The organism is Streptomyces sp. NPDC127100 (assembly GCF_042724095.1).
In the GTDB taxonomy this organism is placed as follows: Bacteria; Actinomycetota; Actinomycetes; order Streptomycetales; family Streptomycetaceae; genus Streptomyces.
On record NZ_JBHXFL010000010.1, the window covers coordinates 1 to 56,558 of the forward strand.

The following is a 56,558-nucleotide window of genomic DNA, read 5'->3' on the forward strand; positions in this document are numbered from 1 at the left end:
CCCCGGAGCCGGCCGCGACGGCCGAGCCCACCGCCCCGGAGCCGGCCGCGACGGCCGAGCCCACCGCCCCGGAGCCGGCCGCGACGGCCGAGCCGGGCCCGGCACCCGTGCCGCAGCCCCAGCCGGCCGGCGAGACCGTAGGCCAGGACGTCCAGGCGCCCGCAGTGCCCGGACCGTCGCCCGAGGCACCGGTGGACCCCACGACCGCCCCCGCGGCGTTCGTGGCCGAGGAGGCCGCCCCCGTGCAGGACCACCCGGACCTCCCGCACCCCGCCCAGGGGCCCCAGTCCCTGCCGACCGCCGACGCGGCGCCGCAGACGCACGCCGAACCCCACGCCGAGCCGGCCGCCGGCCAGGCGCCCGACCTCGACCAGCCCGTGGGCCGGTTCATGCCGGTCGACGGCGGCCAGGTGCCCACCACCCCGCATCTCGCCCCGACCCCGCCCGAGGCCCTCGTGCTCCCGCCGGAGGCCCCGGCCGCACCGGCTCAGGACCCGGTGGCCGGGATTCCCGCCCCGCGGGAGGCCGACGCCGAGGTCGCACAGAACGCCGACGACCTGGACACCCGGGCCGCCGACCAGGAGGACCCGCACGACGCGGACACGGCCGTGGGGACGGACGTACGACGCTCCACCGGCCCGGCGGCCCCCGCCTACGACGACGCCGAGCGCGAGGCCGTCCTGAAGGTCATGCGTGAACGCCGGGACATCCGCAACGGCTTCCGCGGCGACCCCATCCCGCACGAGGTGCTGCTCCGCGTCCTGGAGGCCGCGCACACCGCGCCCTCCGTCGGCCACTCGCAGCCCTGGGACTTCGTCGTCATCCGCTCCGCCGACACGCGGCGCGCGATGCACGAACTGGCGATGCGTCAGCGCGACGCCTACGCCAAGTCCCTGCCCAAGGGCCGGGCCAAGCAGTTCAAGGAACTGAAGATCGAGGCCATCCTCGACACGCCCGTCAACATCGTCGTCACCGCCGACCCCACCCGCGGCGGCCGGCACACCCTGGGCCGGCACACCCAGCCGCAGATGGCGCCGTACTCCTCCGCGCTCGCCGTCGAGAACCTCTGGCTCGCCGCCCGCGCCGAGGGCCTCGGCGTCGGCTGGGTCAGCTTCTTCGACGAGCGCGAGATGGTCCGCGCCCTCGGCCTGCCCGAACACCTGGAGGTCGTCGCCTACCTGTGCGTCGGGTACGTCGACGAGTTCCCGGACGAGCCCGAGCTGATGCAGGCCGGCTGGTCCAAGCGCCGCCCGCTGTCGTGGGTCGTGCACGAGGAGACGTACGGCCGCCGCGCCCTGCCCGGAGAGGAACCCCACGACCTGCTCGCCGAGACCGTCGCACAGATCCGCCCGCTGGACGCCAAGGCGCTCGGCGAGGCCTGGGAGCGCCAGAAGCGCATGACCAAGCCGGCCGGCGCGCTCGGCATGCTGGAGATCATCTCCGCGCAGCTGTCCGGGCTGTCCCGCCAGTGCCCGCCGCCCGTCCCGGAGCCCGCGGCCGTCGCGGTCTTCGCCGGCGACCACGGAGTGCACGCCCAGGGCGTCACCCCCTGGCCGCAGGAGGTCACCGCCCAGATGGTGGCCAACTTCCTCGGCGGGGGAGCGGTGTGCAACGCGTTCGCCACCCAGGTCGGCGCCGAGGTCTGCGTCGTGGACGTCGGTGTCGCCGCCGACCTGCCCGCCACCCCGGGGCTGCTGCCCCGCAAGGTCCGCGCGGGCACCTCCGACATGACCACCGGCCCCGCGATGACCCGTGAGGAGGCCAAGCAGGCCATCGAGGTCGGCATCGAGACCGCCCGCGACCTGGTGGCGGCCGGCAACAAGGCACTGCTCACCGGCGAGATGGGCATCGCGAACACCACCGCGTCCGCCGCCCTGATCTCCGTGTTCACCGGTGCCGACCCCGCCGAGGTCACCGGCCGCGGCACCGGAATCAACGACGAGACCCTCGTCCGCAAGACCGAGGTCGTGCGCCGCGCGCTGGAACTCCACCAGCCGGACCCGGCCGACCCCATCGGCGTGCTCGCGGCGATCGGCGGCTTCGAGCACGCGGCCATGGTCGGCCTGCTGCTCGGCGGCGCCTCCCTGCGCACCCCGGTGATCCTGGACGGCGTCAGCGCCGGCGCGGCCGCGCTCGTGGCCCGCGCGATCGCCCCCGAGGTCCTCGCGGCCTGCATCGCGGGGCACCGCAGCGCCGAGCCCGGTCACGTCGCCGCGCTCAACAAGCTGGGCCTGCGCCCCCTGGTCGACCTCGACCTCCGCCTCGGCGAGGGCACCGGCGCGCTGCTCGCCCTGCCGATGGTGCAGAGCACGGCGCGGGCGATGCACGAGGTGGCGACGTTCGACTCGGCGGGCGTCACCGAGAAGTAGCGCTCGCACCACGCAGGGGGCCCGGCACCGCGCCGGTCCCCCTGCCGACCTGGCGCGGCCCTGTCCGGCGCCCGCACCGGGCGACGCCGTCCAACCACCGGACCCCCCGCGTCCCCGCGGCCGCCCGGCCGTAAAATCCGCACGTCAGCGCCACCGCCGCAAGAGGAGCCGTCCCCTCATGGCCGAACACCCCGCCTACCCCGTAGGCCTCCGCCTCACCGGCCGCCGTGTGGTCGTCCTCGGCGGCGGACAGGTCGCCCAGCGCCGTCTCCCGGCACTCATCGCCGCCGGCGCGGACATCCGCCTCGTCTCTCCCGCGGCGACCCCCTCGGTCGAGGCCATGGCGGACGCGGGCGAGATCACCTGGGAGAAGCGCCCGTACACCGAGGGCGACCTCGCGGACGCCTGGTACGCCCTGATCGCCACCAGCGACACCGCCGCCAACACCGCGGCCTCCGCGGAGGCCGAACGGCACCGCGTGTGGTGCGTGCGCTCCGACGACGCCGACGCGGCCACCGCCTGGACCCCGGCCACCGGCACCAGCGAGGGCGTGACGGTCGCCGTCCTCACCACCGACGCCCGGGGCCGCGACCCCCGCCACACCGCCGCCATCCGCGACGCCGTCGTGGAGGGCCTGCGCGACGGCACCCTCGTCGCCCCGCACCACCGCACCCGCACCGCCGGCGTCGCCCTGGTCGGCGGCGGCCCCGGCGACCCGGACCTGATCACCGTCCGCGGCCGCCGCCTGCTCGCCGAGGCCGACGTCGTCATCGCCGACCGGCTCGGCCCCCGCGACCTGCTCGCCGAACTGCCGCCGCACGTCGAGGTCATCGACGCGGCGAAGATCCCCTACGGCCGGTTCATGGCGCAGGAGGCCATCAACAACGCGCTGATCGAGCACGCCAAGCAGGGCAGATCGGTCGTCCGGCTGAAGGGCGGCGACCCGTTCGTCTTCGGGCGGGGCATGGAGGAGGCCCAGGCGCTGGCCGAGGCGGGCATCCCGTGCACGGTCGTCCCCGGCATCTCCAGCTCCATCTCGGTCCCCGGCGCGGCCGGCATCCCCGTCACCCACCGGGGTGTCGCCCACGAGTTCACCGTCGTCAGCGGCCATGTGGCCCCCGACGACGAGCGCTCCCTGGTCGACTGGCCGTCGCTCGCGAAGCTGACCGGCACGCTCGTCATCCTCATGGGTGTCGACAAGATCGGCCGGATCGCCGACACCCTCGTCGCGCACGGCAGGTCCCCGGACACGCCGGTCGCCATGGTGCAGGAGGGCACGACCGCCGCCCAGCGGCGGGTCGACGCCACCCTCGCCACGGTCGCCGAGACCGTCGTCGCCCAGGAGGTCAGGCCGCCCGCGGTCATCGTCGTCGGCGACGTCGTCCACCAGGGTCCGCAGGGAACCGCGTGACATGGCCGAACCCATCGTCCTCCGTGACCCCGACGACCCCCGTCTGCACGACTACACCAACCTGACCGACGTCCAGCTGCGCCGCCGCCGCGAACCCGCCGAGGGCCTGTTCATCGCCGAGGGCGAGAAGGTGATCCGGCGGGCCGCCCAGGCGGGCTGCGAGATGCGGTCGATGCTGCTGTCGGCCAAGTGGGTCGACGTCATGCGCGACGTCATCGACGCCACCCCCGCTCCGGTGTACGTGGTGGATCCCGCGCTCGCCGAACAGGTCACCGGCTACCACGTGCACCGCGGCGCCCTCGCCTCCATGCGGCGCGAACCGCTGCCCACGGTGTCCGACCTGCTGCGCACCGCCGCTGCCGGGCGGGAGGAGGGCACGGTCCGCCGCGTCGCCGTCCTCGAGGACATCGTCGACCACGCCAACGTCGGCGCCGCCTTCCGCAACGCCGCCGCCCTCGGCGTCGACGCGGTCCTGCTCACCCCGCGCTGCGCGGACCCGCTCTACCGCCGGTCCGTGAAGGTGTCGATGGGTGCCGTCTTCCAGGTGCCGTGGACCCGTCTGGAGTCCTGGCCGGACGACCTCGGCACGCTGCGCTCCGGGGGTTTCACGGTCGCCGCGCTCTGCCTGAGCGACCGGGCCGTCACGCTCGACGAACTCGCCGCTCGGAAGCACGGGAAGCTCGCCCTGCTCTTCGGCACGGAGGGCACCGGCCTCACTCCCGGGGCCCTCGACGCGGCCGACGAACACGTACGCATCCCGATGGACGCCGGCGTCGACTCCCTCAACGTGGCGGCCGCCTCGGCGGTCGTCTTCTACGCCACCCGGCCGGGAGCCGCCTGACCCCGCACCCCGGGAGCGAAGCACAGGGGAGGGCCGGCAGGTCAGAGCCCGGACGCCCCGGGCCCCGGCCCGTCGGCGCGTACGTCGGCCTGTCCCTGCTGGACCCGCACCCCGCCCGGGTCGTCGCCCAGACCCCGGGCCGGTCCCTGGCAGCCCTGCGCGGCGGCGATCCCCAGGGCGACCAGCAGCGTCACCACCACGAACACGAACAGCCGCTGCCGCAGCAGCCGCGGATTCGCCGGACGCAGCCGGGTCCCCGTGGGCCTCGGCCCCGGTCGGCCGGACCCGCCGCGTGCCCCGGCCCGGCCGCCGCCGGAGCGGGTGCCGTTCCGTCCGGTGTCGCGTGAGGCGGGCGTGGGCCGGCCCGCGGACCGGGACCCCGCGCGACCGCCGCGTGGGACGCCGCCGCGGGATCCGCCGTCGCCCCGCGCGGACGATCCCCCGCGTGACGGCACCCCGCCGCGCGAGGAGGGGCCCCTGCCGCGCGCGGGGGTGGCGCCGCGCGCGGGCGTGCCGCCCCGCGAGCCCGACGTGCCCCGGGGCGCGGGGGTGCCGTGGCCGCCCTGCTGCCCCTGCGGGCGCCGCTGGGCACGCTCACGATCCGGATAGGTGTCGGCGAGCTGTCCCGTGGGCCGGTCCGCCTCCGCGGAACGCGGCGCGGGCGGCCGTACGTCGGCGAGCCCCTGGGCCTCCCGGGCGGCGATCTCCTTGAGCCGCAGGGACAGCTGGAGGGTGCTGGGCCGCTCGTCGGGGTCCTTCGCCAGGCAGGCCCGGACCAGCGGCGCGAGCGCGTCCGGAACCCCGTGCAGCTGCGCCTCCTCGTGCACCACGCGGTACAGCATCACCTCGGAGCTGCCGTGCCCGAAGGGCGAGTCGCCCATCGAGGCGTACGCCAGCGTGGCACCGAGGGAGAACACGTCCGTGGCCGGCGTGACGGCCGCCCCGCGCACCTGCTCCGGCGCGAGGAAGCCGGGGGAGCCGACCGCCGTGCCGACGTGCGTGAGTGTCGAGGCGCCCGTCGCCCAGGCGATGCCGAAGTCGATGATCCGCGGCCCCTTCGGGGACAGCAGGATGTTGGACGGCTTCAGGTCCCGGTGCACGACGCCCGCCTCGTGCACGGCGACCAGGCCCTCGGACAGGGCGGCCCCCACGGCGGCGACGTCCGCCGCGCCGAGCGGGCCCTCGTCCACGACCTTGTCGTGCAGGGAGGGGCCGGGGACGTACTGGGTCGCGAACCATGGCCGGTCCGCGTCCAGGTCGGCGGCGACCAGCCGGGCGGTGCAGCCACCGCGGATCCGCCGGGCCGCCGACACCTCGCGGGCGAACCGGGAGCGGAACTCCTGGTCCTCCGCCAGGTCCGGCCGGATGACCTTCAGCGCGACCCGTTGCCCCTTCTTGTCGGAGCCCAGGTAGACCACGCCCATACCGCCCGCGCCGAGCCGCCTGTGAAGCCTGAACGAGCCGACGACGCGCGGGTCCTCGCGCCTCAGGCGCATCATCGCCATGTTCATCCCCGCTGCCCGGTCCCTGTGACGTGCCACAGCTTACGTTTCCCCGGCCGCCCGCGCGCAGAGGCCGCGCCCTCTCGAGGCGAGGGATTGTCGGTACGGGGCGGGAGAGTTGAAGGACGGTCAGGCCCCCGGGGGGCATACGCGCCCGGTACGGCCGGTGATCCCAACCGCCGGGCCGGGGCGGGGGATTGGTCCACGGGACGGCGATCACGCCGGGCGGGGCCCCCGGGCGATACCGAGGGCGCGGCCCGGGCGCCGGGCACGTGACCGAAGTCACCGGACGGTGAGTGTCCCTTCCGGGAAGACCCCGAAACGCGGCGGCCGGTCTCCACCCAGGGGAGTACACCGCGGGCGACGGCTCATCCTCCGGGAGGCCCGGCAATCGGTACGAGGGCATGACGCCGGTCGGTCCCCGGACGCCTAGATTTGAGGTCAAGCGGCGGGTGCAGCACTCGTCCCCCGAGGTCAGACGCCCGCCGCTGCCAAGGACAACGAAACGGTCAGGAGAGGGACCATGGCCCAGACGGCACCGCGGACGCTGGTCCGCACGCGGGAGCAACGCCGTCAGGGACGTCGTCACCCCGTGGTGGCGACCCTCATGGCCCTGCCCCTGGCGGTCCTGCTCCTCCTCGTCTTCGACGGGTGGGAGACAGTGGCCACACAGGCGTCGTCCGTGGGTGTGATGCTGGGGCGCTGAGAGGCGACCCCCAGGCCCGGAAGAGCGGTCCGGGCGGGGACATCCATCCATGAAACCCCGTGGGGACGGGGGTGCGGCGGACGGCAAAATGCCGGCGCAGCTGGGGAGCTGCGCCGGCATTGCTTTTGCCCCCGACACCCCCCGCACCCGCAGCCGCCCGAGCCGCCACCCCGCCCTTGCAGTCGCCGCAGCCGCGGGCAGTAGTGCCTCCCCCAGGGCCTCAAGGGCCCGGGAGGTACCTCCAGGGCGGCACGGGTGGGCGCGGCGGCACCCCCGGCAACGCCGGGCCGCGCGTCCCACCCCGGCCCCGCTCCCTCACCCGGCACCCCGCGGCGCCGGGCCACGCACCCCACCCCCACCGAGGCGCCGAGCCACCCGCACCACCCACCCCCCCCGTACCCTCACCCCCGTGAACCCGGACGCCCTCCTCCCCGCCCTGACAGCCCACGCCAGGGCAGCCGCCCACGCCCACACCTCCCCGGCCGCCCCCTGCGCCTGCGGCACGGCCACCCTCGCCGACCGCCCCGACGCCACCGTCGTCCGCCACGCCGGCACCGTCGCCAAGGCGCACGCCGCGGACGCCGACCCGGCCGAGCTCTCCCTCCGGATCACCGTCGCCGCCCGCTTCCCCGGCATCCTCCTGCCCCCGCTCCACCTCACCCCCACCGACCTGCACGGACGGCTCGTCACCCACTGGCCCTACGGCACCCCCGTGGACCCCGACGATCCGGACGCGGCGCCCTGGGAGGCCGCCGCCACCCTCCTCGCCCGCCTCCACCGGTCCCCGTCGCCCGCGGCCGGGACGCCCGTGATGCGCGGTCCCGAGAAGGCGGCCCGCGCCGTCGCCCGGCTGCGGGCCACCGCACCCCGTCACCCGGGCACCGCTCCCGTCCTGCGGGCCTGGGCCACGCTCCCCGGCTGGGCGCGGGGCGAGGCCGCCATGCCGGACACGACCACCCTCTGCCACGGCGACCTCCACCTGGGCCAGCTCGTACGCCACCCCGCCCCCGACGGTCCCTGGCTGCTGATCGACGTCGACGACCTCGGCGTGGGCGTGCCCGCCTGGGACCTGGCCCGGCCGGCGGCCTGGTACGCCTGCGGGCTGCTCCTGCCCGACGAGTGGAACCGCTTCCTGGCGGCCTACCGCGCGTCCGGCGGCCCGGCCGTCCCGCAGGAGGGCGACCCCTGGCCCGCCCTGGACGTCCCGGCGCGTGCCCTCACCGCGCAGACCGCCGCCCGCGCCGTCACCAAGGCCGCCGCGGCCGGCCGGCCCCTGGACGAGGTGGAACGCGCCCTGGTCGACGCCTGCGCGCGCATGGCCCCTGTCGTCCCCGCCCCCGTCCCGCCCTCCTCCCCGCGGAGTTGAGCCGAGGTTCCCCGACGTAGGGTGCAACCGACCGCCGCCGGACAGAGTCTGTCCTGGCGATACGCGAAGCAGGACCGACCGGCGAGGAGTTGAGCCGAGCATGCAGTGCCCCAAGTGCCACGCACCGATGCACACCTACAACCGCAACGGCGTTCAGATCGAGCAGTGCAGCGGCTGCCGCGGGATCTTTCTCGACTACGGGGAGCTGGAGGCGCTGACCCGTCTCGAGGCGCAGTGGTCCCAGCCCGCGCCGCCGGCCCCGCCCGCCGCCCCGCAGGCGTACCCGGCCGCCCAGGCTCCCGCCTGGGGCGCCCCGCAGGCCGGTCACGGCCACTACGGGCACCACCGAAACAAGAGCTTCGGCCGCATGCTCTTCTCCAGCTGAGCGCGGACACGACGAAGCCCCCGGCCGTACAGGACGGCCGGGGGCTTCGTGTGGTGTGGACGATACTGGGATTGAACCAGTGACCTCTTCCGTGTCAGGGAAGCGCTCTCCCGCTGAGCTAATCGTCCGGGAGCTACTGCGTGCGCGATACTGGGATTGAACCAGTGACCTCTTCCGTGTCAGGGAAGCGCTCTCCCGCTGAGCTAATCGCGCGGGATCCTCAGGGGCCACGATCTTCGCAGATCGAGACCCTTGCGGACAGTGGACGATACTGGGATTGAACCAGTGACCTCTTCCGTGTCAGGGAAGCGCTCTCCCGCTGAGCTAATCGTCCTTGGAGGTGGAGACGGGATTTGAACCCGTGTAGACGGCTTTGCAGGCCGTTGCCTCGCCTCTCGGCCACTCCACCAGGAGTGCAGAAGGCCCGGGAGGCCCCCTGTTCCTGCGAGCGGACGACGAGGCTCGAACTCGCGACCTCAACCTTGGCAAGGTTGCGCTCTACCAACTGAGCTACGTCCGCCTGTCGGTTCGGTCCGCTTGCGCGTCCCGGCGACGTGTTGAACTCTAGCGGATTCCGGAGCCAGCACAAAAACGCGTTTGCGCAGCGTGCTGCGGTGCCCCGGCGTACGGACCTGGTCAGGGCCCCCGGAAGGACACGTTCGGGTCACCTGGGAGACACGCCGCCTAGACTCGGCCACGTGCTCCGCCTCCCTCCCCTGGCCCGCTTCGGCGACCGTCTCGCCACCGGTCTGCTCGACGTCACGAGTGATCCCGCCGCCCTGGACTCCAGCGGCTTCTGGGCCGTCTGCGCGGACTTCGAGGGCCGTCTGACCTGCGCACGCTTCGCCGAGGTACGGACATGCGCCGTCCCCGCGCCGGTGCCGGGCCGGTGGCGGGGGCCGGCCGCCGGCGACTGGATGTCCTCCCTCGACCGCGACGCGTACACCGCCGCCGTGCGCCGCATCCGCGCCTGCATAGCCACCGGCGAGGTCTACCAGGCCAACCTCTGCCGGGTGCTGTCGGCGCCCGTCGCCCCCGACGCCGACGTGGACGCCCTCGCCGCGCTGCTGGCCCGCGGCAACCCCGCGCCGTACGCGGGGACGATCCGGCTGCCCGGCCACGGGATCGAGATCGCCACCGCCTCGCCCGAGCTGTTCCTGCGCCGGGACGGCCGGACCGTCGAGTCCGGGCCGATCAAGGGCACCGGACGGACCGAGGCCGACCTGCTGGAGAAGGACTACGCCGAGAACGTGATGATCGTCGACCTGGTCCGCAACGACCTGGGGCGGGTCTGCGCCACGGGCAGCGTGACGGTGCCCGACCTCTGTGCCGTGGAGAAGCACCCGGGGCTGGTCCACCTCGTGTCCTCCGTGCGCGGCGAACTGCGCGCCGGCGCGGGCTGGCCGGAGCTGTTCGACGCGGCCTTCCCGCCCGGTTCCGTCACCGGCGCCCCCAAGCCGAGCGCCCTGCGGATCATCGGGGAACTGGAGACCGCGCCCCGGGGCCCCTACTGCGGGGGCATCGGCTGGGTCGACGCCGACCGGGGCACCGGAGAGCTGGCCGTCGGCATCCGCACCTTCTGGATCGACCGGGCCGCGGGGCTGCTGCGGTTCGGCACCGGCGCCGGCATCACCTGGGGGTCCGACCCGGAGGGGGAGTGGCGGGAGACCGAACTGAAGGCGTCCAGGCTGCTCGCGGTAGCGTCGGGTGCGTACGAGGCCGACGGAAGTGGAGAGGCGCAACAGACGTGAAGATCTGGCTCGACGGCGGACTGCAGGACACCGAGTCCGCCCGTGTCTCCGTGTTCGACCACGGCCTGACCGTGGGCGACGGCATCTTCGAGACCGTCAAGACGGTGAACGGCAGGCCGTTCGCACTGACCCGGCACCTCGACCGGCTGGCCCGCTCGGCCCGCGGCCTGGGTCTGCCCGACCCCGACCTGGACCTGGTCCGCCGCGCCTGCGCCGCCGTCCTCGAGGCCAACCCGATGCCGCTCGGCCGGCTGCGCATCACCTTCACCGGTGGTCACGGTCCGCTCGGCTCGGACCGCGGGGAGCACGGCACCACCCTCGTGGTCGCCCTCGGCGAGACCGCCCGCCGCCCCGACTCCACCGCCGTGATCACCGTGCCCTGGACCCGCAACGAACGCGGCGCGCTCACCGGCCTGAAGACCACCTCCTACGCCGAGAACGTCGTGGCCCTGGCCCGCGCCCGCGAACAGGGCGCCACCGAGGCCCTGTTCGGCAACACGGTCGGGCGGCTCTGCGAGGGCACCGGCTCCAACGTCTTCGTCGTCCTCGACGGCGAGATCCACACCCCGCCGGTCGCCTCCGGATGCCTCGCCGGGATCACCCGGGCCCTGGCCGTGGAGTGGACCGGCGCCCGCGAGACCGATCTGCCGCTGGACGTGCTGGAGCGCGCCGACGAGGTCTTCCTGACCTCCACCCTGCGGGACGTGCAGGCGGTGCACCGGATCGACGACCGTGAACTGCCGGGCGCCCCGGGTCCGGTGACCGCCAAGGCCATGCGGATCTTCGAGGAGCGGTCCGGCGACGACCTCGACCCGTGACCCGGGATATTCGGCTGCTCCGCGGGCCGTGCCGGGGGTAGAACTCCCCTGATGACCACGACCCTGCGGCCGACCGAGCCGCTACAGCGCGCGGCCGACGGGAGCCGTTCACGCCGCTACCAGGTGTGCGTGAACAGCCGTCCCGTCGGCGCGATACACCTCGGCACCTCCCCGGCCTTCGGCGACTCGGTGGCCGTGATCCACCGGCTGAGCATCGACGAACCCGACCGCCGGCGGGGGAGGGGGACGGTCGCCGCGCTCGCCGCCGAGGAGGTGGCGCGGAGCTGGGGCTGCCGGCAGATCCAGGTGGGCGTCACCGCCGACGACGAGGCCGGCCCGCACCTCGCCGGAGCGCTCGGCTACGTCCTGCGCACCCGCGGCATGGTGAAGTCACTCGACGGCACCCCGCCCGTCCTGCCCCGGGGCAGCGGCCCGCGCCGCATGTCGTCCGCCGAGTTCGACGCCTGGCAGGCCTACCAGTCGGAGCAGTACGCCCGCACCTGGATGGCACAGGGCGTCCCGGAGGCCGAGGCCCGCGCCAAGGCCCGCAACGACCACCGGACGCTGCTGCCGCGGGGCCTGGACACCGAGAACATGCTGTTCAGCGTGCTCGAGCACGACGGCGACCGGGTCGGCGTCCTGTGGCTGGCGCTGCGCGAGGACCGCGCCTACGTCTTCGACGTCGAGACCGACGCCGCCCACCGGGGGCTCGGGCACGGCCGCACGCTGATGCTCCTGGCCGAGACCCAGGCACTCGCCGCCGGGCGGCGCCTCGTCGGCCTGAACGTCTTCGCGGGCAACACCCCGGCCGAACGGCTCTACGAGTCGCTCGGCTACGAGACCACGCGCTACGGCTACTACAAGACGCTCTGGTAACGGCCGCGCCGGGCGGCGGTTCAGGCCTCCTGCCCGGCCAGCAGCCGGTCCGCGATCTCCTCGATGCGCGCGCGCAGGCCCTCCTGGCTCCGGCCGCCGTCGAGGCGCTCGCCGCCGATCACGTACGTGGGGGTGCCGGACACGCCGATCGCCTTGCCCTCGGCCTGGTCGGCGTCGACGACGAGGATGTGCCGGCCGTCTACGAGAGCGGTGTCGAACTCCTCCGCGTCCAGTCCCAGTTCCCGGGCCACCTCGACCAGCAGGGCCTCGCCCCTGCGGTCCAGCTCCGCGACCCGGCCCAGCACGGCCTCCACGTACGGCCAGCCCAGGCCCTGCTCCACGGCCTCCTCGGCGGCCTGCGCGGCGGCGAAGGCGTGCTTGTGCTTCTCCAGCGGGAAGTGCCGCAGGCGCACCTCGAGACGGTCGCCGTAGCGGGCGCGCAGGGCGCGCACGTCGTCCAGGGCGGTGTGGCAGTCCGGGCACTGCAGCTCGCACCAGACGTCGAGAACGGCAGCGGCGGCGGGGGAGGAGTCACTCATGCCCACAGTCTCCCAGCCTCCGCGCGGGCGCCCCAACCGGACCCGGGGCGGTGCCGGTGCACGCCGTCACCGGCACCTGGGGAGGAGCCGACCCCTAGATCTCCCTGATCTGGGGGTCGGAGCGTGGCCCCCGCGGGCTCCGGCGGTGCAGGATGGAAGGGACGAAGTACTCATGCCCGACCGAGTCCAGCCCTGGAGGACCGGATGATTGCCGAGACCGTCTGCTCCGCGGTGTCCGCGGCCGGCCTGGGCATCGCGGCGGTCACCGCGTACCGCAGGCGATTCCTCGCGGCCGCCCGGATCGCCGCCTACTCACTGATCCCCATCGGCCTGGTGATGACGGGCATCGTGCAGTGGCTGGCCGACACGGCCTTCAGCCCGACGGCCTGGGCCGGCTTCGGCGTGCTGGGCGTCGCCTGGCTGCTCTTCATGACCACGCGCGCCGTGGAGCGACGTCGCGGCGGCACCCGTGGGGAACGCAAGGAGGCCCGGGCCGCCGCCCGGCGCGAGGCGGTCGCCCCCGCGGCCTCCAAGCCCTCCCTGGGCGGCTCCGCCGCCCCCGCGGCCTCCCGGCCGGCGAGCGCGCCCCGCGGTGACGACGACTACAGCGACATCGAGGCCATCCTGAAGAAGCACGGAATCTGAGGACGCACGTGACCGCTGTGCCGCACTGAAACGACACACCGGTCCCGGGGCGTCAGCGGACGCTCGCGAATGATCACAACCCGAACCGGACATTGCGCGTTCAACGAACACCCGGTCGTCACGGGCGTGTTGATCGCGCCGGGTGGGCGTACTGCGACATCATCGGCGCGAGATGCCGGACCCGACTCAGCTGGACACACAGCTGGACACGAGACAGAGCGAAACCGCGCCACCGCCCGACGAGACGCGCGGCTGCCTCTTCGCCCTTTCCCAGCCACCGCTGATGATCTTCCTTGCGGTGATCGGGTGTCTGCTCCTCATGGCTTCGTTGCACGACCTGCTGATGCTGTGAGCCGTACCCGTGGTCCCCGGCGTCACCCGCCGGGGCCGCGTCGCCCCTCGTTCAGCCCGTGGCCTCCTTGCGCCGTGCCCGGTACGCGGCCACGTGCAGCCGGTTCCCGCACGTACGGCTGTCGCAGTACCGCCGCGAGCGGTTGCGGGAGAGGTCGACGAACGCACGCCGGCAGTCGGGCGCCTCGCACCGGCGCAGCCGCTCCTGCTCCCCGGCGACCACGAAGAACGCCAGGGCCATGCCGCAGTCGGCGGCCAGGTGATCGGCGACCGAGGCACCGGGCGCGAAGTAGTGGATGTGCCAGTCGTAGCCGTCGTGGTCGGTGAGCCGGGGGGTGGTCCCGGCGCCGGCCACCAGCTCGTTGATCAGCCCGGCGGCGGCCTGGGGCTCCGGGGCGGCGAAGACGGCCGCGAACCGCCCGCGGATCCTGCGCACCGCCGTGAGGTCCAGCTCCGACAGGACGCCCACGTCGCTGATCTCGTGCGTTCCCACGAAATGCTCGAGGGCCGCGACATCCGGCAGCCCGTCCGGGGCCGAGTCGTCCTCCGGCACGGTGTTCACCAGATCCACCACGGTGTCGAGCGCGCACCGGGTGTCGTGGGTGATCAGCACGTTCTGCTCCCTGGCCTGGGGGTCGGGCGCGGGCGCCCGCCGATGCTGGCCGATGGTAGTGGCTTCCGCGGCGGCCGGACCGGCTCCGCCCACGGCTGCGGCCGGCGGTTGCCGGTACAACGGCGGTGAACCGGCCATGGTTCCCGCCGCCGCACGGCTCTCCCCACGGCATCGGGCGACGGCCCCGCCGCCCACGTCCGGCGACGGCCCCGCCACCACGCGCGTGCGCCACCCGCCCCGCACGCGCACCGGCGCCGCCCCGCGGAGGTCCGCGGCGGCGACGCCGGTCTGTGCCCTATGCGGTTGTCCTGGCCCGTGCCGTCACCCCGAGTCGACGGCGCCGGGCGGCTTCACGGGGCCTCGCCCTAGCTTTCCGCCAGGATGTGCGAGAGCTCCTGGTCGAGGTCGAAGTGCCGGTGTTCCGTGCCAGGGGGCACGGCGGCGTCTGTGCGCTTCAGGAAGGACTCCAGAGCCCGCGCCGGGGCCTCGAGCAACGCCTCCCCCTCCGGGGAGCTCAGTGCGATGCACACGACGCCCTGACCGTGACTGCGCGACGGCCAGACACGGACGTCGCCCGTGCCGGTGGGGCGGTGGAGACCTTCGGCGAGGAGGTCGCGGGCGAACACCCACTCGACGGTCTCCTCGGCTCCGGTGTGGAAGGTGGCGTGCACGGCGTAGGGGTCGGCCGTGTCGTACCGCAGGCCTGCGGGGACAGGCAGGGAGGACTCGCTCGACACAACGAGGCGCAGGTGCAGCTCGCAGCTGACCGTGGTGTTCATAAGCGCCAGGGCCTTTCGCTCAGTGTGCGCTCGGGGATTCGCACGTCGGCGAAATCGACATGCCACCTACGGTGCCGTTGTAAACCCCTCTGAGTGTTTTGCGTGTGTTTACGTAACTCTTCCGGCCGAAAGATCGTTCGCGGTGTACGCCCATTCCGGTGACAGGTTTCGCTCCGGTAGTGTTTGGCCGTATGAACACGGGGAGTAACAAGCCTGACGAGGTCGTCGTGGCGCAGGACCGATCGGGGACGGACGGCACTCCGGAGCAGCGTGCGCTCGGGTCGCGGGCACCGGAATTCGTCAGGGCACGCCGTGCCCTGCACGTCAGCTGGCAGGTCGGCGTCTTCGTCGTGGGGCTCGCCGTGGTGGTGGCCGGCATCATCATGCTGCCGCTGCCCGGTCCCGGCTGGGTCGTGATCTTCGGCGGCATGGCGATCTGGGCGACCGAGTTCGTGTGGGCCCAGCTGGTGCTGCGCTGGACCAAGCGCAAGGTCACCGAGGCGGCGCAGCGCGCGCTCGACCCCAAGGTGCGCCGCCGGAACATCATCCTGACCGCGGTCGGCCTGGTGATCATCGGCGTGCTCGCCGGGATCTACCTGTGGAAGTTCGGCCTGGAGATGCCCTGGAAGATCAAGGACCAGTGATCGGCGTCGGACCGGCGACGGCCCGGCCGCCGCTGGTCACGGGCACCCCCTGACATGGGGTAATGTTCTTCCTGCGTCCGGGCGATTAGCTCAGTGGGAGAGCGCTTCGTTCACACCGAAGAGGTCACTGGTTCGAACCCAGTATCGCCCACCGGATCATCAGGCGGCCCGGCTCACCGATCGTGAGCCGGGCCGCTTCGTCGTGTGCGCGCCGGCCCGGACGGCCGCCCCCTTCGGTCCCGGTCCCGGTGCCGGGTGGCGGGGCCGTTCCGCTTCCGCCCGCCGTCATCCAACCGTGACCTTCCGCGGCGCGGGCTCCCCAAGCGCCGACGGCGTTCGGCCGGCCGGTCACGCAGCGTCCACCTGCGGGTTTCCCTCCGTGTCGGGCGAGGGGGAGCGGCCGTCACCGTCGAGGCCCGTGATCACGCTCCCACCAATTCCTGTCCGAATCATTGACGCGCCCGTGGGCCCTTCGTACCTTGTGCCAGCAAGCGCTTACTTGAAACGATTCATGAAGCGACGCGACGGCGCGGGGAGGCTCATGTGCAGCGGAATGGGAATGTGGAGAGGCGGACGATCCTCAAAGCGGCAGGCGCCTCGCTGGCCGTCACGGGACTGGGTGCGACGGCCACCGCGTGCGGTGGTGACAGCGGTGCGGGAGACGGAACGGTGACGATCCGTTACTCCTGGTGGGGTGCCGAGGACCGGGCCGAGCGCATCAACAAGACCATCGCGCTCTTCGAGAAGAAGTACCCGAAGATCAAGGTCAAGACCGACTTCCAGCAGTACAGCGACTTCTGGAAGAAGTTCAACACCCAGGCCTCCGGCGGGAATCCACCGGACGTCTTCCAGAATGCCATCGGATTTCTCCGCAAATACGACGCGAAGAATGTCCTGCTCGACCTGAGTGGGCAGGTCGAGGCGGGCAATCTCTCCATGGACGGTTTCCGGGCGGGCCTGGAGAAGTTCGGCGAGATCGACGGCAAGCTGCTCGGCGTGCCCGTCGGTTCGAATTCGATGGCCCTCGTCATCGACAAGCCCGTCTACACCCGGGCCGGCGTCACCCCCGAGCAGGGCTGGACCTGGGACGACTTCGACCGGGCGATGACGAGCATTCGCGACCGGAGCGGCCGCGCCGGGGACAGCGGCATGTACGGCGTCATGTACCTCTACGACCTGTACCTGCGCCAGAACGGCAAGGCCTTCTTCACCGAGGAGGGACTCGGCTTCACCGAGGCCGACCTGACCCGGTGGTGGACCAAGGCGGAGAAGGGCGTGAAGTCCGGCCTGGTCGCCGACCCGAAGAAGGTCGTCCAGGTCAAGCCCAAGTCGGCGGTCGCGGCGGAGCTCGCTGGCGGCGAGTTCACCTGGGACAACTTCACCGTCCGCTACACCTCGGAGGGCAAGAGCGAGTACGGGATCGCGCCCATCCCCACCACGGACGGCAGGGCGACCGGCCAGTACCTCGGCTCCCTGATGCTCAGCGCCTCCAAGCGGACCCGGCACCCCAGGGAGGTCGCGCAGTTCATCGACTTCATGGTGCACGACCCCGAGGTCGCCAGGATCATGGGGTACGACCGCGGCGTCCCCGCGACCCAGGTCCAGTACGACGCCTACCGGCCGGCCGACCCGGTCGACAAGGCGATCGCCGCCTACGAGGAGTCCCTCGTGAAGGCGGGCGTCCTGCAGCCCATCACCCCGCACCCGAACGGTGCCGACATCTGCGAGGCCGCGTTCCTGCGCATCGCCGAGGAGATGGGGCTGGGCAAGCGGTCCGTGGACGACGCGGTCGAGCAGTTCTTCAACGAGTCGAAGACGGCTCTCGCCGGCTGATGGGAAGCGCCGTGACACACGCCCCCGCGACGGAGGGGTCGACCAGGGTCTCCGAGCCGCGGCAAGGTCCGGTGAAGCCCCCGGATTCCGCCGTCCTGAAGCGGCGGCGGCGCCGGGACAACCTGGCCGGCTACCTCTTCATGTCCCCCTGGATCGCCGGTTTCCTGCTGCTGACGGCGGGACCGATGGTCGCCTCCCTCTACTTCGCCTTCACCGACTACGACCTGTTCGACGCACCCCGGTGGATCGGCCTGGACAACTTCTCCGAGATGTTCGGCGACCCCCGCTGGCGCCACTCGGTGCAGGTCACGCTCTGGTACGTGGTCGTCGGCACGCCGGTCAAACTGATCGCCGCACTCGGCGTCGCGCTGCTGCTGGCGCAGAAGCGGCGCGGGCAGGCCTTCTACCGGGCCGCCTTCTACGCCCCGTCGCTGATCGGCGCGAGCGTGTCCGTCGCCATCGTGTGGAAGGCGATCTTCTCGGACGACGCGGCCGTCGACCGCACGCAGCGGCTCTTCGGCATCGACGCCGGTGGCTGGACCGGCGACCCGGACCTGATCATCTACAGCCTGGTGGCGCTCACCGTCTGGCAGTTCGGCGCGCCCATGGTCATCTTCCTGGCCGGCCTCAAGCAGGTGCCGCGCGAGCTGTACGAGGCGGCCGACGTGGACGGGGCGGGCAGGCTGCGGCAGTTCTGGAACATCACCCTGCCGATGATCTCCCCGGTCCTCTTCTTCAACGTCCTGCTGGAGACGATCCACTCGTTCCAGATCTTCAGCTCGGCGTACATCGTCGGCGGCGGCGCCGGGGGCAACGCCTGCGGTCCGGCCGACGGCTCGATGGTCTACACCTGCTACCTGTACGTCCAGGGCTTCGAGAACAGCCGCATGGGCCTGGCCTCCGCCATGGCCTGGATGCTGCTCGTCGCGGTCGCCCTGGTGACGGCGGTGCTGTTCTGGTCCCAGAAGCGCTGGGTGCACTACGAGGAGGGCGGCCGATGAGCGCGCAGGCCACCGACGTCACGCCGGCCCGGTCCACCGCGGGAGCGCTGCGGCGCCGGCTGCCCGGCTCGCTCGCCTGGCACGTCGGGTCACTGGCGATCCTCGCGGTGATCCTCTATCCGGTGATCTGGGTGATCGGCGGCTCGTTCAAGAGGAGCGAGGACATCGTCGGCAGCCTGGACCTCTTCCCGGGCGACCCGGTGCTGTCCAACTACACGAGCCTCACCGACGGCATCGCGGACATCCCCGTCTCCACGTTCTTCTTCAACTCCCTCTTCCTCGCGGTCGGCTCGGTGGCCGGGATCCTGGTGTCCTGCTCGCTCACGGCCTACGCCTTCGCCAAGATCAGGTTCGCGGGCCGAAACCTGCTCTTCACGCTGATGATCGGCACCCTGTTGCTGCCGTACCACGTGCTGCTGATCCCGCAGTACGTGCTGTTCCGCAACATGGGCATGATCAACACGTACACCCCGCTGCTGCTGGGCAAGTACCTCGCGACGGAGGCCTTCTTCGTCTTCCTGATGGTGCAGTTCATGCGCAACCTGCCCAGGGAACTGGACGAGGCGGCCCGTCTCGACGGCTGCGGGCACCTCCGCATCTACTGGTCGATCGTGCTCCCGCTGTGCCGACCGGCACTGATCACCAGCGCGATCTTCACCTTCATCAACTCCTGGAACGACTTCATGGGCCCGCTGATCTACCTCAACGAGCCCGGCAAGTACACCGTCTCGCTCGGCCTGAAGATGTTCGTGGACCAGGAGGGGCTGGCCAACTACGGCGGCATGATCGCCATGTCGCTCGTCGCCCTGCTGCCCGTCCTCGCCTTCTTCCTGGCCTTCCAGCGCTACCTGATCGACGGCATGGCGACGTCCGGGCTGAAGGGCTGAGGTGATCCGGTCATGACCGAGCCGCGCACCGGGACCCGGGCCGAACGCGGGGAGTCCCGGCTCGCCGAGCGGTTCGCGCTGTTCGCGGAGTGCCTGCTGACCGGGGTGTGGATCGCGGTGGCCTCGCTGCCGCTGGTCACCTGCCCCGCCGCGTTCGCGGCCGGCGCGCGGCACCTCGGGCGCCGGCTCGCCCACGAGCGGGGCGGCCTGCGCGAGTTCGCGGCCGACTTCCGGGCCGCGCTGCGCCGGGGGTGGCTCGTCGGGCTCGCCGGATGGGCCGCCCTCGCCGTGGTGTGGGTGGACGTGCGGGCCGTACGGAACGGACTGCCGGGCGGCGCCTTCGTGGGCGCCGTCGGGGTGCTGGCCCTGATCGGCGCGGTCGTGGCCGGGCTGCGGGCGGCGGCCTCCTGGCGGCCCGGCGCCTCCTGGCGGTGCCTGCTGGGGGAGGCCGGCCGCCGTACCGTGCTCGACCCCGCGGGCTCCTTCCTGATCGTCGGCGGGCTGGCCCTGGTGGTCTGTTCCGCCTGGTTCAGCGCGCCGCTCGCGGTCGCCGTGCTGGGCGCCGTCGCGGCGGCGGCCGTCGCCGTGGAGGAGCGCTACCGGCACCGCTGACGAGCGACGTCACCCCGTACCGGGCCGGCGCCCTGGCGCCCTTTTCTGTCATGCCCCTGACATTCCTGTACCCCACGCAACGGAAAGGAAAGGCCATGTCCCCCATCCCGCGCAGGTCCCTCCTCAAGGCGGCCGCCGTGGCCGGAGCCGCCGCCCAGTTCAGCCGGGCCCTGGGCAGCAGGAACGCCCAGGCCGCGCCGGCCGCCCCGACCGGCGGCGACGGCCCCGTCACCCTGACCTGGCTGGAGGACGGCGGTCTCGGCGCCGCCCCCGGTTCCACCGTCGGTGTCCCCTGGCCCCGCGGCACCCACCAGGAGGACCAGTCGTTCGCCGTGACCGACGCGGAGGGCACGGCCGTACCCGTGCAGTCCTGGCCCCTCGCGTACTGGCCCGACGGCTCCCTGAAGTGGACCGCGCACGCCGTCGGCTCGGGCAACGGCGCCCTCACCCTGACCGCCGGCACCCCGGCCGAACCCGCCCGCAGGGTCACCGTCCGCCGTCGCGGCGGCATCATCGACGTATCGACCGGCGTCATCACCGCCAGGATCGGCACGTCGGGCGCCGCACTGATCAAGTCGGTCACCAGAGGCTCCACCGAGATCGCGAGGAACGGCCGCCTCGTGCTGCTGCGCCAGCCCGAGATCGAGGACGGCGACCAGGGCACGGTGACGTACGAGCGCTTCGACGGCGCCGTCGACGAGGTGGAGGTCGAGCAGGAGGGCCCGGTCCGCGCCGTCGTCCGCATCGACGGCAGGCACCGCAAGGGCCAACGCGGCCGGCTCCCCTTCTCCGTCCGCCTCTACTTCTACGCGGGCGCCGACTCCTTCCGCATGGTGCACACCGTCACCTTCGACGGCACCCAGGAGCCCGGCAGGGCGAGCGGCGACTTCGTCCGCGGCCTGGGCGTCCGCTTCACCGTCCCGATGCGCGACGAGTCCTACGACCGCCACGTCCGCATCGGCGGCGAGGGCACCGGCCTGCTGCGCGAGGCGGTCAAGGGCATCACCGGACTGCGCCGCGATCCCGGGGCGGCCGTCCAGGCGGCGCAGTTCGCCGGGGAGAAGCTGCCCGACCCCGCCACCTGGGACCAGCGCGTCACCACCCGCCTCCAGTACATCCCCGAGTGGGGCGACTACACCCTCTCCCAGCTCTCCGCCGACGGCTTCACCCTGCGCAAGCGCACCAGGAAGGGGCACGGCTGGATCGGCGCCGGCGGTGGCCGGCGCGCCTCCGGCTTCGGCTACGTCGGCGGCGTGAGCGGCGGACTCTCCTTCGGCCTGCGCGACTTCTGGGAGAAGTACCCGGCCCAGCTCGACGTCCGCGACGCCCACACCGACGCCGCCGAGGTCACCCTCTGGCTCTGGTCGCCCGAGGCCCAGCCCATGGACCTGCGCTTCTACCACGACGGCATGGGCCAGGACACCTACGCCGAACAGCTCGAGGGCCTCAACATCACCTACGAGGACCACGAGCCCGGCTTCGGCACCCCCTACGGCATCGCCCGCACCTCGGAGCTGCTGTTCTGGGCCAACGCCGCCACCCCGAGCGCCGAGAAGCTCGCCGAACAGGTCGAGGCCGTGCGCGTCCTTCCGCAACTGGCCGCCCCGCCCGGGCAGCTCGTGCGGGCCGGGGTCTTCGGCCGCGGCCTCTACTCCGAGCCCGACCGCTCCACACCCGCCAAGGCGAGGATCGAGGACCACCTCGACTTCCTCTTCACCTACTACAAGGACCAGGTGGAGCAGCGCCGCTGGTACGGCTTCTGGGACTACGGCGACATCATGCACACCTACGACACCGTCCGGCACCAGTGGCGGTACGACGTCGGCGGCTACGCCTGGGACAACTCGGAACTCTCGCCCGACCTGTGGCTCTGGTATGCCTACCTGCGCTCCGGCCGCGCCGACATCTTCCGCTTCGCCGAGGCGATGACCCGGCACACCGGCGAGGTCGACGTCTACCACCTCGGCAAGTGGGCCGGCCTCGGCACCCGGCACGGCGTGCAGCACTACGCCGACAGCGCGAAGCAGCAGCGCATCGCCAACACCACCTACCGCCGCTTCTACTACTTCCTCACCGCCGACGAACGCGTCGGCGACCTCATGCACGCCAACGTCGACTCCGACGAGACCTTCCTCGCCCTCGACCCGCTCCGCAAGATCCGCACCGAGCCGTACACGCCCGACCGCAACGCCCTGTCGATCGGCTTCGGCACCGACTGGAGCGGCCTGGTCTCGGCGTGGCTGACCGAGTGGGAACGCAAGGGCCCCCGATGGGAGAAGGCCAGGGCCCGCGTGCTGTCCACCATGGAGACCATCGCCGCCCAGCCCAACGGATTCGTGCAGGGCAGCGGCCTGTACGACCTGGACACCGGGAGATTCGCCGTCGCCGACGCCCCGAAGGTCGAGGTCTCCCACCTGTCGGCCGTCTTCGGCCTGGGCGAACTGTGCGCCGAACTGATCGACCTGGTCGACATGCCGGAGTTCAACGAGGCGTACTACGACTACTGCCGCTACTTCAACGCCTCCAAGGCCGAACAGGCGGCCCGCTACGGCAAGGACTTCGGCAGCCTCATCCTCTTCCAGGGCCACTCCCGCCTCGACGCCTACGCGGCCGTGCGGACCGGGGACGCACGGCTGGCCGAGCGTGCCTGGGACAGGTTCTACGACTCCGACGGCTACAAGGAGTCGGCACCCTGGGCGACGGAGAGGCTGAGCGGCCCCGCCGCCCTGGTGCCCGGCAGCGAGGCGAGCTGGGTCTCCACCAACGACACCGCCCTCTACGGCCTCGCCGCCATCGAGAACCTCGCGCTCCTGGGGGACCGGATGCCGTAGCCGGCACGTGAGCGGCGCGGGCGCGGGCACACTCCACGGGTGGACTGGAACCATTACGTCTTCCGCAGCCTGTGGACGCTGCCCGCGCCCGCCCCCGCCGTCTACCGCGCGCTCGAACGCGTCGAGGACTACCCCCGCTGGTGGCCCCAGGTCCGCGAGGTCACCCGTCTCGACGCCACCGGCGGCATCGTCCGGATCCGCTCCCTCCTCCCGTACGACCTCACCCAGACCGTGCGGGAGCTGCGTCACGACCCGGCGGCGGGTGTGCTGGAGGTCACCCTGTCCGGCGACGTCGAGGGCCGGGCCCGCTGGACGGTCGCCCCGGACGGCACCGGCGGCACCCGCGTCCGCTACGACCAGGAGGTCGACGTCCGCAAGCCCCTGCTGCGCCGCCTCGCCGTGCCGGGACGGCCCCTCTTCCGGGCCAACCACCGGCTGATGATGCGGGCGGGCCGGCGCGGACTGGCGGCCCACCTGCGAGCGGTTTGAAGGAACCGCGCCGGTCCCTGTATTGTTCAGTGCGTTCCCGGGCGATTAGCTCAGTGGGAGAGCGCTTCGTTCACACCGAAGAGGTCACTGGTTCGAACCCAGTATCGCCCACCGGGAAAAGCCGGTCCGTCACGCGACGGACCGGCTTCTTCGTGCGCTCACGCCGCCGCGGGCAGGTCCGGGCGCAGGGGCCAGGCGGGATCCACGGCCTCCTCGCTCCCGTTGAGCGCGAACCACGCCTGGAGACCCCGGGCCTGCCCCGCGTGCCACACCGCCTGGAGCGTGTGCAGCTCGGCGGCGGACAGACGCTCCAGCCGCGACTGGAAACGGCGCCCGACCGCCCGGACGACCCCCAGCGCGGCCTGCGCGTCGGCCGCCGCGTCGTGCGCGCCCTCCAGCTCGACGCCGTAGTGCGCACACAGATCGGTGAGGGTGCGGCGGCCCTTGCGGTAGCGGTCCAGGTGCTTGTCGAGCACGCGCGGGTCGAGGACGTACAGCGACGTCCGCTCCAGCCGGGCGGCCAGGGACGACGCCCGGTGCCGGCGCAACTCCCGGTCCAGCAGCGTCAGATCGAACGGCGCGTTCATCACCACCAGCGGGCGTCCGGCCCGGGCCTGTTCGCCCAGCGCCTCGGCTATCTCGTGCATCACCGGTGCCGGCCAGCGTCCGTTGCGCTGCAGATGGTCCTCCGTCAGCCCGTGCACCGCCGTCGCCGCCTCGGGCACCGGCACGCCCGGGTTCACCAGCCAGCGGCTGACCCGGGGCCTGAGCCCCGGAGCGTCCTGGACGACCAGGGCCGCCGAGACGATTCGGTCGGTCTCGACGTCCACACCCGTGGTCTCCGTGTCGAAGGCCGCCAGCGGCCCCTCGAACCAGCACGTCATAGGGCACTCAACTCCTCGTCCGTACACGGCAGCTGACGCGCCGTCCTCTGTCCCGGTTCGGTGATACCCGGGCTGTTTGCGGCGTACGCCGGAAGGACACAACAGGAGTACGGGTCTTTGCAGTTCAGCGACCCGCAGCGCGGAAACACCAGTTCTGGAAGGCTGTTGGTCATGGCCATAACGCAGCCCGAACGGGGCGGGCTGCTGCCCGAGCGCACGGCGCCCACTCGCGGTTCCCTCGCCACCACCGCCTGCATGGAGACCCTGCAGGTCGGCTATCTGCACGCGGTCGCCGCGGCGGCCGGCTGCTCGTTGTCCCAGCCCTTCCCGGACAACGGCATCGACTGGCACGTCAGCCACAGCGCACCCGGCCACACCGTCGACGACGAGGTCACCATCAAGGTGCAGCTCAAGGCGACCTACCAGATCCCGCCCGGCCCGCCGGGCCCCTTCTTCTCCTTCGTGCTCGACAACGACCACCTGGCCAAGCTCGCCCGCACCCCGGTGTCCGTGCACAAGATCCTGGTCGTGATGATCGTCCCGCGCTCCCGGGACCAGTGGCTGCGCGCCGGCCACGACCGGCTGGACCTCAGGCACTGCTGCTACTGGACCAACCTCGCCGGACACCCGGTCACGGGCCGGCGGCGCACCACCGTGCGGATACCGACCGCGCGGGTCTTCGACGACCGGGCGCTGTGCGAGATCATGACGCGGGTCGGGACGGGAGGGAAACCATGACGCACCGCCCCACCCACGAGCCGCCGCGCCCCGTCCGGCTCCGTGCCGCCGTCGCAGGCGGCGCCGCCTGCGACGGCGGCACGCCCGAGCCCGCCGCCGTGGACCCGGCCGTGCTCGCCGCCCTGCTGCACCGGCACGGCTGGCACCGGCGCGGCGGCGCCCCGGGCCGCTACGGCCGCTGGACCCCGCCCGGCCCCGGCGGCGCCACCAGCCTGCTGGTGCCCGACAGCCGCGCCTTCCCCGACAGCGACGACCTGCTCGGCGAGGCGCTGCTCGCCCTGTCCCGCAGCGCCGCGCCTTCCGCCCGGGAGATCCTCGTCTCCCTCGCCGTGCCCAGCGACGAGATCCGCTGGTGGCGCGACCTGCCCACCGGCCCGGCCGGCACCGCGCCCTGGACGGTGGAGGAGCAACTGCGCTCCGCCGCCCGGAGCATCCTCCTCGCCGGCGCCCTCGCCACCCGCGCGCGGGCCGGCTACCACGGGGCCCGGCACCGCCGCTCCGCCGCCGCGTCCCTGTCCAACGTCCTGGTCGGCCCCTCGCCCGACGGCCGCCGCCTCACCGCCTTCGTGCCCGTCACCACCGGCCGCCCCCTCGCCGTCCGCCTCCACCAGGCCCTCTTCGCCGCCCGCGAGGCCGTCGACTACCGGCGGGCCACCGGCGCCATGGACGCCTTCGACAGCGCCGTCGCGGCGGGCGTCAGCCACGAACTCACCGAGGCGCTCGTCACCCTCGTCCGCGGCACGGAGGGCGCCCGCGTCGCCGTGGCGTGGGCCCCGGCCGCCGGGGTCCCCGAGGGCTGCGCCGCCCGCGCCGAACCCGTCGAGTTCTCGCCCGGCGACCTGCCTGCCCTGCGCGAGGCCGGTGCCCGCTACCTGCGCGCGGAGCCGTCCGTACCGGTGCGGCTCACCGGCACGGTCGTCCGGATGCGCAGAACCGGCCCGCGCGGCGCCGGCACCGTACGGCTGCGGGTGCTCGCCGGGGCCGACGTCCCGCACGTGCGGATCACCCTGGACGAGGAGGCGTACCGGATCGCCGGGCACGCGCACCTCGTCGGGCTGCCCGTGCGCGTGCTGGGACGGCTCGAGAGCCGCGGCGGATTCCGCCGCCTCACCGGCGCCTGCGAGGTCGCCCCCGTGCAGGTCGACGACGCCGAGCGGGACCGGCTGCTGAAGGCCCTCCACGAGAACCTGGACGTCTTCGGGGAGGCCTGCGGCGGGGAGTGACTTCGACCGGGGCGGGCCCGGGTCGGTACGATCGCCCTCATGCGTGCGCTCCGGTATGGCGCCGCAGCCCCGCCTTCAGTCAGGAGAGACCGGTGTCAGACGTCCGTGTGATCATCCAACGCGATTCCGAGCGGGAAGAACGCGTGGTGACTACGGGCACTACGGCCGCCGAGCTCTTCGCCGGCGAGCGCTCGATCGTCGCCGCCCGCGTCGGCGGTGAGCTCAGGGACCTCGCGTACGAGCTCCGGGACGGTGAGACCGTCGAGGGCGTCGAGATCTCCTCCGAGGACGGCCTCAACATCCTGCGCCACTCCACCGCGCACGTCATGGCCCAGGCCGTGCAGGAACTGTTCCCCGAGGCCAAGCTCGGCATCGGGCCGCCCGTCAAGGACGGCTTCTACTACGACTTCGACGTCGAGAAGCCCTTCCACCCCGATGACCTCAAGGCCATCGAGAAGAAGATGCAGGAGATCCAGAAGCGCGGCCAGCGCTTCTCCCGCCGCGTGGTCACCGACGAGGCCGCCCGCGAGGAGCTCGCCGACGAGCCGTACAAGCTGGAGCTGATCGGCCTCAAGGGCTCCGCCTCCCACGACGACGGCGCGGACGTCGAGGTCGGCGCCGGCGAGCTGACGATCTACGACAACCTGGACGCCAAGACCGGCGAGCTGTGCTGGAAGGACCTCTGCCGCGGTCCCCACCTGCCCACCACCAGGAACATCCCGGCGTTCAAGCTCATGCGCAACGCCGCCGCCTACTGGCGCGGCAGCGAGAAGAACCCGATGCTCCAGCGCATCTACGGCACCGCCTGGCCCTCCAAGGAGGAGCTGAAGGCGCACCTGGAGTTCCTCGCCGAGGCCGAGAAGCGCGACCACCGCAAGCTCGGCAGCGAGCTGGACCTGTTCTCCGTCCCGGAGCAGATCGGCTCCGGCCTCGCGGTCTTCCACCCCAAGGGCGGCATCATCCGCCGGGTCATGGAGGACTACTCGCGCCGCCGCCACGAGGAGGAGGGGTACGAGTTCGTCTACACCCCGCACGCGACGAAGGGGAAGCTCTTCGAGACCTCGGGCCACCTGGACTGGTACGCCGACGGCATGTACCCGCCCATGCAGCTCGACGAGGGCGTGGACTACTACCTCAAGCCCATGAACTGCCCGATGCACAACCTGATCTTCGACGCGCGTGGCCGCTCGTACCGTGAGCTGCCGCTGCGCCTGTTCGAGTTCGGCACCGTGTACCGGTACGAGAAGTCGGGCGTCGTGCACGGCCTGACCCGGGCCCGCGGCTTCACCCAGGACGACGCGCACATCTACTGCACCCGCGAGCAGATGTCGGAGGAGCTCGACAAGACGCTCACCTTCGTCCTCGGCCTGCTGCGCGACTACGGTCTGACCGACTTTTATCTGGAGCTGTCCACCAAGGACCCGGAGAAGTTCGTCGGCTCCGACGAGGCCTGGGAAGAGGCCACCGAAACCCTGCGCCAGGTCGCCGAGAAGCAGGGCCTGCCCCTCGTCCCCGACCCGGGCGGCGCCGCCTTCTACGGCCCGAAGATCTCCGTCCAGACCAAGGACGCCATCGGCCGCACCTGGCAGATGTCGACCATCCAGCTCGACTTCAACCTGCCGGAGCGCTTCGACCTGGAGTACACCGGCGCGGACGGCTCCAAGCAGCGCCCGGTCATGATCCACCGCGCGCTGTTCGGCTCGATCGAGCGCTTCTTCGCGGTGCTCCTGGAGCACTACGCGGGCGCCTTCCCGGCGTGGCTCGCCCCGGTCCAGGCGGTCGGCATCCCGATCGGCGACGCGCACGTCGAGTACCTGGAGAAGTTCGCCGCGGCCGCGAAGAGGCAGGGCCTGCGCGTCGAGGTGGACTCCTCCTCCGACCGCATGCAGAAGAAGATCAGGAACGCCCAGAAGCAGAAGGTGCCCTTCATGGTCATCGCGGGTGACGAGGACATGGCCAACGGCGCCGTCTCCTTCCGCTACCGCGACGGCTCGCAGGAGAACGGCATCCCCGTCGACGAGGCCATCGCGAAGATCGCGAAGGTCGTCGAGGAGCGGGCGCAGGTCTGACCGCACGGACCGCACGGCCCCCGGGAGCGATCCCGGGGGCTTTTTCCGCGGCCCCCCGGTGACGCCATATGCTGCACGCATGACGAGTGAGCCGGAGCAGCAGATCGGAGTGGGGACGCAGGACGCGTTCCAGCGCCTGTGGACGCCCCACCGGATGGCCTACATCCAGGGTGAGAACAAGCCGAGCGGCCCCGGCGCCGACGACGGCTGTCCCTTCTGCTCCATCCCGGCCAAGTCCGACGAGGACGGGCTCGTCGTCCGGCGCGGTGAGCACGTGTACGCGGTGCTCAACCTGTATCCGTACAACGGCGGCCACCTGATGACCGTCCCGTACCGGCATGTCGCCGACTACACCGAGCTGACCGACGCCGAGACGGCCGAGCTGGCACTGCTGACCAAGCAGGCGATGACGGCCCTGCGGACCGCCTCCGGCGCCCACGGGTTCAACATCGGCATGAACCAGGGCACGGTGGCCGGCGCGGGCATCGCCGCGCATCTGCACCAGCACATCGTGCCCCGCTGGGGCGGCGACACGAACTTCATGCCGGTCGTCGGCCACACGAAGGTGCTGCCGCAGCTGCTGGGGGACACGCGCACGATGCTGGCGAAGGCCTGGCCGGCCTAGCCGGAGCCCGGGTTCGGGCCGCACCCGCCGGCCCGTCCGGCGTTCGAGGACGAGGCCGTTCGGGCCGGGGTCCGGGGGCGCGCCCCCGGTGACGCCGCCCGCACGCCTCCGGCCCGGCGGCCGGAGGCCTAAGCGTCGTAGACGTCGGCCTTCCGGGGCGACGGATCCTGCACCGCCGTGCTGAGGAACGCCGACCGCGCCCCGAACTTCTCGGTGTCCACGCCGTTCTCCTCCAGAACCCGGATGGCGGCCGAGTGCACGACCCGCAGCACCGGCGTCGCCGCCCGCAGCGCGTCGTCGGCCATGAAGCGGTGCCGCCACGGCTGGTCCGCCCACGCGTGCCGCAGACCGAAGGGCTCCGGCAGACCGATCGTGCCGCCGAGCCAGTTCAGCAGGGGCGGGTACCACGTGAGCGGAGCGCGGACGGCGAGCCGTACCACCTCGTTGGCGGTGACCAGGGGGAGCATCACCTTGCGCGTCTCCCACGGCTTGAAGGACTTGGCGACCTCCTTGGAGGGAGCCTCCGGCTTCGTCGTGAAGAGCGGGTTGACCGGACCCAGGGCGTGCCCGGTCACCTCGATGCGCAGCGTCGAGTGCAGCACGGTGACCGTGATCAGCATCGTGATCACCAACTGGCCGTCCCACAGCGTCCACTGGACGCCCAGGTAGTGCCGGTCACCGGCGCCGAACTGCTGCTTGTTGCAGATCTCCTGGATCGCGTGCGGCTTGACCTGGTACGCCTCGACGTCCGTGCCCTCGGGGCGGGAGACCGCCTTGGCGTTCTCCCCGATCGGCGTGACGATCCAGTGACGTATGGAGGGCTTGGTGAAGCCGCCGGTGTTCAGCGGGCCGCGCTCCAGCATGCGCAGCTGGTCGTGGATCGACCGTATGACGTCCCAGCTGCGGAACGGGTGGATCTCCCGGGCCGGGTCGGCCGGCACCAGCTCCTCGGCGAGCTGCCAGCTGCCCCACCGGGTGCCCATGCCGAGGACGCCCTTGGGACCGGCGTAGAAGACGGAGTTGGACTGCTGCTCGGCGCCGAGCCTCGCCAGGGACTGGCGGAGCTGCTCGGCCGCCGTCTCGTTCGGGTTGCTGGGCACCGCCTCGGGCACCTTGGCGCCGATGCCGCTGCCGGACAGCAGGCCGTCCCAGCGCTCGCGCAGGTCCCTGGCCGTCCGCTCGCAGATCCGCTTGGCCCAGAACCAGCCGACGACGGGCATCACGACGGCCGCGCGCGCGTACCAGGCCCAGAAGCCGGAGAAGGGCATCTTGATCAGGAACAGCACGGCCAGCGCGGCGATCGCCACGAGCACGGCGGTGCCCAGCGCCCCGGCCTGCTTGTTCTCCGCCTTGGCGACCGTGGTGCGGATCTGGAAACCGAGCAGCCAGACCAGCGCGCCCGGGAGGAACAGCAGACCGCACAGCACGCTGACCATGGTCAGCCGGTTGTCCCGGGCCTTGCGGATGCCGTTGGCCGCCAGGCAGTGCTCCACCACCACCTGCGGCTCGGCCCCGAAGGACTGGATGAGCGGCTTGCGGTCGCCGCCGAGCATGCGGTCGGCCACCGCGCGGGAGAAGGCCTCGCCGAGATTGGGGCGGAAGATCGTGGCCCAGGAGCGGCCCGTGTTGACGGTCGTCTGGTGCCACTCGTTGTCGGCCTTCTTGATCTCCTCCATCGGGTCGTCCCGGTAGGCGGCCGAGGCCAGCGCGAAGGTGGCCGTCTGCCCCCCGTCGTCCGTACGCGGAACCTGCGGTCCGAAGAAGTCCGCGTAACCGCCGTCAACGGTCATTCCCGCCCCCGATCGCCACCACTGTCGCTCCTGCGGCCTTCCCGACTTCCCTGCCGCGCACACCTGTTGATCAGGTCATCAGCGTATCCGCAGCCACCGGCATGCGTCACCGGACGGCCAAAGGCGCCCCCGCGCGCGCGGGTTGATGCCGAGATGCGCCGTCGTGCGCCGGGGCGGCGGGCCTCCGGCGCGGGGCGGCCCGCGCCGGTCCCGGCGCCGTCAGGAGGCCGCACGCACCTCCTCGCGCAGCCGTTCCGCGACCTGCGGCGGCATCGGTTCGTGCCGCGCGTACCGGCGGTCGAAGCGCGCGGTGCCGTGCGACAGGGAGCGCAGGTCCACCGCGTACCGGCCGATCTCGATCTCGGGGATCTCGGCCCGGATCAGGGTCTGTCCGCCGTTGGTCCGCTCGGTGCCGAGCACCCGGCCGCGCCGCCCCGACAGGTCGCTCATCACGGCGCCCACGTAGTCGTCGCCGACCAGGACACCCACCTCGGCCACCGGCTCCAGCAGATGGATCCGGGCGTCGGCCGCGGCCTCGCGCAGCGCCAGCGCGCCGGCCGTCTGGAAGGCGGCGTCGGAGGAGTCCACCGAGTGCGCCTTGCCGTCCAGCAGCGTGATCCGGACGTCGATCAGCGGATGCCCCGAGGCGACCCCCCTGGCCGCCTGTGCCCGCACGCCCTTCTCGACCGAGGGGATGAACTGCCGGGGCACCGCTCCGCCGACCACCCTGTCCACGAACTCGATGCCCGAACCGCCCGGCAGCGGCTCCACCTCGATCTCGCAGATGGCGTACTGCCCGTGCCCGCCGGACTGCTTGACGTGCCGCCCGCGCCCGGTCGCCCTGCTCCCGAACGTCTCCCGCAGGGACACCTGGTGCGGCACGACGTCGACCTGGACGCCGTACCGGCTGCGCAGCCGCTCCAGGGCGACGTCCGCGTGGGCCTCGCCCAGGCACCACAGGACGACCTGGTGGGTGTCCTGGTTCTGCTCCAGCCGCATCGTCGGATCCTCGGCGACCAGCCGGGCGAGCCCCTGGGACAGCTTGTCCTCGTCGGGTTTGCTGTGCGCCTGGATGGCGAGCGGCAGCAGCGGGTCGGGCATCTCCCAGGGAGCCATCAGCAGCGGGTCGTCCTTGGCCGACAGGGTGTCCCCGGTCTCCGCGCGGGTCAGCTTCGCCACGCACGCCAGGTCACCCGCGATCACGTGCGTGACCGGCCGCTGCTGTTTGCCGAACGGCGTCGACAGGGCGCCGATCCGCTCGTCGACGTCGTGGTCCTCGTGGCCGCGGTCGGCCAGGCCGTGCCCGGAGACGTGCACCGTCTGGTCGGCCCGCAGGGTGCCCGAGAAGACGCGGATCAGCGAGATCCGGCCGACGTACGGGTCGGAGGACGTCTTGACGACCTCCGCGACCAGCGACTCCCCGGGGTCGCACATCCGCAGCTCGCGCGGTGTGCCGTCGGGCGTGGTCACCCGGGGCGCCTCGCGTTCGAGGGGGGTCGGGAAGCCGCGGGTGATCAGCTCCAGCAGCTCGACCGTGCCCAGTCCCTGCCGCGCGCCCCCGGCGGCGGGGGCGGCGGCCAGCACGGGGAAGAACGCGCCGCGCGCGACGGCCCGCTCCAGGTCCTGGATCAGGGTGCCGACGTCGACCGGCTCGCCGCCGAGGTAGCGGTCCATCAGGGTCTCGTCCTCGCTCTCGGCGATGATCCCCTCGATGAGCAGGCTGCGGGCCTCCTCGATCACCGGCAGCTGGTCCCCGACCGGCTCGGACTCCTCGCGCACGCCGGAGGAGTAGTCGAACAGCCGCTGCGTCAGCAGCCCCATCAGCCCCGTCACGGGCGCGTGGCCGTCGGGCCCCTGCGGTCCGCGCAGTGGCAGGTACAACGGCAGCACGGCGTCGGGGTCGTCCCCGCCGAACGCCTCGGCGCAGATCCGCGTCATCTCCTCGAAGTCGGCCCGGGCCGCCTCCAGGTGCGTGACGACGATGGCGCGCGGCATGCCGACGGCCGCGCACTCGTCCCACACCATGCGGGTCGAGCCGTCCACCCCGTCGGAGGCCGAGACGACGAAGAGGGCCGCGTCCGCGGCGCGCAGACCGGCCCTGAGGTCACCGACGAAGTCGGCGTATCCGGGGGTGTCCAACAGATTGATCTTGATGCCGTCCCATTCCACCGGCACCAGGGAGAGCTGCACCGAGCGCTGCTGCCGGTGCTCGATCTCGTCGTAGTCCGAGACGCAGCCGCCGTCCTCCACGCGGCCGGCCCGGTTCACCGCTCCCGCGGTCAGCGCGAGGGCCTCCACCAGGGTCGTCTTGCCCGATCCGGAGTGGCCGACCAGCACCACATTCCGTACGGACGCGGGATGGTCGGCCGCCGTTGCCCTGCCGGCGGCCCCGGGGTGGGTATGTGCCTTGTCGCCCATGTCCTTGCCTCCCGTGCACGGTGAGGTCGTTGTGGGCGCGGACGCGCGGGGACCGCGTGCACTGGCGGCTCCGGCGACGCCCGCGGTCCTTCGAGATTCCCACTCCCGTCACGCCGCGTCCATACGACGGACGGAGCCCGGCCCCGCCGGCGGCGGAGAACGGGTCCGGGTGCCCGTCCGCCGCGCATGCGCGCGCGTGACTACGATGGGCCAGCCGGTGGCCAGCAAGGGCCGCGCGGCCACACCGACCGTCGGGAAGGCCATGCTGAACAAGTACGCGCGTGCATTTTTTACGCGTGTCCTCACACCGTTCGCCGCGTTTCTCATCCGCAGGGGCGTCAGCCCGGACACGGTCACGCTGATCGGCACCGCCGGGGTGGTCGCGGGTGCGCTGGTCTTCTACCCCATGGGCGAGTTCTTCTGGGGCACGGTCGTGATCACGCTGTTCGTGTTCTCCGACCTCGTCGACGGCAACATGGCACGCCAGCTCGGCCGCTCCAGCCGCTGGGGCGCCTTCCTGGACTCCACCCTGGACCGGGTCGCCGACGGCGCGATCTTCGGCGGCTTCGCCCTCTGGTACGCGGGCGGCGGCGACGACAACGTGCTGTGCGCCGTGTCGATCTTCTGCCTGGCCAGCGGCCAGGTGGTGTCGTACACCAAGGCGCGCGGCGAGTCGATCGGTCTGCCGGTCGCCGTCAACGGGCTGGTCGAGCGCGCCGAGCGCCTCGTGATCTCGCTGGTCGCGGCCGGTTTCGCGGGACTGCACAAGTTCGGCGTGCCCGGTATCCAGTACCTGCTGCCGATCGCCCTGTGGATCGTCGCCGTCGGCAGCCTCGTCACGCTGGTCCAGCGCGTCGTCACGGTCCGCCGGGAGTCCGCGGAGGCGGAGGCCGCCGCGCAGGAGAACCAGGGCACCGAGGCGGCGAAGTGAGCGCTCGCGAGCGGCTGTCCGACGCCCTGTACGGCGCAGGCTGGAGCACCGTCAAGAAGCTCCCCGAGCCGGTCGCGGTGCGCCTCGGCCGCACGGTCGCGGACCTCGCCTGGAAGCGGCGCGGCACGGGCGTACGGCGGCTGGAGGGCAACTACGCACGCGTGGTGCCCGACGCGACCCCGGAGCGGCTCGCCGAGCTCTCGCGCGCGGGCATGCGCTCGTACCTGCGGTACTGGATGGAGTCCTTCCGGCTCCCCGCCTGGAGCGCCGAGCGCGTCAGGGAGGGCTTCGACCCGAAGGACCTGCACCACCTGACCGAGGGCATGGACGCCGGCAGGGGCGTGATACTCGCCCTGCCGCACCTGGCCAACTGGGACCTCGCCGGCGCCTGGGTCACCACCCGGCTGGGCATCCCGTTCACGACCGTCGCCGAGCGCCTCAGGCCGGAGACGCTCTACGACCGCTTCGTCGCCTACCGGGAGGGCCTCGGCATGGAGGTCCTGCCGCACAGCGGCGGAACGGCCTTCGGCACGCTCGCCCGGCGGCTGCGCGACGGTGGCCTGGTCTGCCTGGTCGCCGACCGCGACCTGTCCGCCTCCGGCGTGGAGGTCGGCTTCTTCGGCGAGACGGCCCGCATGCCGGCCGGGCCCGCCCTGCTCGCCCAGCAGACCGGTGCGCGGCTGCTGCCGGTGACGCTCTGGTACGACGACTCGCCGGTCATGCGGGGCCGGGTCCACGCGCCGGTCCCCGTGCCCGAGTCGGGTACCCGGCGCGAGAAGACGTCCGTCATGACCCAGGCGCTGGCCGACGCCTTCGCCACGGGGATCGCCGACCACCCGGAGGACTGGCACATGCTGCAGCGGCTGTGGCTGAGGGACCTGGACCCGGCCAAGGCACCCGCCCCCGGCGAGCGGGACGCCTCGTGAGGATCGGCATCGTCTGCCCGTACTCCTGGGACGTGCCGGGCGGCGTCCAGTTCCACATCCGCGACCTCGCCGAGTACTTCATCCGCCTCGGCCACGAGGTGTCCGTCCTCGCGCCCGCCGACGACGACACCCCGCTGCCCCCGTACGTCGTCTCGGCCGGGCGCGCGGTGCCGGTGCCGTACAACGGCTCGGTGGCCCGCCTGAACTTCGGCTTCCTGTCGGCGGCCCGGGTCCGGCGCTGGCTGCACGAGGGCGCCTTCGACGTCATCCACATCCACGAGCCGACCTCGCCGTCGCTGGGCCTGCTGACCTGCTGGGCGGCGCAGGGCCCGATCGTGGCCACCTTCCACACCTCCAACCCGCGCTCGCGGGCGATGATCGCCGCCTACGCGATCCTCCAGGCCGCCCTGGAGAAGATCAGCGCCCGGATCGCGGTGAGCGAGTACGCCCGCCGCACACTCGTCGAGCACCTGGGCGGGGACGCGGTCGTGATCCCGAACGGCGTCGACGTCGGCTTCTTCGCCGGGGCGGAGCCGAAGCCCGAGTGGCAGGGCGGCACGATCGGCTTCATCGGGCGCATCGACGAGCCCCGCAAGGGCCTGCCGGTGCTGATGCGGGCCCTGCCCAAGATCCTCGCGGCACGTCCGGAGACCCGGCTGCTGGTCGCCGGACGCGGCGACGAGAAGGAGGCCGTGGCGTCCCTGCCCGCCGAGCTGCGCTCCCGGGTGGAGTTCCTCGGCATGGTCAGCGACGAGGACAAGGCGCGTCTCCTGCGCAGCGTCGACCTGTACGTGGCGCCCAACACGGGCGGCGAGAGCTTCGGCATCATCCTCGTCGAGGCCATGTCGGCGGGCGCTCCCGTGCTCGCCTCCGACCTGGACGCCTTCGCCCAGGTCCTCGACCAGGGGGCGGCCGGCGAGCTGTTCGCCAACGAGGACGCCGACGCGCTGGCCGACGCGGCGGTACGGCTGCTGGCCGACCCGGAGCGCCGGGCCGGGCTGCGGGAGCGGGGCAGCGCGCACGTACGGCGCTTCGACTGGTCGACGGTCGGCGCGGACATCCTGTCCGTCTACGAGACGGTGACGGCCGGAGCGGCCGCGGTGGCGGCGGACGAGCGGGCGACGGGCCTGCGCGCGCGGTTCGGCCTGGCGGCGAAGGACTGAGGTCCGCGACCGGACGGTCCGGGAGCCGGCGCCGGTCGTGCACCCCGACCGGCGTGTGAGGGCGAGGCCGTCATGGCCGGAGGGCGTCCCGGGAGGCGCGGCCCCGCGGTGACGCCCGGCACCAGGCACCCGCCCGGCCCGGCGGAGCGCTCCCGTAGGGTTGCCGCCCGTGACTGCAACCCTCATCTGGATCCTGGCCGTCCTCGTCGCGATCGGCCTGTATCTGAGCTGGACGGCGGGCCGGCTGGACCGCCTGCACGCCCGCATCGACGCCGCCCGTGCCGCGCTCGACGCACAGCTGCTGCGCCGGGCCTCCGTGGCCCAGGAGCTGGCCACCTCGGGCGTGCTCGACCCGGCCGCCTCGATCGTCCTGTACGAGGCCGCGCATGCCGCCCGGCAGTCGGAGGAGGAACAGCGCGAGGTCGCCGAGAGCGAGCTGAGCCAGGCCCTGCGGGTGGTGTTCGAGGACGTCCGGCAGGTGGAGGCCGTGCGCGAGGCACCCGGGGGAGAGGAGGCCGCCCGCGAACTGACCGAGGCGGTCCGCCGGGTGCCGATGGCCCGGCGCTTCCACAACGACGCCGTGGGCGCCGCCCGGCGCCTGCGCGAACACCGCAAGGTGCGCTGGTTCCGGCTGGCCGGACACGCCCCCTTCCCGCTGGCCTTCGAGATGGACGACGAGCCGCCGGCGGCGCTGGTGGACCGGGCCGCCTAGGGTCTGTCGTTTGGATCAGGCCGGCTGTGACGGACGGCGCGTCCCGCTCGGGCCGGCATGATCCAAACGACAGGCCCTAGGGCCCCGTCGTCCGGTTCACGCCGGCGTCGCGGGGCCGCACCGGCTCCCCGACCCGGCCGATCCGGACGACAGCTCCTGCCCGCGTCCCGGCCCTTCGCCCGCAAAAGGATCCACCGACTGTCCATTGGCCCTTGCTGTGGCCTGGTCCGTTCGCGTTACCTCAGTGCTGCAGAAACACCCCCTTTTCCCTTCAGCGAGGTATCCGTGTCCAGCACGCTCTCCGAAAACCAGGCCCCCGAGACCGGCACCGCCCGTGTGAAGCGCGGCATGGCCGAGCAGCTCAAGGGCGGCGTGATCATGGATGTCGTCACGCCGGAGCAGGCGAAGATCGCCGAGGACGCGGGCGCCGTCGCGGTCATGGCCCTGGAGCGGGTGCCGGCCGACATCCGCAAGGACGGCGGCGTGGCCCGCATGTCCGACCCGGACATGATCGAGGGCATCATCGACGCCGTCTCCATCCCGGTGATGGCCAAGTCCCGCATCGGCCACTTCGTCGAGGCCCAGGTCCTGCAGTCCCTCGGCGTCGACTACATCGACGAGTCCGAGGTCCTCACCCCGGCCGACGAGGTCAACCACAGCGACAAGTTCGCCTTCACGACGCCGTTCGTCTGCGGTGCCACCAACCTCGGCGAGGCCCTGCGCCGCATCGCCGAGGGCGCGGCCATGATCCGCTCCAAGGGCGAGGCCGGCACCGGCAACGTCGTCGAGGCCGTCCGCCACCTGCGCCAGATCAAGAACGAGATCGCCCGCCTGCGCGGCTACGACAACAACGAGCTGTACGCCGCCGCCAAGGAGCTGCGCGCCCCGTACGAGCTGGTCCGCGAGGTCGCCGAGCTGGGCAAGCTCCCGGTCGTCCTGTTCTCCGCCGGCGGTGTGGCCACCCCCGCCGACGCCGCGCTGATGCGCCAGCTCGGCGCCGAGGGCGTCTTCGTCGGCTCCGGCATCTTCAAGTCCGGCGATCCGGCCAAGCGCGCCGCCGCCATCGTGAAGGCGACCACCTTCTACGACGACCCGAAGATCATCGCGGACGCGTCCCGCAACCTCGGCGAGGCCATGGTCGGCATCAACTGCGACACCCTCCCCGAGACCGAGCGCTACGCCAACCGCGGCTGGTAGGGCACAGGACCCATGAGTGACACCCCCGTCATCGGAGTCCTGGCCCTCCAGGGCGACGTACGGGAGCACCTCGTCGCCCTGGCCGCGGCCGATGCCGTGGCCAGGCCGGTCAGGCGCCCCGAGGAACTCGCCGAGGTCGACGGCCTCGTGCTGCCCGGCGGTGAGTCCACCACCATCTCCAAACTGGCCGTCCTCTTCGGCGTGATGGAGCCGCTGCGCGCACGCGTCCGCGCGGGCCTGCCCGTCTACGGCACCTGCGCCGGCATGATCCTGCTGGCCGACAAGATCCTCGACCCCCGCTCCGGACAGGAGACGGTCGGCGGCATCGACATGATCGTGCGCCGCAACGCCTTCGGACGGCAGAACGAGTCCTTCGAGGCGGCCGTCGACATCGCGGGCGTCGGGGGCGATCCCGTCGAGGGCGTCTTCATCCGCGCCCCCTGGGTCGAGTCCGTGGGCGCCGCGGCCGAGGTGCTCGCCGAGCACGAGGGCCACATCGTCGCGGTCCGCCAGGGCAACGCGCTGGCCACGTCGTTCCACCCGGAGCTGACCGGCGACCACCGCGTCCACCGCCTCTTCGCCGACATGGTGCGCGCGAACCGGGCGGCGGAGTCCTTGTAGGATTCCTGCGTTCGTTGCAGAGATGGGTTACGCGAAGGAGACAGGCAGATGTCCGGCCACTCTAAATGGGCTACGACGAAGCACAAGAAGGCCGTGATCGACGCCAAGCGCGGCAAGCTCTTCGCGAAGCTGATCAAGAACATCGAGGTCGCGGCGCGCATGGGCGGCGTCGACATCGAGGGCAACCCGACGCTGTACGACGCCATCCAGAAGGCGAAGAAGCAGTCGGTCCCGAACAAGAACATCGACTCCGCGGTCAAGCGCGGCGGCGGCCTGGAGGCCGGTGGCGCCGACTACGAGACGATCATGTACGAGGGCTACGGCCCCAACGGTGTCGCGGTGCTCATCGAGTGCCTCACCGACAACCGCAACCGCGCCGCCTCCGACGTCCGCGTCGCCATGACCCGCAACGGCGGCTCCATGGCCGACCCGGGATCGGTGTCGTACCTGTTCAACCGCAAGGGCGTCGTCATCGTCCCCAAGGGCGAGCTGGGCGAGGACGACGTGCTCGGCGCCGTCCTGGACGCGGGCGCCGAGGAGGTCAACGACCTCGGCGAGACCTTCGAGGTCATCAGCGAGGCCACCGACCTGGTCGCGGTCCGCACCGCCCTCCAGGACGCCGGCATCGACTACGAGTCCGCCGACGCCAACTTCGTCCCGACCATGCAGGTCGAGCTGGACGAGGACGGTGCCCGGAAGATCTTCAAGCTGATCGACGCCCTCGAGGACAGCGACGACGTGCAGAACGTCTTCGCCAACTTCGACGTCAGCGACGAGGTCATGGAGAAGGTCGACGCGTAGCGTCCGCACACGCGACGGCGGTCCGGCGGGCCGGAGGGACACGTCCCCCGGCCCGCCGCCGTTGTCGGTGGTACCCGATAGCCTGCACAAACAGGTGATCGACGGGAGGGCGTGGGCGTGCGTGTACTGGGGGTGGACCCGGGGCTGACCCGCTGCGGCGTCGGTGTCGTCGAGGGCGTCGCGGGCAGGCCGCTGACCATGATCGGCGTCGGCGTCGTCCGCACCTCCGCCGACGCCGACCTCGGCCACCGCCTCGTCGCCGTCGAGCAGGGCATAGAGCAGTGGCTGGACGAGCACCGGCCGGAGTTCGTCGCCGTGGAGCGCGTCTTCAGCCAGCACAACGTCCGCACCGTGATGGGCACCGCCCAGGCCAGCGCCGTCGCCATCCTGTGCGCCTCCCGTCGCGGCATCCCCGTCGCGCTGCACACCCCCAGCGAGGTCAAGGCCGCCGTCACCGGCAGCGGACGCGCCGACAAGGCCCAGGTGGGCGCCATGGTCACCCGCCTGCTGCGGCTGGCCGCGCCCCCGAAGCCCGCCGACGCCGCCGACGCGCTCGCCCTCGCCATCTGCCACATCTGGCGCGCCCCCGCGCAGAACCGGCTCCAGCAGGCCGCCGCCCAGCACGCCTCCCGCACCCTCCGGGCGCCGGGAGGCCCGCGCACCCCGAAAGCCCCGCACGCACCGAAAGGCCACACGGCATGATCGCCTTCGTCAGCGGCACGGTCGCCGCCCTCGCCCCCGACACCGCGGTGGTCGAGGTCGGCGGTGTCGGCATGGCCGTCCAGTGCACGCCGAACACGCTCTCCGCCCTCCGCGTCGGCAAGCCCGCCAAGCTCGCCACCTCCCTCGTCGTCCGCGAGGACTCCCTGACGCTGTACGGCTTCGCCGACGACGACGAACGCCAGGTCTTCGAGCTGCTCCAGACCGCCAGCGGCGTCGGCCCCCGCCTGGCGCAGGCCATGCTCGCCGTGCACAGCCCCGACGCCCTGCGCAGAGCCGTCTCCACCGGGGACGAGAAGGCCCTGACCGCCGTTCCGGGCATCGGCAAGAAGGGCGCCCAGAAGCTCCTGCTGGAACTGAAGGACCGCCTCGGCGAACCGGTCGGTGCCCCCGCCGTCGGCGCCCCGGCCGGCCCCGGCTGGCGCGACCAGCTGCACGCCGCCCTGATCGGCCTCGGGTACGCGACCCGGGAGGCCGACGAGGCCGTGTCCGCCGTGGCCCCCCAGGCGGAGGCCGCCGCGGGCACGCCCCAGGTGGGGCAGCTGCTCAAGGCCGCCCTGCAGACACTGAACCGCGCCCGATAGTCCGTAGCGAGAGCCGAGGCACACCTCATGAACTGGGACGACACGACCGACACCGAGGCCGCGGGCGAACGCCTGGTGGACTCGGTCGCCGACGGCGAGGACCAGGCCGTGGAGGCGGCCCTGCGCCCCAAGGACCTGGGCGAGTTCATCGGCCAGGAGAAGGTCCGCGAACAGCTCGACCTCGTGCTGCGCGCCGCACGCGCCCGCGGGGCCACCGCCGACCACGTCCTGCTCTCCGGCGCCCCCGGCCTCGGCAAGACCACCCTCTCCATGATCATCGCGGCCGAGATGGGCGCCCCGATCCGCATCACCTCCGGCCCCGCCATCCAGCACGCCGGAGACCTCGCCGCGATCCTCTCCTCCCTCCAGGAGGGCGAGGTCCTCTTCCTGGACGAGATCCACCGCATGTCCCGGCCTGCCGAGGAGATGCTCTACATGGCGATGGAGGACTTCCGCGTCGACGTCATCGTCGGCAAGGGCCCGGGCGCCACCGCCATCCCGCTCGAGCTGCCCCCGTTCACCCTGGTCGGCGCCACCACGCGGGCGGGACTGCTGCCGCCCCCGCTGCGCGACCGCTTCGGCTTCACCGCGCACATGGAGTTCTACGGACCGGCCGAGCTGGAACGGGTCGTCCACCGCTCCGCCGGCCTGCTCGACGTCGGCATCGACACCGCCGGCGCCGCCGAGATCGCCGGCCGCTCCCGCGGCACCCCCCGCATCGCCAACCGCCTGCTGCGCCGCGTCCGCGACTACGCCCAGGTCAAGGCCGACGGTCTGATCACCCAGGAGATCGCCGCGGCCGCTCTCGCGGTCTACGAGGTGGACGCCCGAGGCCTGGACCGCCTCGACCGGGCCGTGCTGGAGGCACTGCTCAAGCTGTTCGGCGGCGGCCCGGTCGGCCTCTCCACGCTCGCCGTCGCCGTGGGGGAGGAGCGTGAGACAGTGGAAGAGGTCGCCGAACCCTTCCTCGTGCGGGAGGGCCTGCTGGCCCGCACCCCGCGCGGACGGGTCGCGACCCCGGCGGCATGGGCGCACCTCGGCCTCACCCCGCCGCGTGCGCAGCAGTCCGGAAAGGGACAACAGGACCTGTTCGGGGCGTGACACCCCCGTCGCGACCACGACATTCGCCGGAGCAGGAACCCCGGTGCCATGCTGAGCGTTGTTCCATGCGCGCGGACTCGCTTAGACTCCGCCGATGCCGCCCCTGCCGGTGGCGCACACACCCCCAACCATCAGGCCGCTCATCTTCGCGGTCGTGTGAAGGAAGTACCGACCCGTGAGTCTCGTGACCCTCCTCCCGTTCATCGTGCTCATCGGGGCCATGTTCCTGATGACCCGGTCGGCGAAGAAGAAGCAGCAGCAGGCCGCCGACATGCGGAACCAGATGCAGCCCGGTTCCGGTGTCCGCACCATCGGGGGCATGTACGCCACGGTCAAGGAGGTCAGCGAGGACACGGTCCTCCTCGACGCCGGTCCGGGCGTCGAGCTGCTCTTCGCCAAGAACTCCATCGGTGCCGTCCTCACCGACGACGAGTACAACCGCATCGTGCACGGCATCGAGCACGACCTGAAGTCCGACGCCGACGTCGTTCCGGACGACGCCTCCTCCCTCACCGAGACCGACGCCCCGGCCGCCGCCGACGCCGACGACAAGTCCGTCGACCTCGGCAAGAAGGACGCGGCCGACGAGCCGACGGTCGACGCCGCGCCCGCCGAGGCGAAGGCGGACGAGCAGCCGAAGAAGTCCGACGGCGGTTCCGAGGCGAAGTAGCCGCGCCCCGGGGTGCGCGGACCGTGCACCCCGCGCGTCGCGCGGATCCCCACACCATGTGATGGCCGCCGGTTCGCCGTCCCGGCGTGACGCGGCTCGAGAGGGAGTACGAACAGGTGGTAGCACCTAAAAAGGGAAAGACCGCGAGCGCTCAGAGCAAGCCCGGGCGCTCGCTGGCCCTGATCGTGATCGTCATCGCGGCGCTCACGGGAGGCATGTTCGCCTCCGGACACACAACTCCGCGTCTCGGGATCGACCTGGCCGGCGGCACGAGCATCACCCTCAGGGCGGTCTCGGAACCCGGCCAGGAGTCCGCGATCAACAAGACGAACATGGACACCGCCGTTGACATCATGAACAACCGTGTCAACGGTCTGGGTGTCTCCGAGGCCGAGGTTCAGACCCAGGGCGACCGCAACATCATCGTCAACATCCCCAAGGGTACGAACTCCAAGGAAGCACGGGCGCAGGTCGGCACCACCGCCAAGCTCTACTTCCGCCCGGTCCTCGCCACCGAACTCTCCGGTGCCGCCGCCACGGACAGCCCCTCGCCGAGCGCCTCCGGTGCCTCGGACAAGGCGACCGACAAGGCCACCGACAAGGCGACCGACGGAGAGAAGGCGAGCTCGTCGCCGTCCGGCTCCGCCTCGGCCAGTGCCACCACCCAGGGCCGCGCGGTCACCGACGCCCTGAAGGCCGACCCCAGCCCGTCCGCCTCCGGCAAGGCCACCGGTGACGCCTCCCCGTCCCCGAGCGCCAGCGCCTCCGGCGACGACGCCACCGCCAAGCTCCAGGCCCAGTACGCGGCTCTGGACTGCACGAAGAAGGCGGACCGCGCCAAGGCCGGCAACGGCGCCAAGCCCGGCGACTCGACGTTGGCCTGCGGCCAGAACTCGCAGGGCCAGTGGCAGAAGTACGTCCTCGGCCCCGCCGCGGTCGACGGCACCGACGTGGACGAGGCCAAGGCGGTCTTCAACACGCAGACCGCCGCCGGCTGGACCGTCACCATGAAGTTCACGAACTCCGGCTCCAAGAAGTTCGCGGACATCACCGGCAAGCTGGCCCAGAACCAGTCCCCGCAGAACCAGTTCGCCATCGTCCTGGACAACGAGGTCGTCTCCGACCCCTACGTCAGCCAGGCCCTGACCGGCGGCAACGCGGAGATCTCCGGCAGCTTCGACCAGGAGGAGGCCCAGAGCCTCGCCAACATGCTGTCCTACGGTGCCCTGCCGCTGAGCTTCAAGGAGGACAGCGTCACCACCGTCACCGCCGCACTCGGCGGTGAGCAGCTGAAGGCCGGTCTGATCGCCGGCGCGATCGGCCTCGCGCTGGTCGTCCTCTACCTGCTGCTGTACTACCGCGGCCTGTCGTTCATCGCCGTGGCCTCGCTGCTGGTGTCCGCGGGCCTGACGTACGTGATCATGGCGCTGCTCGGCCCGACCATCGGCTTCGCGCTGAACCTGCCGGCCGTCTGCGGAGCCATCGTCGCCATCGGCATCACGGCGGACTCGTTCATCGTGTACTTCGAACGCGTCCGCGACGAGATCCGCGAGGGCCGCTCGCTGCGTCCCGCGGTCGAGCGCGGCTGGCCGCGCGCCCGGCGCACCATCCTGGTCTCCGACTTCGTGTCGTTCCTCGCCGCGGCGGTGCTCTTCATCGTCACCGTCGGCAAGGTCCAGGGCTTCGCGTTCACCCTGGGTCTGACCACCCTGCTCGACGTGGTGGTGGTGTTCCTCTTCACCAAGCCGCTGCTCACGCTGATGGCCCGCCGCAAGTTCTTCGCGAGCGGCCACAAGTGGTCCGGCCTCGATCCGAAGAGCCTGGGTGCCAAGCCGCCGCTCCGCCGCACCCGCCGTCCGTCCGCCGGCCCTGTCGACCCGAAGGAGGCGTGAGAGATGTCGAAGCTCGGCAAGCTCGGCGCCCGGCTGCACCATGGCGAGGTCGGCTACGACTTCATCAAGAACCGCAAGATCTGGTACGGCATCTCCATCCTGATCACCATCACGGCGATCGTCGGCCTGGCGGTGCGCGGCCTGCACATGGGCATCGAGTTCCAGGGCGGTGCGGTCTTCACCACGCCCAAGAACATGAGCGCCTCGGTGTCCCAGGCGGAGACGTACGCGGAGGAGGCGTCCGGCCACGACGCGATCGTCCAGAAGCTCGGCGACGGCAGCCTGCGCATCCAGATCGCGGGCATCGACACCGGCAAGTCCGACCAGATCAAGGACGACCTCTCCAAGGACCTGAAGGTCGACTCCGAGAAGATCAACGCCGACCTGGTCGGCCCCAGCTGGGGCGACCAGATCGCCAACAAGGCCTGGCAGGGCCTCGCGATCTTCATGGTCCTGGTCGTGATCTACCTGGCGATCGCGTTCGAGTGGCGCATGGCGCTCGCCGCGTTCGTCGCGCTGATCCACGACATCACGATCACCACCGGCATCTACGCCCTCGTCGGCTTCGAGGTCACGCCGGGCACGGTGATCGGTCTGCTCACGATCCTCGGTTACTCGCTCTACGACACGGTCGTCGTCTTCGACAGCCTCAAGGAGCAGACGAAGGACATCACCAAGCAGTCCCGCTGGACCTACAGCGAGATCGCCAACCGCTCGATCAACAGCACCCTGGTCCGCTCCATCAACACCACGGTGGTCGCGCTGCTCCCGGTGGGCGGCCTGCTGTTCATCGGCGGCGGTGTCCTCGGCGCCGGCATGCTCAACGACATCTCGCTGTCGCTGTTCGTGGGCCTCGCGGCCGGTGCGTACTCCTCGATCTTCATCGCCACGCCGCTGGTCGCCGACCTCAAGGAGGCCGAGCCGCGGATGAAGTCCCTGAAGAAGCGCGTCCTCGCCAAGCGAGCCCAGGGCGGGGCCACGGGGGAGCCGGCGGAGGAAGCCGTCACCGACGGGCCGTACGCCGACGACGAGCCGGAGGACGCCGCGCCCGCGGTGGTCGGCCCCCGCAACCAGCCCGCGTCCCGCAACCGGGGCCGCGGCCGACCCTCGGGGAAGCGCCGATGACCGGGCTCGCAGACGTCCCGGCGCTGCTGCTCAGCCGCATCCGGGACGTGCCCGACTACCCGGAGCCGGGCGTGATGTTCAAGGACATCACCCCGCTCCTGGCGGACCCGGCGGCGTTCACCGCGCTCACCGACGCCCTCGCCGAGGTCGCCGCGCGCACCGGCGCCACCAAGGTCGTCGGGCTGGAGGCCCGGGGCTTCATCCTCGGCGCCCCGGTCGCCCTGCGCTCAGGCCTCGGCTTCGTCCCCGTGCGCAAGGCGGGCAAGCTCCCGGGAGCCACCCTCGGCCAGTCCTACGACCTGGAGTACGGGTCGGCCGAGATCGAGGTGCACGCCGAGGACCTGGCCGCCGACGACCGCGTACTGATCGTCGACGACGTCCTCGCCACCGGAGGCACCGCCGAGGCCTCCGTCCAGCTCATCCGCCGGGCCGGCGCGCAGGTCGTGGGCCTGGCCGTGCTGATGGAGCTGGGCTTCCTCGACGGGCGTGCCCGGCTGGAGCCCGCTCTGGCCGGTGCCCCGCTGGAAGCGCTGCTCACCGTCTGACGCGGCCCGTGCCGCGGGGGGAGGCGGGCGCCGGAGGAATCCGGCGCCCGCCTCCGGCGTTTCTCCTGTCGACGGCCGTCACCCGGCCTGAAGGCGATCCTGGGACGCGGGATCGCTACCATGGGGTTTCCGGAGCCTGACCGGGGGACCCGGATCGCGCACGAGGAGTCCTCTTGCCAGACGAGGCCCAGCCACTGACCGCCGCAAAGCCCGAGTCCGCCTCGGCGCCCGCGGCGAAGCCCGCGCCGAGCGCGCCCCAGGCGAAGAACGACACGCGGGGGCCGATCCAGCACGCCGCGTCCGCGCCGGTCGACAAGCCCGCCGAACAGCAGTCGCGTCCCAAGCCGCTGCCGCCCGAGCCTCCCCGGAACGCGCCGGTGGTGCGCACGCCCGCGGGGCAGCCCGCCCGCACCGGCTCCTCCAACCGCGTCCGCGCCCGCCTGGCCCGCCTCGGTGTGCAGCGCGCGAACCCGTACAACCCGGTCCTGGAGCCGCTGCTGCGGATAGTGCGCGGCAACGACCCCAAGATCGAGACGGCGACGCTGCGCCAGATCGAGCGCGCCTACCAGGTGGCCGAGCGCTGGCACCGCGGCCAGAAGCGCAAGAGCGGCGACCCGTACATCACGCATCCGCTCGCCGTCACCACGATCCTCGCCGAGCTGGGCATGGATCCGGCCACGCTGATGGCCGGGCTGCTGCACGACACGGTCGAGGACACCGAGTACGGCCTGGAGGACCTGCGCCGCGACTTCGGCGACGTCGTCGCCCTGCTCGTCGACGGTGTCACCAAGCTCGACAAGGTCAAGTTCGGCGAGGCCGCGCAGGCCGAGACCGTGCGCAAGATGGTCGTCGCGATGGCCAAGGACCCCCGCGTCCTGGTGATCAAGCTCGCCGACCGTCTGCACAACATGCGCACCATGCGTTACCTCAAGCGCGAGAAGCAGGAGAAGAAGGCGCGCGAGACCCTGGAGATCTACGCGCCGCTCGCCCACCGCCTGGGCATGAACACCATCAAGTGGGAGCTAGAGGACCTCGCCTTCGCGATCCTCTATCCCAAGATGTACGACGAGATCGTCCGGCTGGTCGCCGAGCGCGCCCCCAAGCGCGACGAGTACCTCGCCATCGTCACCGACGAGGTGCAGCAGGACCTGCGTGCGGCCCGCATCAAGGCGACCGTCACCGGCCGCCCCAAGCACTACTACAGCGTCTACCAGAAGATGATCGTCCGCGGCCGTGACTTCGCGGAGATCTACGACCTGGTGGGCATCCGCGTCCTCGTGGACACCGTCCGCGACTGCTACGCGGCGCTGGGCACGGTCCACGCCCGCTGGAACCCGGTTCCGGGGCGGTTCAAGGACTACATCGCGATGCCCAAGTTCAACATGTACCAGTCGCTGCACACGACGGTCATCGGGCCCAACGGCAAGCCCGTCGAGCTGCAGATCCGCACCTTCGACATGCACCGCCGCGCCGAGTACGGCATCGCCGCGCACTGGAAGTACAAGCAGGAGGCCGTCGCCGGGGCCTCCAAGGTCCGCACCGACGTGCCGAAGTCGGCCGGCAAGGACAAGGACGCCATCAACGACATGGCGTGGCTGCGGCAGCTGCTGGACTGGCAGAAGGAGACCGAGGACCCCGGCGAGTTCCTGGAGTCCCTGCGCTTCGACCTCTCCCGCAACGAGGTCTTCGTCTTCACGCCCAAGGGCGACGTCATAGCGCTCCCGGCCGGGGCGACGCCGGTGGACTTCGCCTACGCCGTCCACACCGAGGTCGGCCACCGCACCATAGGGGCCCGGGTCAACGGCCGCCTCGTCCCGCTGGAGTCCACCCTGGACAACGGCGACCTGGTGGAGGTCTTCACCTCCAAGGCGGCGGGCGCCGGCCCGTCCCGGGACTGGCTCGGCTTCGTGAAGTCGCCGCGCGCCCGCAACAAGATCCGCGCGTGGTTCTCCAAGGAACGCCGCGACGAGGCGATCGAGCAGGGCAAGGACGCCATCGTCCGCGCCATGCGCAAGCAGAACCTGCCGATCCAGCGCATCCTGACCGGCGACTCCCTGGTCACGCTGGCGCACGAGATGCGCTACTCGGACATCTCCGCGCTGTACGCGGCGATCGGCGAGGGCCATGTCTCCGCGCAGAACATCGTGCAGAAGCTGGTGCAGGCGCTCGGCGGCGAGGAGGCCGCCACCGAGGAGATCGACGAGTCGGTGCCGCCGTCGCGCGGCCGCGGCCGCAAGCGCCGCACCAACGCCGACCCGGGCGTCGTCGTCAAGGGCGTCGAGGACGTGTGGGTCAAGCTGGCCCGCTGCTGCACGCCCGTCCCCGGCGACCCGATCATCGGCTTCGTCACCCGAGGCAGCGGCGTATCGGTCCACCGCAGCGACTGCGTGAACGTGGACTCGCTGTCCCGCGAGCCCGAGCGCATCCTCGACGTCGAGTGGGCGCCCACCCAGTCCTCGGTCTTCCTGGTCGCCATCCAGGTCGAGGCCCTGGACCGCTCCCGGCTGCTGTCGGACGTCACGCGCGTGCTGTCCGACCAGCACGTCAACATCCTCTCCGCGGCCGTGCAGACCTCCCGCGACCGCGTCGCCACCTCGCGCTTCACCTTCGAGATGGGCGACCCGAAGCACCTCGGGCACGTCCTGAAGGCCGTGCGGGGCGTCGAGGGCGTGTACGACGTCTACCGGGTGACGTCGGCCCGCAGGCCGTCGTAGCGGCCCGCACGGGCGGATACGAGAAGGGCTCCCGTACGCGGTGTACGGGAGCCCTTCTCGTGTGTGCCCGGGCGGATCTCAGCCGCCGAACTCCTGCAGACCCTTCAGGGCCTGGTCCAGCAGCGCCTGCCGGCCGTCCAGCTCCCGCTGGAGCTTGTCGGCCTTCGCGTCGTTGCCCTGGGCGCGCGCCTGCTCGATCTGGGAACGAAGCTTGTCCACGGCGGCCTGGAGCTGGCCGGTCAGACCCTCGGCACGCGCGCGTGCCTCCGGGTTGGTCCGGCGCCACTCCGACTCCTCGGCCTCCTGGATCGCCCGCTCCACGGCGTGCATCCGGCCCTCGACCTTCGGCCGGGCGTCGCGCGGCACGTGGCCGATGGCCTCCCAGCGCTCGTTGACCGAGCGGAACGCGGCACGGGCCGCCTTGAGGTCCGTGACCGGCAGGATCCTCTCGGCCTCCTCGGCGAGCTCCTCCTTGAGCTTGAGGTTGTCCGCCTGCTCCGCGTCCCGTTCGGCGAAGACCGAGCCGCGGGCGGCGAAGAAGACGTCTTGGGCGCCGCGGAAGCGGTTCCACAGGTCGTCCTCGTGCTCGCGCTGCGCGCGGCCCGCGGCCTTCCACTCGGACATCAGGTCGCGGTACCGCGCGGCCGTCGGGCCCCAGTCCGTCGAGTTCGACAGCGCCTCGGCCTCCGCGACCAGGCGTTCCTTGGTCCGGCGGGCCTCCTCGCGCTGCGCGTCCAGCTGCGCGAAGTGCTGCTTGCGCCGCTTGGAGAACGCCGAGCGCGCATGCGAGAAGCGGTGCCACAGCTCGTCGTCGGACTTGCGGTCCAGGCGCGGCAGACCCTTCCAGGTGTCCACCAGCGACCGCAGCCGCTCGCCGGCCGCCCGCCACTGGTCGGACTGCGCCAGCTCCTCGGCCTCGGCGACCAGGGCCTCCTTGGCGCCGCGCGCCTCGTCGGACTGCTTCGCCCGTTGTGCCTTGCGCTCCTCGCGCCGCGAGTCCACCAGGGCGACGAGCTTGTCCAGCCGCGCCCGCAGCGCGTCCAGGTCGCCGACCGCGTGGTGCGCGTCGACCTGTTCCCGCAGGTGCTCGACGGCGGTCAGGGCGTCCTTCGCCGACAGGTCGGTGGTCTTCACCCGCTTCTCGAGGAGGCCGATCTCGACAACCAGGCCCTCGTACTTGCGTTCGAAATAGGCCAGCGCTTCCTCGGGGGAGCCTGCCTGCCAGGAACCGACGACCTTCTCGCCGTCGGCCGTACGCACGTACACGGTCCCCGTCTCGTCGACGCGGCCCCACGGGTCGCTGCTCACAGCGCCTCCTCCACATGATGCCTGCGGAGGGCTTTGCTACCCCCGGGCATCGTCCACAGTTTCGTCACGGCCAACATAGGCGACCGGCGGGGGGCCTGTCCGCATCCCGCGCGACCGAAATTCCGCAGTTGGGGCTCAGGATTTCGCGACCGTCGCCTTGTTGATCACGACCGTCGCGTTGGGCGCGGTGTTCCCGGTCGTCGGGTCCATGGCCTGGGCCCCGGCGTCCGCGATCTTCTTGAGCACCTTCATCCCCGCCTCGGACACCGTGCCGAACGGCGTGTAGTCCGGCGGCAGCTGGCTGTCCTGGTAGACCAGGAAGAACTGGCTGCCCCCCGTGTTGCGCCCCTGCTGCGTCTGCGCGTTGTACTGGTTGGCCATCGCCACCGTGCCCGCCGGGTACACGTTGCCCTCGAGGACCTTGTCCTTCAGGTTCTCGTCGGGAAGGGTGTAGCCGGGGCCGCCCGCCCCGGTGCCCTGCGGGTCGCCGCACTGGAGCACGAAGATGCCCTGGTCGGTCAGCCGGTGGCACTTCGTGTGGTCGAAGTAGCCCTTGCCCGCGAGGAAGTCGAACGAGTTGACCGTGTGCGGCGCCGCCGACGCCTTCAGCGCGATGTCTATCTCGCCGCAGGTCGTCGCCAGTTTCATCGTGTACTCCGCCGACTTGTCGACGGTCATCGCAGGTTCCTTCTTCCAGGTCTGCGTCTTGACCTTGCCCTCGGCGGGCTTGTCGCACGGGTCCGGCGCCTTGCTGGTCGCGGCGGCGCTCGGGGTGGCCTCCGCGCTCGCGTTCGTCTTCTTGTCGTCGTCGTCCCCCAGGACCACGCCGGTCGTGTACAGCGCGACGCTGCCGATCAGGATGACGCCGAGCACCGAGGCGATCGCCGCGTTGCGCATGCGCGCCTTGCGTCGGGCGGAGGTACGTCGCTGCTGCTGCCGCAAGAACTTCTCCCGGGCGAGCTGACGCCGCCGCTGCTCCTGGCTGACCACCGGGTTCTCTCCTCATGCGTCGTGTGTGCCGACCGGTACGCGTGCGCGTGACGAACCGACCGCGTGCGTGTAGCCCCGTACCGTATATGGGTTCGCTGAGGAAACGGCACCGCCGGTAGGCTCTGACCACGGGCGCAGCCCGTCCGCAAGCCACCCGTACCGACACAAACGAAGGACGATCGTGCTCATTGCCGGGTTCCCCGCCGGGGCATGGGGGACGAACTGTTACCTCGTCGCCCCCGCCGCGGGTGAGGAGTGCGTGATCATCGACCCCGGCCACCAGGCCGCGCAGGGCGTCGAGGAGGCACTCGCCAAGCATCGGCTCAAGCCCGTCGCCGTCGTCCTCACCCACGGTCACATCGACCACGTCGCCTCGGTCGTCCCCGTGTGCGGCGCGCACGACGTGCCGGCCTGGATCCACCCCGACGACCGCTACATGATGAGCGACCCCGAGAAGGGGATCGGCCGCACCATCGGCATGCCGCTCATGGGCGAACTCACCGTCGGGGAGCCGGACGACGTCCGGGAACTGACCGACGGCGCCACGCTCGAGCTGGCGGGCATGGAGCTGACGGTCGCGCACGCGCCGGGCCATACCAAGGGGTCGGTGACCTTCGGCCTGCCCGAGGCGGCGGACATCCCGCCGATCCTCTTCTCGGGCGACCTGCTGTTCGCCGGCTCCATCGGACGCACGGACATGCCGGGCGGCTCCATGGACGACATGCTGGCGTCCCTCGCCCGCGTGGTCCTGCCGCTCGACGACCCGACCGTGGTGCTGTCCGGCCACGGCCCCCAGACGACCATCGGCCAGGAGCGCGCCACCAACCCGTATCTGCGGCAGGTGGCCGCCGGCCAGGGCGCTTTCGACGCGCCCCGACGAGGAATGTGACGAGAGACCTTCCGTGAGCACCTTCAAGGCCCCCAAGGGCACGTACGACCTGCTGCCGCCGGACTCCGCCAAGTACCTGGCCGTCCGCGAGGCGATCGCCGCTCCGCTGCGCAACTCCGGCTACGGCTACATCGAGACCCCCGGCTTCGAGAACGTCGAGCTGTTCGCACGCGGGGTCGGCGAATCCACCGACATCGTGACCAAGGAGATGTACGTCTTCGAGACCAAGGGCGGCGACCGGCTCGCCCTGCGCCCGGAGACCACCGCCCCCGTGCTGCGCGCCGTCCTCGAGGCCAACCTGCACAAGGCGGGCAACCTGCCGGTGAAGGTCTGGTACTCCGGCTCGCAGTACCGCTACGAACGCCCCCAGAAGGGCCGCTACCGCCACTTCTCCCAGGTCGGCGCGGAGGCGATCGGCGCCGAGGACCCGGCGCTCGACGCCGAACTGATCATCCTGGCCGACCAGTCGTACCGAGCCCTCGGCCTGCAGAACTTCCGCATCCTGCTCAACTCCCTGGGCGACAAGGAGTGCCGGCCGGTGTACCGCGCCGCGCTCCAGGACTTCCTGCGCGGCCTCGACCTCGACGAGGAGACGCTGCGCCGCGCCGAGATCAACCCGCTGCGCGTCCTGGACGACAAGCGCCCGGACGTGCAGAAGCAGCTCACCGGCGCGCCGCTGCTGCGCGACTACCTGTGCGACGCCTGCAAGACGTACCACGAGGAGGTCCGTGAGCTGATCACGGCGGCGGGCGTCGTCTACGAGGACGACCCGAAGCTGGTGCGCGGACTGGACTACTACACCCGCACCACCTTCGAGTTCGTGCACGACGGACTGGGCTCGCAGTCCGCGGTGGGCGGCGGCGGCCGCTACGACGGCCTGTCCGAGATGATCGGCGGCCCGTCCCTGCCGTCCGTGGGCTGGGCCCTCGGCGTCGACCGCACCGTCCTCGCCCTGGAGGCGGAGGGCATCGAACTGGACATCCCGTCCGCCACCTCCGTCTTCGCGGTCCCGCTCGGCGAGGAGGCCCGCCGGATCCTGTTCGCGAAGGTCACCGAGCTGCGCAAGAACGGCGTCGCCGCAGACTTCGCCTACGGCGGCAAGGGCCTGAAGGCCGCGATGAAGGCGGCCAACCGCTCCGGCGCGCGCTACGCCCTGGTCCTCGGCGAGCGCGACCTCGCCGAAGGCGTCGTCCAGCTCAAGGACATGGAGTCCGGCGAGCAGACCGCGATCGGCGTCAACGAGATCGTCGCCGAGCTGGAGTCGCGGCGCGGCTAGCACCCCGTACGCCGCAGGGGCGCACGCCTTCGTACGCGTGTGCCCCCGGCGAACGGGCATCGGCCGGAACGTCACGCCCAGGGGCCGTCACCGGTGCGTTCTTATGTTCAGCGAACGGTGCGCGCACAGGCCCATGCGGCACAATGGCCCTGCCCGAAGCAGGTCCGACTCAAGTGACGGAATCGGCGTGATGAGCAAGACGACAGTGAAGGACGTCTCCACCGTGGCGGAGCCCGCGCCGGAAACCTCCGCCGGAGCACCGCGCACCGAGGGCGGCAGCCGCGCCTTCGCCCTGCTGCTGGTCATCACGGGTGCCGCCGGGGTGCTCGCCGCGTGGGTCATCACGCTCGACAAGTTCAAACTGCTCGAGGCCAAGGTCGCGGGCACGACGTTCACCCCCGGGTGCAGCCTGAACCCGGTCGTCTCTTGCGGCAGCGTCATGGAGAGCGATCAGGCCGCCGTCTTCGGCTTCCCCAACCCGATGCTGGGCCTGGTCACCTACGGCATCGTCGTCTGCGTCGGCGTGAGCCTGCTCGCCCGGGCCCGCTTCCCGCGCTGGTACTGGCTCACCTTCAACGCCGGCTGCCTGTTCGGTGTCGGATTCGTCACGTGGCTGCAGTTCCAGTCCCTGTACCGGATCAACGCGCTGTGCCTGTGGTGCTGCCTGGCCTGGGTCGCCACCATCCTGATGTTCTGGTACGTGACGTCCTTCAACGTCCGCAAGGGCTTCCTGCCCGCGCCGAACTGGCTGCGCGGCTTCTTCGGCGAGTTCACCTGGGTCCTGCCGGTGCTGCACATCGGCATCATCGGCATGATGATCCTGACCCGCTGGTGGGACTTCTGGACCAGCTGACGGCGCCCCGCGCTGTCGGTGCGGTCCTTTAGGGTTCTTGCGTGGAGCCCGACCTGTTCACCGCCGCAGCAGAAGAACGCCAGGAGAAGGACCCGACCGGCAGTCCCCTCGCCGTGCGGATGCGTCCGCGCACCCTCGACGAGGTCGTCGGCCAGCAGCATCTCCTCAAGCCGGGATCACCGCTGCGCAGACTGGTCGGAGAGGGCGCATCCGGTCCCGCCGGTCCCTCCTCCGTGATCCTCTGGGGCCCGCCGGGCACCGGCAAGACGACCCTGGCGTACGTCGTCTCCAAGGCCACCAACAAGCGGTTCGTGGAGCTGTCGGCGATCACCGCCGGCGTCAAGGAGGTCCGAGCGGTCATCGACGGCGCCCGCCGCGCCGTCGGGGGGTACGGCAAGGAGACCGTCCTCTTCCTCGACGAGATCCACCGCTTCAGCAAGGCGCAGCAGGACTCCCTGCTCCCCGCCGTCGAGAACCGCTGGGTCACGCTGATCGCCGCCACCACCGAGAACCCGTACTTCTCGGTGATCTCACCGCTGCTCTCCCGCTCCCTCCTCCTCACCCTCGAACCCCTCACCGACGACGACGTCCGGGGCCTGCTCCGCCGCGCCCTGACCGACGAACGCGGCCTCAAGGAGGCCGTCACGCTGCCCCGGGACACCGAGGACCACCTGCTGCGCATCGCGGGCGGCGACGCCCGCCGGGCGCTCACCGCCCTGGAGGCCGCCGCCGGGGCCGCGCTCGACCAGGGCGAGGCCGAGATCACCCTGGCCACGCTGGAGTCCACCGTGGACCGGGCGGCCGTGAAGTACGACCGCGACGGCGACCAGCACTACGACGTCGCCAGCGCCCTGATCAAGTCCATCCGCGGCTCCGACGTGGATGCCGCCCTGCACTACCTGGCCCGGATGATCGAGGCCGGCGAGGACCCCCGCTTCATCGCCCGCCGCCTGATGATCTCCGCCAGCGAGGACATCGGCCTCGCCGACCCGAACGCGCTGCCGATCGCCGTCGCCGCCGCCCAGGCCGTCGCCATGATCGGCTTCCCCGAGGCCGCCCTCACCCTCAGCCACGCCACCATCGCCCTGGCCCTCGCCCCCAAGTCCAACGCCGCCACCACCGCCATCGGCGCCGCCCTGGAAGACGTACGCAAGGGGCACGCCGGACCGGTCCCGGCGCATCTGCGCGACAGCCACTACAAGGGCGCCGGGAAGCTCGGGCACGGCCAGGGCTACGTGTACCCGCACGACCTGCCCGAGGGCATCGCCGCCCAGCAGTACGCCCCGGACGAGCTGAAGGAGCGGACGTACTACACCCCGACCCGGCACGGTGCCGAGGCGCGGTACGCGGACGCGGTGGAGTGGACCCGGGAGCACCTCGGTCGCAAGCGGCCCTGAGCAGCCTGTAGAATCGCCCGAAGTGCTGAGTCCCGTGCAGTCAGAACGGGACAACCAGCCGGAACCCCCAGCGGGTTCCAGGAGCGTCGCGCACCGTCGACCGGTGTCGCGGGCAGCCCACCACCACCCGGAGCTCCGGGAGCGGTCGGTGGGCCACTCGCGTGCTGCACGTATGTGCCCAGACCAGGGGAGCGGCTGCCCGGCAGGTCCCTCGCGGACCCGACGGGATTCCCCGGCTGCGGATGCGACCTCCCTCAACCCTGACAAGCCGGAAAACTAGGAAAGAGACACAGTGGCGAACCAGTCCCGCCCCAAGGTCAAGAAGTCGCGTGCCCTCGGCATCGCGCTGACGCCGAAGGCCGTCAAGTACTTCGAGGCCCGCCCCTACCCGCCGGGTGAGCACGGCCGCGGCCGCAAGCAGAACTCGGACTACAAGGTCCGTCTGCTCGAGAAGCAGCGTCTGCGCGCGCAGTACGACCTCAGCGAGCGTCAGCTCGTCCGCGCCTACGAGCGCGCCTCCAAGACCAACATGAAGACCGGCGAGGCCCTGGTCATCGAGCTCGAGCGCCGTCTCGACGCGCTGGTCCTGCGTTCGGGCATCGCCCGCACGATCTACCAGGCCCGCCAGATGGTCGTCCACGGCCACATCCAGGTCAACGGCCAGAAGGTCGACAAGCCGTCCTTCCGTGTCCGTCCGGACGACGTCGTGCAGGTGCGCGAGCGCTCCAAGGAGAAGACGCTCTTCACGATCGCCCGTGAGGGCGGCTTCGCCCCCGAGGGCGAGACCCCGCGCTACCTCCAGGTGAACCTCAAGGCCCTGGCGTTCCGCCTGGACCGCGAGCCGAACCGCAAGGAGATCCCGGTGATCTGCGACGAGCAGCTCGTCGTCGAGTACTACGCCCGCTGATCCAGCCGGACGCAGTACCCCCGCGGTACCTCAGCCCGCCGTCTCCCCGCCCCTCCGGGTGGGCGAGGCGGCGGGCTTCGCGCTGTGCGCACCCGCCGCCGGCCGGCCGGACCCGCGCGGCGCCGGCAGCGCCGCCGCCCCCCGCCGCCGCAGCGCACGCGTCACCGCCTCAGCCCGGCCGAGCCGCGCCCCGTGCCGCACGTGCTCCTCGTACCGCTCGTCGCCCAGCTGCTTCCGGGC

General features: G+C 72.0%; 52 protein-coding genes and 7 tRNA genes (1 of these 59 running past the window's edge). 44 read left to right on the plus strand and 15 right to left on the minus strand.

Going from position 1 to position 56,558, the window contains the following annotated elements:
- The 3 genes from cobT to ACFWJB_RS12785 form a co-directional block, all read left to right on the plus strand.
- Positions 1 to 2,369: nicotinate-nucleotide--dimethylbenzimidazole phosphoribosyltransferase (gene cobT, locus ACFWJB_RS12775; protein ID WP_386922095.1), on the plus strand; the 2,369-nt coding region annotated here is incomplete at its 5' end.
- A gap of 178 nt (positions 2,370 to 2,547) precedes the next feature.
- On the plus strand, positions 2,548 to 3,780 hold the full coding sequence (gene cobA, locus ACFWJB_RS12780; protein WP_386922097.1) for a uroporphyrinogen-III C-methyltransferase: 1,233 nt from the start codon (positions 2,548 to 2,550) through the stop codon (positions 3,778 to 3,780).
- Position 3,781: 1 nt separating this feature from the next.
- Positions 3,782 to 4,621, plus strand: coding sequence for a TrmH family RNA methyltransferase (locus ACFWJB_RS12785; protein ID WP_385468030.1), 840 nt, complete (start codon positions 3,782 to 3,784; stop codon positions 4,619 to 4,621).
- 41 nt (positions 4,622 to 4,662) lie between these two features.
- Here ACFWJB_RS12785 and ACFWJB_RS12790 read toward each other — a convergent pair whose 3' ends face one another.
- Positions 4,663 to 6,132: a protein kinase gene (locus ACFWJB_RS12790; RefSeq protein ID WP_386922249.1), complete on the minus strand. Its 1,470-nt coding sequence runs from the start codon at positions 6,130 to 6,132 to the stop codon at positions 4,663 to 4,665.
- 514 nt (positions 6,133 to 6,646) lie between these two features.
- Here ACFWJB_RS12790 and ACFWJB_RS12795 point away from each other — a divergent pair.
- From ACFWJB_RS12795 to ACFWJB_RS12805, 3 genes are all read left to right on the plus strand, one after another.
- On the plus strand, positions 6,647 to 6,829 hold the full coding sequence (locus tag ACFWJB_RS12795; protein ID WP_161165735.1) for a hypothetical protein: 183 nt from the start codon (positions 6,647 to 6,649) through the stop codon (positions 6,827 to 6,829).
- 409 nt (positions 6,830 to 7,238) lie between these two features.
- Positions 7,239 to 8,195 (plus strand): phosphotransferase family protein, encoded by a 957-nt coding sequence (locus ACFWJB_RS12800; protein WP_386922099.1) that lies wholly within the window; start codon positions 7,239 to 7,241, stop codon positions 8,193 to 8,195.
- A 100-nt stretch (positions 8,196 to 8,295) separates the two neighbouring features.
- The gene (locus ACFWJB_RS12805) at positions 8,296 to 8,580 is read left to right on the plus strand and encodes a zf-TFIIB domain-containing protein (protein WP_385468024.1); all 285 of its coding nucleotides are present in this window, start codon (positions 8,296 to 8,298) and stop codon (positions 8,578 to 8,580) included.
- Positions 8,581 to 8,636: 56 nt separating this feature from the next.
- Here ACFWJB_RS12805 and ACFWJB_RS12810 read toward each other — a convergent pair.
- The 5 genes from ACFWJB_RS12810 to ACFWJB_RS12830 all read right to left on the minus strand — a co-directional run bounded on the left by ACFWJB_RS12810 (position 8,637) and on the right by ACFWJB_RS12830 (position 9,100).
- Positions 8,637 to 8,708, minus strand: a tRNA-Val gene (locus ACFWJB_RS12810).
- A gap of 13 nt (positions 8,709 to 8,721) precedes the next feature.
- Positions 8,722 to 8,793 (minus strand) — tRNA-Val (locus ACFWJB_RS12815).
- A 49-nt stretch (positions 8,794 to 8,842) separates the two neighbouring features.
- Positions 8,843 to 8,914, minus strand: a tRNA-Val gene (locus tag ACFWJB_RS12820).
- Position 8,915: 1 nt separating this feature from the next.
- Positions 8,916 to 8,989 (minus strand) — tRNA-Cys (locus tag ACFWJB_RS12825).
- Positions 8,990 to 9,027: 38 nt separating this feature from the next.
- Positions 9,028 to 9,100: transfer RNA gene (locus ACFWJB_RS12830), tRNA-Gly, on the minus strand.
- Between the two features lie 178 nt (positions 9,101 to 9,278).
- Between ACFWJB_RS12830 and ACFWJB_RS12835 the strand changes: the two genes are divergently transcribed.
- The 3 genes from ACFWJB_RS12835 to ACFWJB_RS12845 are packed head-to-tail and all read left to right on the plus strand — an operon-like array spanning position 9,279 to position 12,025.
- Positions 9,279 to 10,331, plus strand: coding sequence for a chorismate-binding protein (locus ACFWJB_RS12835; RefSeq protein ID WP_386922102.1), 1,053 nt, complete (start codon positions 9,279 to 9,281; stop codon positions 10,329 to 10,331).
- A complete protein-coding gene (locus tag ACFWJB_RS12840; RefSeq protein WP_385468018.1) occupies positions 10,328 to 11,149 on the plus strand; it encodes an aminotransferase class IV in 822 nt (273 codons plus the stop codon). The genes ACFWJB_RS12835 and ACFWJB_RS12840 overlap by 4 nt, the downstream gene beginning before the upstream one ends.
- A 51-nt stretch (positions 11,150 to 11,200) precedes the next feature.
- Complete coding sequence (locus tag ACFWJB_RS12845) at positions 11,201 to 12,025, plus strand: GNAT family N-acetyltransferase (protein ID WP_385468015.1); 825 nt, start codon at positions 11,201 to 11,203, stop codon at positions 12,023 to 12,025.
- Between the two features lie 20 nt (positions 12,026 to 12,045).
- Here the strand turns inward: ACFWJB_RS12845 and ACFWJB_RS12850 are convergent, their stop codons facing one another.
- Positions 12,046 to 12,564, minus strand: coding sequence for a DsbA family protein (locus ACFWJB_RS12850; protein WP_385468012.1), 519 nt, complete (start codon positions 12,562 to 12,564; stop codon positions 12,046 to 12,048).
- Positions 12,565 to 12,768: 204 nt separating this feature from the next.
- Here ACFWJB_RS12850 and ACFWJB_RS12855 point away from each other — a divergent pair, with 204 nt between their 5' ends.
- Complete coding sequence (locus ACFWJB_RS12855; RefSeq protein WP_385468009.1) at positions 12,769 to 13,209, plus strand: hypothetical protein; 441 nt, start codon at positions 12,769 to 12,771, stop codon at positions 13,207 to 13,209.
- A gap of 172 nt (positions 13,210 to 13,381) precedes the next feature.
- Positions 13,382 to 13,561: a hypothetical protein gene (locus ACFWJB_RS12860; protein ID WP_385468006.1), complete on the plus strand. Its 180-nt coding sequence runs from the start codon at positions 13,382 to 13,384 to the stop codon at positions 13,559 to 13,561.
- Positions 13,562 to 13,612: 51 nt separating this feature from the next.
- Here the strand turns inward: ACFWJB_RS12860 and ACFWJB_RS12865 are convergent, their stop codons facing one another.
- Positions 13,613 to 14,173 (minus strand): CGNR zinc finger domain-containing protein, encoded by a 561-nt coding sequence (locus ACFWJB_RS12865; RefSeq protein WP_386922105.1) that lies wholly within the window; start codon positions 14,171 to 14,173, stop codon positions 13,613 to 13,615.
- 365 nt (positions 14,174 to 14,538) lie between these two features.
- On the minus strand, positions 14,539 to 14,952 hold the full coding sequence (locus ACFWJB_RS12870) for an SsgA family sporulation/cell division regulator (protein ID WP_004002642.1): 414 nt from the start codon (positions 14,950 to 14,952) through the stop codon (positions 14,539 to 14,541).
- A 191-nt stretch (positions 14,953 to 15,143) separates the two neighbouring features.
- Here ACFWJB_RS12870 and ACFWJB_RS12875 point away from each other — a divergent pair, with 191 nt between their 5' ends.
- The 9 genes from ACFWJB_RS12875 (at position 15,144) to ACFWJB_RS12915 (ending at position 23,360) form a co-directional block, all read left to right on the plus strand.
- Complete coding sequence (locus ACFWJB_RS12875) at positions 15,144 to 15,596, plus strand: TIGR02611 family protein (protein WP_385468000.1); 453 nt, start codon at positions 15,144 to 15,146, stop codon at positions 15,594 to 15,596.
- A 79-nt stretch (positions 15,597 to 15,675) separates the two neighbouring features.
- Positions 15,676 to 15,747 (plus strand) — tRNA-Val (locus ACFWJB_RS12880).
- 392 nt (positions 15,748 to 16,139) lie between these two features.
- Positions 16,140 to 17,429: an ABC transporter substrate-binding protein gene (locus ACFWJB_RS12885; protein WP_386922107.1), complete on the plus strand. Its 1,290-nt coding sequence runs from the start codon at positions 16,140 to 16,142 to the stop codon at positions 17,427 to 17,429.
- Entirely contained in the window at positions 17,429 to 18,430 is a 1,002-nt protein-coding gene (locus ACFWJB_RS12890) for a carbohydrate ABC transporter permease (protein ID WP_386922109.1), read from the plus strand. Before ACFWJB_RS12885 ends, ACFWJB_RS12890 begins: the two co-directional genes overlap by 1 nt.
- Positions 18,427 to 19,317 carry a carbohydrate ABC transporter permease gene (locus ACFWJB_RS12895; RefSeq protein ID WP_386922111.1) on the plus strand — a complete coding sequence of 297 codons (891 nt, stop codon included), beginning with the start codon at positions 18,427 to 18,429 and terminating at the stop codon, positions 19,315 to 19,317. Before ACFWJB_RS12890 ends, ACFWJB_RS12895 begins: the two co-directional genes overlap by 4 nt.
- A 12-nt stretch (positions 19,318 to 19,329) precedes the next feature.
- A complete protein-coding gene (locus ACFWJB_RS12900; RefSeq protein ID WP_385469509.1) occupies positions 19,330 to 19,929 on the plus strand; it encodes a hypothetical protein in 600 nt (199 codons plus the stop codon).
- A 95-nt stretch (positions 19,930 to 20,024) separates the two neighbouring features.
- Positions 20,025 to 22,760 (plus strand): Tat pathway signal sequence domain protein, encoded by a 2,736-nt coding sequence (locus tag ACFWJB_RS12905; protein WP_386922113.1) that lies wholly within the window; start codon positions 20,025 to 20,027, stop codon positions 22,758 to 22,760.
- 39 nt (positions 22,761 to 22,799) lie between these two features.
- On the plus strand, positions 22,800 to 23,249 hold the full coding sequence (locus ACFWJB_RS12910) for an SRPBCC family protein (protein WP_386922115.1): 450 nt from the start codon (positions 22,800 to 22,802) through the stop codon (positions 23,247 to 23,249).
- 39 nt (positions 23,250 to 23,288) lie between these two features.
- Positions 23,289 to 23,360, plus strand: a tRNA-Val gene (locus ACFWJB_RS12915).
- 47 nt (positions 23,361 to 23,407) lie between these two features.
- Here the strand turns inward: ACFWJB_RS12915 and ACFWJB_RS12920 are convergent.
- Positions 23,408 to 24,133, minus strand: coding sequence for a 3'-5' exonuclease (locus tag ACFWJB_RS12920; protein ID WP_385469503.1), 726 nt, complete (start codon positions 24,131 to 24,133; stop codon positions 23,408 to 23,410).
- A gap of 171 nt (positions 24,134 to 24,304) precedes the next feature.
- Between ACFWJB_RS12920 and ACFWJB_RS12925 the strand changes: the two genes are divergently transcribed.
- From ACFWJB_RS12925 to ACFWJB_RS12940, 4 genes are all read left to right on the plus strand, one after another.
- Complete coding sequence (locus ACFWJB_RS12925; RefSeq protein ID WP_385469501.1) at positions 24,305 to 24,871, plus strand: DUF4365 domain-containing protein; 567 nt, start codon at positions 24,305 to 24,307, stop codon at positions 24,869 to 24,871.
- Entirely contained in the window at positions 24,868 to 26,094 is a 1,227-nt protein-coding gene (locus ACFWJB_RS12930) for a hypothetical protein (protein WP_386922118.1), read from the plus strand. Before ACFWJB_RS12925 ends, ACFWJB_RS12930 begins: the two co-directional genes overlap by 4 nt.
- Positions 26,095 to 26,186: 92 nt before the next feature.
- Positions 26,187 to 28,163 carry a threonine--tRNA ligase gene (gene thrS, locus ACFWJB_RS12935; protein ID WP_386922120.1) on the plus strand — a complete coding sequence of 659 codons (1,977 nt, stop codon included), beginning with the start codon at positions 26,187 to 26,189 and terminating at the stop codon, positions 28,161 to 28,163.
- Positions 28,164 to 28,242: 79 nt separating this feature from the next.
- On the plus strand, positions 28,243 to 28,788 hold the full coding sequence (locus ACFWJB_RS12940) for an HIT family protein (protein ID WP_385469494.1): 546 nt from the start codon (positions 28,243 to 28,245) through the stop codon (positions 28,786 to 28,788).
- A gap of 128 nt (positions 28,789 to 28,916) precedes the next feature.
- On the opposite strand, the gene ACFWJB_RS12945 is transcribed toward ACFWJB_RS12940, so the two are convergent.
- Entirely contained in the window at positions 28,917 to 30,578 is a 1,662-nt protein-coding gene (locus ACFWJB_RS12945) for a hypothetical protein (protein WP_385469492.1), read from the minus strand.
- A 219-nt stretch (positions 30,579 to 30,797) separates the two neighbouring features.
- Positions 30,798 to 32,996, minus strand: coding sequence for an elongation factor G-like protein EF-G2 (locus ACFWJB_RS12950; protein WP_386922123.1), 2,199 nt, complete (start codon positions 32,994 to 32,996; stop codon positions 30,798 to 30,800).
- A 205-nt stretch (positions 32,997 to 33,201) separates the two neighbouring features.
- Here ACFWJB_RS12950 and pgsA point away from each other — a divergent pair, with 205 nt between their 5' ends.
- From pgsA to relA, 15 genes are all read left to right on the plus strand, one after another.
- Positions 33,202 to 33,927, plus strand: a complete 726-nt coding sequence (pgsA, locus tag ACFWJB_RS12955) for a phosphatidylinositol phosphate synthase (protein WP_385469517.1) — start codon at positions 33,202 to 33,204, stop codon at positions 33,925 to 33,927.
- On the plus strand, positions 33,924 to 34,853 hold the full coding sequence (locus ACFWJB_RS12960; RefSeq protein ID WP_386922125.1) for a phosphatidylinositol mannoside acyltransferase: 930 nt from the start codon (positions 33,924 to 33,926) through the stop codon (positions 34,851 to 34,853). The genes pgsA and ACFWJB_RS12960 overlap by 4 nt, the downstream gene beginning before the upstream one ends.
- Positions 34,850 to 36,016 (plus strand): glycosyltransferase family 4 protein, encoded by a 1,167-nt coding sequence (locus ACFWJB_RS12965; protein WP_385469486.1) that lies wholly within the window; start codon positions 34,850 to 34,852, stop codon positions 36,014 to 36,016. Before ACFWJB_RS12960 ends, ACFWJB_RS12965 begins: the two co-directional genes overlap by 4 nt.
- Before the next feature lie 169 nt (positions 36,017 to 36,185).
- A complete protein-coding gene (locus tag ACFWJB_RS12970) occupies positions 36,186 to 36,728 on the plus strand; it encodes a hypothetical protein (RefSeq protein WP_385469484.1) in 543 nt (180 codons plus the stop codon).
- A 285-nt stretch (positions 36,729 to 37,013) separates the two neighbouring features.
- Positions 37,014 to 37,925, plus strand: coding sequence for a pyridoxal 5'-phosphate synthase lyase subunit PdxS (pdxS, locus tag ACFWJB_RS12975; RefSeq protein WP_350719183.1), 912 nt, complete (start codon positions 37,014 to 37,016; stop codon positions 37,923 to 37,925).
- 12 nt (positions 37,926 to 37,937) lie between these two features.
- A complete protein-coding gene (gene pdxT / locus ACFWJB_RS12980) occupies positions 37,938 to 38,546 on the plus strand; it encodes a pyridoxal 5'-phosphate synthase glutaminase subunit PdxT (protein WP_386922128.1) in 609 nt (202 codons plus the stop codon).
- 48 nt (positions 38,547 to 38,594) lie between these two features.
- Entirely contained in the window at positions 38,595 to 39,347 is a 753-nt protein-coding gene (locus ACFWJB_RS12985; protein ID WP_386922130.1) for a YebC/PmpR family DNA-binding transcriptional regulator, read from the plus strand.
- 117 nt (positions 39,348 to 39,464) lie between these two features.
- Positions 39,465 to 40,049, plus strand: a complete 585-nt coding sequence (gene ruvC / locus ACFWJB_RS12990) for a crossover junction endodeoxyribonuclease RuvC (RefSeq protein ID WP_385472903.1) — start codon at positions 39,465 to 39,467, stop codon at positions 40,047 to 40,049.
- Complete coding sequence (gene ruvA / locus ACFWJB_RS12995; protein WP_385472905.1) at positions 40,046 to 40,651, plus strand: Holliday junction branch migration protein RuvA; 606 nt, start codon at positions 40,046 to 40,048, stop codon at positions 40,649 to 40,651. The genes ruvC and ruvA overlap by 4 nt, the downstream gene beginning before the upstream one ends.
- A gap of 27 nt (positions 40,652 to 40,678) precedes the next feature.
- Positions 40,679 to 41,752 (plus strand): Holliday junction branch migration DNA helicase RuvB, encoded by a 1,074-nt coding sequence (gene ruvB / locus ACFWJB_RS13000; RefSeq protein WP_385472908.1) that lies wholly within the window; start codon positions 40,679 to 40,681, stop codon positions 41,750 to 41,752.
- Between the two features lie 175 nt (positions 41,753 to 41,927).
- Positions 41,928 to 42,422 carry a preprotein translocase subunit YajC gene (yajC, locus tag ACFWJB_RS13005; RefSeq protein ID WP_385472911.1) on the plus strand — a complete coding sequence of 165 codons (495 nt, stop codon included), beginning with the start codon at positions 41,928 to 41,930 and terminating at the stop codon, positions 42,420 to 42,422.
- A 116-nt stretch (positions 42,423 to 42,538) separates the two neighbouring features.
- On the plus strand, positions 42,539 to 44,314 hold the full coding sequence (secD, locus tag ACFWJB_RS13010) for a protein translocase subunit SecD (protein WP_386922133.1): 1,776 nt from the start codon (positions 42,539 to 42,541) through the stop codon (positions 44,312 to 44,314).
- 3 nt (positions 44,315 to 44,317) lie between these two features.
- Positions 44,318 to 45,439 carry a protein translocase subunit SecF gene (gene secF / locus ACFWJB_RS13015; protein ID WP_385472914.1) on the plus strand — a complete coding sequence of 374 codons (1,122 nt, stop codon included), beginning with the start codon at positions 44,318 to 44,320 and terminating at the stop codon, positions 45,437 to 45,439.
- Positions 45,436 to 45,984 carry an adenine phosphoribosyltransferase gene (locus ACFWJB_RS13020; protein ID WP_386922135.1) on the plus strand — a complete coding sequence of 183 codons (549 nt, stop codon included), beginning with the start codon at positions 45,436 to 45,438 and terminating at the stop codon, positions 45,982 to 45,984. Before secF ends, ACFWJB_RS13020 begins: the two co-directional genes overlap by 4 nt.
- A gap of 173 nt (positions 45,985 to 46,157) precedes the next feature.
- A complete protein-coding gene (gene relA / locus ACFWJB_RS13025) occupies positions 46,158 to 48,698 on the plus strand; it encodes a GTP pyrophosphokinase (protein ID WP_386922137.1) in 2,541 nt (846 codons plus the stop codon).
- 78 nt (positions 48,699 to 48,776) lie between these two features.
- Here relA and ACFWJB_RS13030 read toward each other — a convergent pair whose 3' ends face one another.
- Together ACFWJB_RS13030 and ACFWJB_RS13035 are read right to left on the minus strand one after the other, a co-directional pair.
- Positions 48,777 to 50,006 carry a DUF349 domain-containing protein gene (locus ACFWJB_RS13030; RefSeq protein ID WP_385472214.1) on the minus strand — a complete coding sequence of 410 codons (1,230 nt, stop codon included), beginning with the start codon at positions 50,004 to 50,006 and terminating at the stop codon, positions 48,777 to 48,779.
- 135 nt (positions 50,007 to 50,141) lie between these two features.
- Positions 50,142 to 50,996 carry a peptidylprolyl isomerase gene (locus ACFWJB_RS13035; protein WP_385472217.1) on the minus strand — a complete coding sequence of 285 codons (855 nt, stop codon included), beginning with the start codon at positions 50,994 to 50,996 and terminating at the stop codon, positions 50,142 to 50,144.
- Between the two features lie 181 nt (positions 50,997 to 51,177).
- Here ACFWJB_RS13035 and ACFWJB_RS13040 point away from each other — a divergent pair, with 181 nt between their 5' ends.
- The 5 genes from ACFWJB_RS13040 (at position 51,178) to rpsD (ending at position 56,318) form a co-directional block, all read left to right on the plus strand.
- Positions 51,178 to 51,885: an MBL fold metallo-hydrolase gene (locus ACFWJB_RS13040; RefSeq protein ID WP_385472220.1), complete on the plus strand. Its 708-nt coding sequence runs from the start codon at positions 51,178 to 51,180 to the stop codon at positions 51,883 to 51,885.
- Between the two features lie 13 nt (positions 51,886 to 51,898).
- Positions 51,899 to 53,161, plus strand: a complete 1,263-nt coding sequence (gene hisS, locus ACFWJB_RS13045) for a histidine--tRNA ligase (protein ID WP_386922140.1) — start codon at positions 51,899 to 51,901, stop codon at positions 53,159 to 53,161.
- 190 nt (positions 53,162 to 53,351) lie between these two features.
- Positions 53,352 to 54,014, plus strand: coding sequence for a vitamin K epoxide reductase family protein (locus ACFWJB_RS13050; protein ID WP_386922142.1), 663 nt, complete (start codon positions 53,352 to 53,354; stop codon positions 54,012 to 54,014).
- A 41-nt stretch (positions 54,015 to 54,055) separates the two neighbouring features.
- A complete protein-coding gene (locus ACFWJB_RS13055; protein WP_386922144.1) occupies positions 54,056 to 55,411 on the plus strand; it encodes a replication-associated recombination protein A in 1,356 nt (451 codons plus the stop codon).
- 292 nt (positions 55,412 to 55,703) lie between these two features.
- Positions 55,704 to 56,318, plus strand: a complete 615-nt coding sequence (gene rpsD / locus ACFWJB_RS13060) for a 30S ribosomal protein S4 (RefSeq protein WP_030973190.1) — start codon at positions 55,704 to 55,706, stop codon at positions 56,316 to 56,318.
- A gap of 30 nt (positions 56,319 to 56,348) precedes the next feature.
- Here the strand turns inward: rpsD and ACFWJB_RS13065 are convergent, their stop codons facing one another.
- A protein-coding gene (locus ACFWJB_RS13065) for an ATP-binding protein (protein WP_386922146.1) crosses the window boundary here: on the minus strand, positions 56,349 to 56,558 show its end. It continues 1,971 nt past the right edge of the window; the window shows 210 of its 2,181 coding nt (coding positions 1,972-2,181); its start codon lies off the right edge, out of view — the gene reads right to left on this strand; it ends in the stop codon at positions 56,349 to 56,351.

Bases quoted from the DNA above. Each gene is read 5' to 3' on its own strand.
- cobA (WP_386922097.1), top strand. From the start codon at position 2,548: ATGGCCGAACACCCCGCCTACCCCGTAGGCCTCCGCCTCACCGGCCGC.
- ACFWJB_RS12785 (WP_385468030.1), top strand. From the start codon at position 3,782: ATGGCCGAACCCATCGTCCTCCGTGACCCCGACGACCCCCGTCTGCAC.
- ACFWJB_RS12790 (WP_386922249.1), bottom strand. From the start codon at position 6,132: ATGAACATGGCGATGATGCGCCTGAGGCGCGAGGACCCGCGCGTCGTC.
- ACFWJB_RS12795 (WP_161165735.1), top strand. From the start codon at position 6,647: ATGGCCCAGACGGCACCGCGGACGCTGGTCCGCACGCGGGAGCAACGC.
- ACFWJB_RS12805 (WP_385468024.1), top strand. From the start codon at position 8,296: ATGCAGTGCCCCAAGTGCCACGCACCGATGCACACCTACAACCGCAAC.
- ACFWJB_RS12845 (WP_385468015.1), top strand. From the start codon at position 11,201: ATGACCACGACCCTGCGGCCGACCGAGCCGCTACAGCGCGCGGCCGAC.
- ACFWJB_RS12850 (WP_385468012.1), bottom strand. From the start codon at position 12,564: ATGAGTGACTCCTCCCCCGCCGCCGCTGCCGTTCTCGACGTCTGGTGC.
- ACFWJB_RS12855 (WP_385468009.1), top strand. From the start codon at position 12,769: ATGATTGCCGAGACCGTCTGCTCCGCGGTGTCCGCGGCCGGCCTGGGC.
- ACFWJB_RS12860 (WP_385468006.1), top strand. From the start codon at position 13,382: ATGCCGGACCCGACTCAGCTGGACACACAGCTGGACACGAGACAGAGC.
- ACFWJB_RS12870 (WP_004002642.1), bottom strand. From the start codon at position 14,952: ATGAACACCACGGTCAGCTGCGAGCTGCACCTGCGCCTCGTTGTGTCG.
- ACFWJB_RS12875 (WP_385468000.1), top strand. From the start codon at position 15,144: ATGAACACGGGGAGTAACAAGCCTGACGAGGTCGTCGTGGCGCAGGAC.
- ACFWJB_RS12890 (WP_386922109.1), top strand. From the start codon at position 17,429: ATGGGAAGCGCCGTGACACACGCCCCCGCGACGGAGGGGTCGACCAGG.
- ACFWJB_RS12895 (WP_386922111.1), top strand. From the start codon at position 18,427: ATGAGCGCGCAGGCCACCGACGTCACGCCGGCCCGGTCCACCGCGGGA.
- ACFWJB_RS12900 (WP_385469509.1), top strand. From the start codon at position 19,330: ATGACCGAGCCGCGCACCGGGACCCGGGCCGAACGCGGGGAGTCCCGG.
- ACFWJB_RS12905 (WP_386922113.1), top strand. From the start codon at position 20,025: ATGTCCCCCATCCCGCGCAGGTCCCTCCTCAAGGCGGCCGCCGTGGCC.
- ACFWJB_RS12920 (WP_385469503.1), bottom strand. From the start codon at position 24,133: ATGACGTGCTGGTTCGAGGGGCCGCTGGCGGCCTTCGACACGGAGACC.
- ACFWJB_RS12925 (WP_385469501.1), top strand. From the start codon at position 24,305: ATGGCCATAACGCAGCCCGAACGGGGCGGGCTGCTGCCCGAGCGCACG.
- ACFWJB_RS12930 (WP_386922118.1), top strand. From the start codon at position 24,868: ATGACGCACCGCCCCACCCACGAGCCGCCGCGCCCCGTCCGGCTCCGT.
- ACFWJB_RS12940 (WP_385469494.1), top strand. From the start codon at position 28,243: ATGACGAGTGAGCCGGAGCAGCAGATCGGAGTGGGGACGCAGGACGCG.
- ACFWJB_RS12945 (WP_385469492.1), bottom strand. From the start codon at position 30,578: ATGACCGTTGACGGCGGTTACGCGGACTTCTTCGGACCGCAGGTTCCG.
- ACFWJB_RS12950 (WP_386922123.1), bottom strand. From the start codon at position 32,996: ATGGGCGACAAGGCACATACCCACCCCGGGGCCGCCGGCAGGGCAACG.
- pgsA (WP_385469517.1), top strand. From the start codon at position 33,202: ATGGGCCAGCCGGTGGCCAGCAAGGGCCGCGCGGCCACACCGACCGTC.
- pdxT (WP_386922128.1), top strand. From the start codon at position 37,938: ATGAGTGACACCCCCGTCATCGGAGTCCTGGCCCTCCAGGGCGACGTA.
- ACFWJB_RS12985 (WP_386922130.1), top strand. From the start codon at position 38,595: ATGTCCGGCCACTCTAAATGGGCTACGACGAAGCACAAGAAGGCCGTG.
- ruvA (WP_385472905.1), top strand. From the start codon at position 40,046: ATGATCGCCTTCGTCAGCGGCACGGTCGCCGCCCTCGCCCCCGACACC.
- ruvB (WP_385472908.1), top strand. From the start codon at position 40,679: ATGAACTGGGACGACACGACCGACACCGAGGCCGCGGGCGAACGCCTG.
- secF (WP_385472914.1), top strand. From the start codon at position 44,318: ATGTCGAAGCTCGGCAAGCTCGGCGCCCGGCTGCACCATGGCGAGGTC.
- ACFWJB_RS13020 (WP_386922135.1), top strand. From the start codon at position 45,436: ATGACCGGGCTCGCAGACGTCCCGGCGCTGCTGCTCAGCCGCATCCGG.
- ACFWJB_RS13050 (WP_386922142.1), top strand. From the start codon at position 53,352: ATGAGCAAGACGACAGTGAAGGACGTCTCCACCGTGGCGGAGCCCGCG.